The sequence below is a fragment of the Pseudomonas sp. SCT genome (assembly GCF_003864275.1).
Lineage (GTDB): Bacteria > Pseudomonadota > Gammaproteobacteria > Pseudomonadales > Pseudomonadaceae > Stutzerimonas > Stutzerimonas stutzeri_AE.
Genome location: NZ_BDJA01000001.1, coordinates 853,009 through 908,588, shown reverse-complemented (window position 1 = coordinate 908,588; position 55,580 = coordinate 853,009). Strand labels below are relative to the sequence as shown.

The window sequence follows — 55,580 nt, the reverse complement described above, 5'->3', positions numbered from 1 at the left end:
ACCTGGCCGGGATTGCTCAGGTTGGAATTGAGCGCGACCACCAGGGTCTGCTGGGTGCCGCTGACGGTGGCAACCAGACCGCTGTAGCCGCTGTGGAAGCTGATCGCCGAATCGGCACGCACACCGGCGGCGCGACGCACCTGGATCAGCTGGCGGATGAAGTCGCCGTAGCCCCAGTCGTACATGTGCGACCAGTACACCACCGGCGTGCCGGGGCTGGTGAGGATGTAGGCGTAGGCCTGGCGGATCAGCCCGTCCTGCAGCGCCCAGTGGTGCTGACCGCCGTTCTGCCCTGGCGAGTAGCCGGTGTCGTGGTTGTCGACAAAGGTCACCGCCACCTCGCGCCAGCGCGGATCAGGGTTGCCGTTCAGGCCGTTCTTCCAGTCGGCGATCGAGCCATTCTGCATGCGCTCCTTGAGCGCGAAGTCGAACACCGGGCACTTGGCCCGGTCGGACCAGTCCTTGATGATCTGCTGCCAGCTGGCGGTATTGCGCCAATCCCAGCTCGGGTATTCAGAGGGGCCTTTCCACAGCTCGCCGACGCAGAAGCTGTTGTCAGCGCTGTCGGTCATCCAGCTGTTGACCCGCTCCGGCGCGAAGCCGCGGACGAAATCGAAGCGAAAGCCGCCGGCGCCGTACCCGCTGCGCAGGTTGGCGAACTCGTCGCGGAACATGCCGTAGACCTGCGGATGGCTGGTGTTCAGGTCCGCATCGCCGCCGACGAAGCGATCGCCATCATCGCAGTCGTTGGGGTAGTTGCCCGGGTCGGCGCAGTCATTGCGCCAGAAACCCTGACCGGCCGGCAGGTTGATTTCCTTGTTCGGGTAGCCGCGGTTCATGTGGTTGGGCACCACGTCATAGAGCACCTTCACCCCGGCACCGCCGAGCGCGCCGGCGGCCTGGCGCAGCTGGGTATCGCTGCCGTAGCGGCCGTTCTTGTTGAAGTCGTGCCAGAAGTAACCTTCGCCGCCGCCGGACTTGCCGCCTTCGCTCCAGCTGGAAAAGTCACGCCAGGGCACCGGCATCCAGATCGCCGAGAAGCCATCGGCAGCGATGGTCGAGGCCTGTTGACGAAGGATGTCGTACCAGTTGTTGGGCGCCTCGCGGACGATGTTCCAGTGGAAGCCCTGGAGGATGATTTCGTCGCCGCCGTGGTAGCGCACGGCGTTGGGGCTCTTGCCGGCCTGATCGGCAAGCGCTGGCAGCGGCAGCAGGATTGCCGCCAATACGGCGGCACGCAGGATGTGGCTCATCGCAATACTCCGGTTCTAGTGCTTGTTCGGGTATCCGACGGCGGGGCCGCCAGACGAGGATGAACGCCGGCCGGGTCTTCGACCGGCACCCGCAGGCTGCCCCTGCAGCCCCCCGTCACCAACCTCCCCCGCCTATCTGCAGGCGGCGTAGTGGCCAGGCCGAAGGCCCCTGGCAATCATCTGCGCCCCTCTCGCCTCATCCCCGCCCCAGGGATTACGCCGTACTCATCCCCCTTACGCCCTCGCCCTGCGCCAACGAAATCAGCTGCTGGGAGGATGCCACCCCCGGCCCTTTCCCCGAGGCTTCTGCCACCGAGCTGCGCCCTTTACGACACGCAGCGAAGGCGTGATCGATTCGGCATTAACAAGAAAAACAAGGACCTCGTCATGAAGCACACCGCGCACCCAAGCTTTGCCCGCAAACCCGCCTGTCTGCTCGCCGCCCTGCTGGTCAGCGGCCCTGCCCTGGCGGTCGATTTCCACGGCTACCTGCGTTCGGGCGTCGGCGCCACCGCCGGTGGCGGCGACCAGGCCTGCTTCCAGGCCGCCGGTGCACCAGCGAAATATCGCCTGGGCAACGAATGCGAAACCTACGCCGAGATCGGCCTTGGCCAGGAGGTGTGGAGCGAAGGCAACCGCAGCTTCTACGTCGACAGCATGATCGCCTACCGCTCCGACCAGGGTAACGACTGGGAAGCCGGTGGCACCGACACCAATGGCGGTGAGAACAACCCCTTCGACGAGGCCGGCACCACCTCCATCCGCCAGTTCAACGTTGTCGGCAAAAACCTGATCCCGAGCCTGCCGGGCGCGGCGATTTGGGCCGGCAAGCGCTACTACAAGCGCCACGATGTACACATCAACGATTACTACTACTGGGACGTTTCCGGCCCCGGCGCCGGCATTGAGGACATCGACCTGGGCTTTGCCAAGGCAAGCGTGGCGTGGATCCGCAACACCGACGGCGATTGGGTCTACCAGGGCTCGGGCACCGGCACCAACCTGGCCAACGACACCCTGGACTTCCGCCTCGCCGAGATCGACGTCAACCCGGGCGGCAAGCTGGAGATCGGCTACGACTACGGCAAGGCCAACCTCACCGACGAGCAGGAACGCGACCCTGGCTACCAGGACCAGAAGGGCCACCTGGTCACCCTCGAGCACACTCAGAGCGACTGGTTCGGCGGCTACAACAAGCTCGCCCTGCAGTACGGCACTGACGGCATCATCGGCAGCAGCGGGCGCAACAACACCGGCAACAGCGACGGCAAGATGTTCCGCCTGGTCAACCAGGGCGTGGTCGGCCTGACCGACAACATCGAGATGATGTACGTGCAGATCTACGAGGACCGCGACTTCGACAACGACTCCGGGCAGACCTGGGCCAGCTTCGGCGTGCGTCCGGTGTACAAGTGGAGCGACGTGATGAGCACCGCGCTGGAGTTCGGCTACGACCGCGTCGATCCGCAGGCCGACGGTGAACGCAGCCGCGACCTGAAGAAGCTCACCCTCGCCCAGCAATGGTCGGCCGGCAACAGCTTCTGGGCGCGCCCGCAGATCCGCGTGTTCGCCACCTATGCCAAGTGGGACGGCGGCCGTTACCAGGCCGCCAGCGAATCCATCGATGCCGGCGATGACGACGGCATCACCTTCGGCGTGCAGGCCGAGGCCTGGTGGTAAGCCGCAACGCTTAAGTGCCGTCGCGGACCAACCGCGACAGCGCCCTTTCCGCTCCCACCGTCCAGACGGTGCCTTTGCCCCGACGCTGGCAGGTCGGGGCATTTTTTGTTCGGAGAACCATCATGCATCGGATGTTCTTTCTTGCCGCCGGGCTAGCCGCCCTGACGGTTGCCGGCTGCAGCAGCGAGCCGTTGCGCCGCGTTGACGCCCTCACTGCCACCCCGGCGCCGCTGCAACGTTCGGTCGAGCAGGCGCGTGATGCGCTGGCCGGCGCCCCGACCTGCTGCAGCGGTATCGACCAGCTGCCCTTCCAGCCACTCGAAGCCGGTTTCGCCGGTGACGTGCTGATCGACACCCAGGCGCCGGCTTACAGCTTCGAGACCGGCAAGAGTTTCTTCCGCGCCTTCACGCTGCCAGCTGGCGGCCCGTCATTCGAGATCCGGCTCTACAGCCAGGCCGGCAGCAACGTACTGGCGCCCAATGCCATGCTGCTCGACAGCCGCATGCGTCCGACCCGACTGCTCGACGCCGATGACTTCAGCTATGTGCCGCCGACCGGGCTCAAGGGCGACAGCCTCGATGCGCGCATTCGCATCGACCGCTCCCAGCCCGAGCACCCGGGCAACGAGCGCTACCTGATCCTCTACACCAGCGACGCGCAGATGGCCGGCCAGACCGTGCTGCAACACCCGGCCAAGGCCTATGCCAAGGCGGCAGGCAACGAGCCGCCGAGCATTCCCGACCCGGTGGCGAAGCACTCGCCAGTAGGCGTGATCCGGCTGGTGATGATCCCCGACAGTGCCGCCGGCTCGACCGCCAAAGGCTACGTACCGGGTTACAGCATCGGCCAGGATATGGGTAACGAGCTGCCCAGCACGCCGGCGCCGGCCGTGCTGCCAGAAACCGCGGCCTACTACCGCCAGGCAATCGATGCGGCACTGGTGCAGAAGGACCTCGAGCGCGCCCTGCGCCTGGCCGACGAAGCGGCACGAGTGGGTGACACCCAGGCGAAGCAGCACCTGCTGCAACGAATCGAGATTCGCTGAAAAACCGGCAAGCACCGTAGCAGCGGTGGATGGATAAAGCGCCATCCACCCTACGGAGCTCTTGGCGGCACCGTAGGGTGGAAAACTGCGAAGCAGTTTCCGCGGACGCCGGCACGAACGAGGCGCCTTATACCTTGGGAAATCGCAGCGGTGGATGGGTACAGCGTCATCCACCCTACGGGCTCGATTGTTCCGACGCTGCTGAGAGCTACGGTGCCGCCACTGCCCGCAGACACCGGTAGCGGCGCGGTCAGGCCGTCAGCTTCAACCCCACCAGCCCTGCCAGCAGCAGCACGACACTCACCAGCCGAGCGGGCGAGGCGCTTTCGCCGAAAATGATGATGCCCAGGGCTACAGTACCCAGCGCACCGATGCCGACCCAGATGGCATAGGCGGTACCCACCGGCAGGACCTGCATGGCACGAGCAAGAAGAAAGAAGCTCCCCGCCATGGCCACAACGGTGAGCGCACTGGGCAGCGGGCGAGTGAAGCCTTCGGAAGCCTTGAGGCCAATGGCCCAACCCACTTCCAGGAGGCCGGCAATGGTCAACATGATCCAGGCCGAATGCATGACGATGACTCCATCAACAGCAGGGCCGTCCCCGCACGATTCGACATGCCAGCGGGTCGTCCCGCGGCGGACGCGACCCTAGCACAGGGGCGCACCGTTTTGGACCACTCATAGTGCGCCTTGATCGCTGGCCTGCAGCCCGACACGAGAACGGTGGCGCGATCACGCGTCGGGCGGTGGTGTGCCGAACCGGAAGTGCCGGCTTCCATCGAGAATGCCGGACGGTGGATGGATGAAGCGTCATCCACCCTACGAGCCACCCCGTAGGGTGGAAAACTGCGAAGCATTTTCCACCTCGGATGCGGACAGATCTCCCCTGCCTCAGGCCACCTCATGCCCGCGGGCCGCTTCGCTGAGGTAGAACCAGGCGGGACGATCCAGTTCCAGCTCGGCGCCCTGCAGTGCCTCCTCAATGCGCTCCCAGCGCAGGCTGCCGAGGATCGGCAGCGGACGGCCGGGCAGCTGCCGCAGCCAGGCCAGCGCTACCTGATTGGCAGTCGCGCCCCGATCCGCGGCGACTTCATCGAGCGCGCTGCGTAACCGCTCGCCGAAGCGCCCACCCGCCATGGGCGACCAGGCCAGCACTTGCAGGCCCGCGGCCTGCAAGGCATGCAAACCGCCGTCCCATACCCCTTGCTGGGCTTGCAGCGAGAGTTCGATCTGGTTGCAGCGCAGTGGCACGCGCTGCGCCAGCGCCTGGCAGTGCAACACCTCTGCGTTGGACAGCCCGACCCAGCCCACCTTGCCGCTGGCGATCAGCTCGCTCAGCGTGTCGGCCACCTCGTCGACCTGCAGCAGCGGGTCCGGGCGATGCAGCAGAAAGCCGTCGAGCCGATCGACACCCAGCCGCGCCAAGCTGCCATCGACCGCTCTGCGCAAATGCCGGGCACTGGAGTCGTAGTGCTTGACCCGCCAGCGCGAGCAGTCCTGCCCGGCCGGCACGATATCGGCCTTGCCGATGATCTGCAGTCGCTGGCGCAGCCCCGGTGCCAGGCGCAGGGCCGCACCGAAGTGCGCCTCGCATTGCCCGCCGGCATAGATGTCGGCATGGTCGAAACCGTTCAGCCCACGCTCGACGCAGCGCTCGATGAAGCCCAGCAATGCCTGGGGCTCACCCAGCTCGGGGTATTCCAGCAGGCGCATCATGCCCAGCAACAGCGGTTGGTCGAGCACGGGCGAGGCCATGAAAAAGCTCCGTCAGAAGATGTAATCGGTGGTCAGGAAGCTCGACTGGCGGTCACGAATGATTCGGTCGACCAGCTGCTTGTTGGCCTCGTTGAAGCGGGTCGCCACCAGAGTGCGGATGGAGAACACGCGCAGCGCGTCATGTACCGACAGCGTGCCCTCGGCGGAATTCTTGCGACCGTTGAACGGGTAGCTGTCCGGCCCGCGCTGGCACTGGGCGTTGATGTTGATGCGGCCTACCTGGTTGACGAAGGCATCGACCAGCTCGCCGACCTGCGCCGGATCGTTGCCGAAGATCGACAACTGCTGACCGTAGTCGGAGGCGGTGACGTAGTCGATCACCTCCTGCAGCTCGCGATACGGCACCACCGGCACCAGCGGACCGAACTGCTCTTCGTGGTAGACGCGCATGGACGAATCCACCGGGCTCAGCACTGCCGGCTGGAAGAAGGTCTGGTGCGACTCGCCACCGCCGGCGTTGATCACCCGCGCGCCCTTGGCCACGGCGTCTTCCAGCACCGCATGCAGGTAATCGGCCTTGCCCGGCTCCGGCAACGGCGTCAGCGCCACGCCCGGCTCCCAGGGCATGCCCGGCTTGAGCGCGTTGACCCGCGCAGCAAGGCGTTCGAGGAAGCCATCGAGCACCGCCTCATGCACGAAGAGAATCTTCAGCGCCGTGCAGCGCTGACCATTGAACGACAGCGAACCGGTCACCGCCTCTTCCACGGCATTGTCGAGATCGACCTGCGGCAGAACGATGCCCGGGTTCTTCGCGTCCAGCCCCAGCGCAGCACGCAGGCGGTGCGGACGCGGGTGCAGTTTCTTCAGGTCAGCGGCGCCCTTGTGCGTGCCGATAAAGGCGAACACGTCGATCTTGCCGCTGGCCATCAGTGCGCTGACCGTCTCGCGACCGCGACCGTAGATGACGTTGATGACGCCAGCCGGGAAGCTGTCGCGAAAGGCTTCGAGCAGCGGACGGATCAGCAGCACGCCGAACTTGGCCGGTTTGAACACCACCGTGTTGCCCATGATCAGCGCCGGGATCAGCGTGGTGAAGGTTTCGTTGAGCGGGTAGTTGTACGGCCCCATGCACAGCGCCACGCCCATCGGCACGCGGCGGATCTGGCCGAGGGTGCCCTGCTCCAGCTCGAAGCGGCTGGAGCTGCGGTCCAGCTCCTTCAGCGCATGAATGGTGTCGACGATGTAGTCGCAGGTGCGATCGAACTCCTTTTCCGAATCCTTGAGGTTCTTGCCGATCTCCCACATCAGCAGCTTGACCACCGCCTCGCGCTGTTCGCGCATGCGCGCCAGAAAGTTTTCGACATGGGCGATGCGCTCGGCCACGCGCATGGTCGGCCAGGCACCGCGGCCATAGTCATAGGCGGCAACGGCGGCGTCCAGCGCACGCAGCGCGGCGTCGGCATCCAGCAGTGGCGTGCTGCCGAGGACCACCTGACGCTCACTGCCATCGGCCTCGCGCAGGAACACCGGGCTGCGAACTTCGGCCAGCGGGCCGTCCCAGTGCATCAACTCGCCATCGACCAGATAGTCGCGCTGCGTCACCGGTGCGTCCGGCCGATAGGCTTCGGGAATCTCATCCAGACGGGGGAAAAGCTCGGAAAGCGGGCGCGCGTTGCTCATGCAACCTCCAGGTAGCGAGAAGATGGTGAAAGAGGCGGCGGACCTTCGCCCGCCGCAGGGGATGGGACTGTTACAGCTCGCGCTGTTCGGCACGCTCGGCGCGCAGGTCGAAGTCGCGCGGCAGTTCGGCTGCCGGTGCACTGTCCAGCGCTTGCAGAGCCTGGCGCGTGGCACTTTCGATGGCGGCCCAGTCGCCGGCACGCACGGCCTTGGCATCGACCATCCAGGTGCCGCCGACACACATCACATTGGTCAGGGCCAGGTAGTCCCGCGCGTTGCGCGCATTGACGCCTCCAGTCGGGCAGAAGCGGATGTCACCGAACGGCCCGCCCAGCGCCTTGAGCGCTGCCACGCCGCCACAGATCTCGGCGGGGAACAGCTTGAAGCGGCGATAGCCCATGGCGTAGCCGAGCATGATTTCCGAAGCGCTGGCGACGCCTGGCAGCAGCGGCAGCGGGCCCTGCAAGGCGGCTTCGAGCAGCGCCGGGGTGCTGCCGGGCGAGACGATGAACTGTGCGCCGGCCGCCTCCGCCTGCTCGAGCATGTTGGCGTCGAGTACGGTGCCGGCGCCGACGATCAGCTCCGGGCGCTGCTCGCGCAGCAGGCGGATGGCGCCCAGGCCCAGCGCCGAGCGCAGGGTGATCTCGAGCACGCGCAGGCCGCCGGCGGCCAGAGCATCGGCCAGCGGCAGGATGTCCGCCTCACGCTCGATGGTGATCACCGGCAGGATGCGCGCAGCGCTGCACCACTGGTCGATCAGGGCGATCTTGTCGATCATGGCGTCGGCGCTGGTTTGGATAGATGTCATGGAAAATTCCTTGCGGCCTCAAGGGCACCAGTAGATTTCGAGGGGGCGAGCGAGGAAGGCGCGAATCGGCATCGCTTCGTAGGGCTCGCCAGCCAGGGCCTGATTGAGCGTGGCCAGCTTGCCGCGACCGTGCAGGGCGAGCAGCGTCAGGCGGGCGCTGGCCAGCAAAGAAAGGCTCATGCTCAGGCGCTGGCGCGGCACAGTTGGTGCCTGCATCGGCAGGCAACGCCGCGTACCCCGCGGGTCGAGCGCCTGCTGCAGATTCGGGCTATCGGGGAACAGCGAGGCGGTGTGGCCGTCCTCGCCCATGCCCAGCACCAATACGTCGATCGGCGGCAGCTCGGCCAATACGGCATCGGCGCGTTCGGCAGCCTGTTCGAGGCTTGCCGCGCTCTGGTACAGGCCAACCAGACGCGCCGCAGCGGCCGGGCCCTGCAACAGATGTCGACGCAGCAGGCCTTCATTGCTGTCGGGATGGCTGACCGGCACCCAGCGCTCGTCGGCGAGGCTGACGGTGACCTTGGCCCAGTCCAGCTCCTGCTGCGCCAGGCGCTCGAAGAAGGCGATCGGGCTGCGGCCGCCGGACACCACCAGGGTCGCTGCACCACGCTCGGTGATCGCACCGCGCAGAGCGTTGCTCACGGTCAGCGCCAGTTCTCCGGCCAGCTGCTCGGCGTCACCAAGGCTGAAACCCAGGGTCTGCACCGGCAGATCGAGATTAGAGATCGTCATACCAACTCCTGCCATCACGGCTGATCAGGGCAATCGAAGCAGCCGGTCCCCAGCTGCCTGCTGCGTAAGGTTTGGGTGGGGCGCCGACGCGCTGCCAGCCGTCGATCAGCTGGTCGCACCACTTCCAGGCGTATTCGATTTCGTCCTTGCGCACGAAGAGGTTCTGGTTGCCCTTCATCACTTCCAGCAACAGCCGCTCGTAGGCGTCGGGGATGCGCGGGCTCTTGTAGGTTTCCGAGAAATTCAGCTGCAGCGGGCCGCTGCGCAGCTGCATGCCCTTGTCCAGGCCCTGGTCCTTGGTCATCACCAAGAGCGAGATGCCCTCCTGCGGTTGCAGGCGGATGATCAGCTTGTTGCCGATCAGCTGGCGCTGCTCCGGGGCAAAGATGTAGTGCGGCGGCGCCTTGAAGTGAATGACGATCTGCGACAGCTTCTGCGGCATGCGCTTGCCGGTACGCAGGTAGAACGGCACGCCGGCCCAGCGCCAGTTGCAGATTTCCGCCCGCAGCGCGACGAAGGTTTCGGTGTCGCTCTGGGTGTTGGAGTTTTCTTCCTCCAGATAGCCCGGTACGTGGCGGCCAAGGATGCTCCCGGCGACGTACTGGCCGCGCACCAGTTGCTGACCAAGATGCTCCGGCGCAATCGGCGCCAGCGCCTTGAGCACCTTGACCTTCTCGTCGCGGATGCTGTCGGCCGAGAGGTCGCTGGGCGGGTCCATGGCGATCAGGCAGAGCAGCTGCAGCAGGTGATTCTGGATCATGTCGCGCAGCTGGCCGGCCTGGTCGAAGTAGCCCCAGCGACCTTCGATGCCAACGGTTTCGGCAACAGTGATCTCCACGTGGGAGATGTGATTCTGGTTCCACTGGGTTTCGAACAGACTGTTGGCGAAACGCAGGGCGATCAGGTTCTGCACCGTGTCCTTGCCCAGGTAGTGATCGATGCGGTAGGTGCGGTCTTCCGGGAAGAAGCGCGCCACCGCGTCGTTCACTTCGCGGGACGACTCCAGGTCGTGGCCGATGGGCTTTTCCAGCACCACGCGGGTGCGCTCGGCCAACCCCGCCTCGGCCAGCCCGGCGCAGATCGCCCCGTAGACAGATGCAGGCGTGGCAAAGAAAGCGACGATGCTTTCGACCTGACCGGCCTTGTCCGCCAACGCGGCGAAGTCCTCGGCGCGGCGGAAATCCATGCTCAGATAGTCCAGGCGCGCCATGAAACGCTGCAGCACGGCGTCATCGAGGTCGCGTTCGCCGACGTGGCGGCGCAGATGCTCTTCGATCATCGCCAGATGGCTTGCCGGCTCGCCGCTCTCACGCGCCAGCGCGAGCAGGCGCGTTTCGGTTGGCAGCAGACCGGCGCGATCGAGCTGATAGAGCGCGGGGAACAGCTTGCGCAGGGCCAGATCACCGAGGGCGCCGAACAGCGCCAGGGTGCAGGGTTCGACAGATAGTGGCGTCATGATGTTTGTTCTTCTACTAAAACTGCACTATGAATACACGGCGAAGCCCTGTTATTCAAGCTCAATGTAGTAATAAAAACAACATTTAGCGCAAATTTATATACCTGTGGCCGCTCCGCACCGCCCTCAGTAGGATAGGCCACCCCATTGGCAAGCCGCATCAGGACCGACATGGACCGCGTACACAACCTGCTCGAGCAGATCCAGCGCCGCATCGAAGACCTCAACAAGGCCGAGCGCAAGGTCGCCGAGGTGATCCTGCGCAATCCGCAGCAGGCGACCCGTTTCAGCATCGCCACCCTGGCGCAGACCGCGCAGGTCAGCGAGCCGACAGTGAATCGCTTTTGCCGCTCGTTCGGCGTCAGCGGTTATCCGGAACTGAAGATGCAGCTGGCGCAAAGCCTGGCCAGCGGCGCCGCCTACGTCAGCCAGGCGGTTGAGCCCGACGACGGCCCGGCGGAATACACGCGCAAGATTTTCGGCTCCGCCATCGCCTCGCTGGACAGCGCCTGCCAGAGCCTCGATCCGCAATTGGTCAGCCGCGCGGTTGATCTGATGATCCAGGCCCGACAGATCCACTTCTTCGGCCTCGGCGCCTCGGCCTCGGTGGCACTGGATGCGCAGCACAAATTCTTCCGTTTCAACCTGGCAGTGACCGCCCATTCAGACGTACTGATGCAGCGCATGCTGGCCTCGGTGGCGCATACCGGCGAGCTGTTCGTGATCATTTCCTACACCGGGCGTACCCGCGAACTGGTGGAAGTGGCGCGCATCGCCCGACAGAACGGCGCCTCGGTACTCGGCCTGACCGCCGCCGGCTCACCGCTGGCACAGGCCAGCACGCTGAGCCTGAACATCCCGCTGCCCGAGGACACCGACATCTACATGCCGATGACCTCGCGCATCATCCAGCTCACCGTACTCGACGTGCTCGCCACCGGCATGACCCTGCGCCGCGGCGTGGATTTCCAGCCGCACCTGCGCAAGGTAAAGGAAAGCCTCAATGCCAGCCGTTATCCGGCGGACGAAGAGCCGAGCTGAGGCTATCGCGCCGGCATGAGAAGGGGATGTTGCTATAACAACATCCCACCTTTCACACCCGAAAGCGCCAGATCAGCGCGCCAGCGCCTGCTCCAGCGCCACACCGGCGCCCTCAAGCCCTGGAAACTCAGCAGTTACCAGCCACACCGGCACATCGCCGAGATAGCGACTCATGCAGCCCTTGCTGGCGAAGCCTCGGGCGAAACCACTGGCCGCGAAGAAATCGGCGAAACGCGGCACCACACCACCGACGATATACACCCCACCGCGCGCGCCGAGCGTGAGCACGTTGTTGCCGGCGACCCGGCCGAGCCACACGCAGAACTGCTCCAGGGTCGCGACCGCGACATGATCGCCAGCCAGCGCAGCCGCCGTGACTTCAGCCGGCGACGCCAGTCGCGGCGCCAAACCGGCCACGGTGCAGACCGCGCGATAGAGCAGCAACAGGCCACCGCCACTGAGCACGTCCTCGGCGCGCACATGGCCAAGCTGGGCGAACAGCATCTGCCACAGCGCCGCCTCGTGCGCATCCGCCACGGGCAGATCGACATGCCCACCCTCCCCCGGCAATGCACGCCAGCTGCCACCACCCAAGGGTAGCAACCCGGCAACGCCAAGCCCGGTGCCCGGCCCGATAACCAGTGCCGGCGCATCGGGCTCGGCCTCGCCAGCACAGATCATGCGGCGCCCCGCTTCGCCTACCCGCGTCATACCCAGCGCCATCGCGGCGAAGTCATTGATCAGCAGCAGCTCGTCCATCTGCAGGGCACCGCAGAAGTCGCTTCGCGTCAGCCGCCAGTGATTGTTGGTGAAAGTGAACTGCTCGCCTTTGACCGGCCCGGCACAGGCCAGACAGGCTGCCTCGACGCTGCCCGGCGCCAGGCCGAGGGATGCCAGGTAATACTCAACCGCCATTTCGAGCGTGGCGAAATCCGCCGCCGCCAGCACCCGTACCGACTCCAGCCGCGAGTCGCGCCACAGCGCGAAGCGCGCATTGGTGCCGCCGATATCGCCGACCAGCGCCAGACTCATCGCAGCGCCTCCAGCCCGGCAGTGAACACACTGGCGCCCTGCTCGGCGGAGCTGAACACCGAGCGCATAAAGCCAAACAGCTCGCGCCCGCAACCCTGCACCTGCACCGCAGGGGCAGCCGCTGGGGAACGATCAACCAGCTCGGCGGCATCCACCAGCACCTCGAGCACGCCGGTCTGCCCATCGACGCGCAGCAGATCGCCGTCACGCACACGCGCCAGCAGGCCGCCATCGATCGCCTCGGGACATACATGGATCGCCGCCGGCACCTTGCCCGACGCACCGGACATGCGCCCGTCGGTGACCAGCGCGACCTTGAAACCGCGGTCCTGCAACAGACCAAGATAAGGCGTCAGCTTGTGCAACTCGGGCATGCCGTTGGCGCGCGGCCCCTGGAAGCGCACCACCGCAACGACATCGCGCTCCAGCTCGCCCGCCTTGAACGCCTCGACCAACTCCAGCTGATCGGCGAAGACCCGCGCCGGCGCCTCCACGACGCGGTGTTCGGGCGCCACGGCAGACACCTTCATCACGCCGCGCCCGAGATTGCCGCTCATCACCCGCAGACCGCCCTCGGCAGAGAACGGCCGCGCAACCGGCCGCAGGAGGCTTTCGTCCAGGCTCGCCGCAGCGCCTTCACGCCAGGTCAATCGACCGCCTTCGAGGAAGGGCTCCTGGGTATAGCGACTGAGGCCACGCCCCATCACGGTATGCACATCTTCATGCAGCAGGCCGGCCGCGAGCAGCTCGCGCACCAGCACCGCCACACCACCTGCCGCGTGGAAATGATTGATGTCGGCCGAGCCGTTGGGATAGACCCGCGCCAGCGTCGGCACCACGGCGGAGAGGTCGGCCATATCCTGCCAGGTCAGCTGGATGCCCGCCGCCTGGGCGATTGCCGGCATGTGCAGGGTGTGGTTGGTCGAGCCGCCGGTGGCATGCAGCGCGACGATGGCGTTGACCAGCACGCGCTCGTCGACCAGCTCACCCAGCGGCGTGAAGCTGCCGCCCTGGGGCGTCAGTCGAGTGACCTGGCGCGCGGCCTCGGCAGTCAGCGCATCGCGCAGTGGCGTGCCCGGGTTGACGAAGGACGAGCCCGGCAGATGCAGGCCCATCACTTCCATCAGCATCTGATTGGTGTTGGCGGTGCCGTAGAACGTACAGGTGCCAGGGCTGTGATAAGCCTGCATCTCCGCTGCCAGCAGCTCATCGCGACTGGCCTTGCCTTCGGCATAGCGCTGGCGCACCGCGGCCTTGTCCTTGTTGGCCAGACCGGACGGCATCGGCCCGGCCGGCACGAACACGGCGGGCAGATGACCGAAGCGCAGCGCGCCGATCAGCAACCCGGGAACGATCTTGTCGCAGATGCCGAGCAGCAGCGCCGCATCGAACAGGTTGTGCGACAGCGCCACCGCGGTGCTCATGGCGATCACCTCGCGACTGGCAATGGCCAGCTCCATGCCCGGCTCGCCCTGGGTGACACCGTCACACATCGCCGGCACGCCGCCCGCCACCTGCCCCACCGAGCCGATCTCGCGCAGCGCCTGGCGCAGGCGCTCAGGGTAGTCCTCGTAGGGCTGGTGCGCCGAGAGCATGTCGTTGTAGGCGGTGACGATGGCGACATTGGCCGCGTCCGGCAGGCGCAGACGCTGCTTGTCCTGCGCGCCGCAGCCGGCGACGCCATGGGCAAAGTTTGCGCACTGCGCCCCGTTGCGCGCCGGGCCAGCACTGGCAGCGCCGCGAATCATGGCGAGATAGGCCTCGCGCGTCGGGCGGCTACGCTCGATCAGACGCTGGGTGACTTCGACGACTACGGGATGCATGAAACCTCCTATTTGTAGTTTTTATAAAAAATAGGTCGGAATCATAACGGCGAATCAGGTGTATTCGAAGAAATATGTTTGTTTAAACAACAAACAATCAGCCGCGCAACAATTCCAGCTGACGGTGTAGCTGGGCGACATGGGCTTTTTCCGCCCGCAGCCCCGACGTCAGTTCAGCCTTGTCCTCCTCCAGGCGCACGATCACCTGGCCGAGGTCATCCAGCAGCTCGCGCAGTACCGCCAGCTCACGGCACTGGCTCTGCCGTCCCATCCATAGCAGCCAGAGCACTACCAGTAGCACCATCACGCTGCACAGCGAGGTGCCGATCAATAGCCAGGCTAGGCTCATTGCACTCATCGTTTCGCTCCTTTGATAACGGCGCAGTGCCGCTTCAGAGCCTTTACGATATGTAGCTTATGACGACAGGTCGATAATGTTTACTTGAACAGGTAAACAATTGCAGCGGGTCTTTGCGCTGAGCCGATGGCCATGACCGCCACATCCCGCTGAGCTCGTTGGGCGCTGCGCCAGCCTGACGCAGCGCTCAAGCAACCACGTGTCGTGAAACATTACAGATAGGCGTCGGCGCTATTCGCCGACATCCACCGGGCGCCGCGGATCGTCAGCCTTTGCGGGATCGCGATGTTCCAGCTGCAGAAACAACGCGGCAGCGAGCATTGCCATGCCGCCGACGCAGAGAAAGGTCAGCTGGAAAGCATGCAGCACCTCGCTGCCCTGGGCGTCGTCCACCGTGAAGCCACCGAGCAGCGCACCGGCAGTGGCGACACCTAGGCTCATCGACAACTGCACCACCACCGACAACAGGCTGTTGCCGCTGCTGGCATCGGCGTGGCTGAGGCCGATCAGGGTGACGGTGTTCATTGCGGTGAACTGCATGGAGTTGACCATGCCGATCAGCCCGAGATGCACCAGCAGCAGCCAGGTCGGCGTTTGCGTATCGATCGTCGCCAGGCTGGCGATAAGGCCGCCAAGCAACAGGGTGTTGCCGATCAGCAGGCGGCGATAACCGAGACGGTCGATGATCGGCTTGGCCATCGATTTCACTGCCATCGCACCCAAGGCCAGCGGAATCATGCTCATCCCCGCCTGCGCCGGCGAATAACCCAGCGCCACCTGCAGCAGCAGCGGCAGCAGGAACGGCAGCGCACCGCCACCCAGGCGGGCGAACAGATTGCCGAAGATGCCCACGGCAAAGCTGCGCGTTCGGAACAGTTTGGGGCTGAACAGCGGCGCGTCGATGCGCCCTGCGCGCAGCCAGTACGCCGTCATGCAGGCCGCGCCGACAACCAGCAGCAGCATTACGCGGGCATGCGACATATGCATATGGCCGAGCCCTTCCAGGGCAATGGTGACCAGCACCATCGCCGCGCCGAACAGCACGAAGCCCAGCGTATCGAAGCGCACCCGCTCCGGCCCCTTGAGGTCCGGCATGAAGCGCAGCGCAGCGATGCAGCCGATTACCCCCACCGGCAGGTTGATCAGGAAGATCCAGTGCCAGGAGGCGTACTCCACCAGCCAGCCGCCCAGGGTCGGACCGAGCAGCGGACCGACCAGTCCCGGCAACGCGATAAAGGCCATGATCCGCACGAACTCGCTGCGCGGAAACGCCCGCAGCACCACCAGACGCCCCACCGGCAACATCAATGCACCGCCCAGCCCCTGCAGCACACGGGACGCCACCAACTGGTTGAAGCTGGTGGACAGCGCACAGAACAGCGAGCCCACGGAAAACAGCACGATGGCGGTGACGAAGATACGTCGGCTACCGAAACGATCGGCGATCCAGCCGGACGCCGGAATCAGCAGCGCCACGGTGAGCATGTAGGCGATCACCACGCCCTGCATGCGCAATGGATTCTCTGCCAGATCACGCGCCATGGCCGGCAGCGCGGTATTGAGAATGGTGCCGTCCAGCGTCTGCATGAAGAAGGCGATCGCCACCAGCCACGGCAGAACCCGTGCAGTGCGAGCATCAAGGGATACGGGCGATTGCATGAAAGCCCCGGAGTCGAAAAGTGCACCATCTTAGAGGATTCCCTCCTCAGGGTTCGCACCGAAGCGCTCGCTAGCCCGCAGCCAGCCGCACTGTGACGACCGGTCGCAGCTCCGCTACAGCCCCTGCGAGCAGCGGCGCGTAGCGACATACGGATTTGCACACAGCCACCGGTAACAAAATATTTCTTGGGAAATTGACGCGAATCATTATCATTCGGAGGCGCAAGTGCGATCTTCTCTCCGCCCTTTTCTGCTTTTCCGGAGGCTTCAATGCGCATCCCCGCCACCCTGGCCATCATCACCCTGCTGCTCACTCCGCTCGCCCAGGCGAAGGAATACCCCATCGGCGAACCGCAACAGTGCGGCGGCATGGAGGTCGGCGCGGTGTATCTGCAGCCGGTCGAAATGGACCCGCCGGGCATGATGCGCGCCGCCGCCGAGTCCGACGTGCACCTGGAAGCCGATATCAGCGCCACCGAAGACAACCGCAACGGCTGGCAGGAAGGCAGCTTCGTGCCCTACCTGAGCATTCACTACACCCTGCGCAAGAAGGGCTCCGACGAGGTGATCGAAGGCGATTTCCATCCGATGGTGGCCAACGATGGGCCGCACTACGGCGACAACGTCAAGCTGCTCGGCCCGGGCAAATACCAGCTGACCTACAAGATCCTGCCGCCGGGCTCGGGCCACAACATGTTCGGTCGCCACACCGACAAGGAAACCGGCGTCGCCCCCTGGTTCGAAGGCTGCGAGCTGAACTACGAGTTCACCTACGCCGGCATCGGCAAGAAAGGGGGCTACTGATGCGTCGCGCCGGGCAAGCGCTGCTCGGCGTGCTGCCGCTGCTGTTCGGGCTCGCAGGCCCGGCTCAGGCAGCGCTGCCGACGTACGAGCTGACCATCCGTGACGGCCACTTCGAGCCAGCAACCATTGAAGTCCCGGCCCGCCAGCGCTTCAAGATCATCGTGCACAACGCCGGCAGCGGACCGACCGAATTCGAGAGCACGCCGTTGCGCGTCGAGAAGGTGCTGTCACCCGGCGTGACCTCCTTCGTCGTGATCCACCCGCTCAAGCCGGGCCGCTATCCGTTCTTCGACGAATTCCATATGGATCTTCCCGAAGGCGAGATCATCGCCAAGTAGTAAAAGGAGCATATCCATGGGCCAATCCATGTTCATCGTCTGGCGCGAAAGCGTCGAGGCCCTGCTGGTCATCGGCATCCTGCACGCCTGGCTGCGCCAGCAACCGGGGGCGGGCAATGCGTTGCGCATGCTCTGGGCCGGTGTCGCTGCCGGCCTCGGCTTGGCTGCTGCGCTGGGCTGGGGCGTATTGCAGGCCGGCGACTGGCTGGCTGGCAGCGGTGGCGAATGGTTCCAATGCGCGATGCTGCTGGTAGCCAGCATGCTGATCCTGCACATGGTCGGCTGGATGCACCAGCATGGCCGCACGCTGAAGACCAGCCTGCAGAACAGCGCCGCGGAAAAGCTCAGCCAGGGCAGCGGCTTCGGCCTGTTGCTGCTGGCCATGCTCGCCGTCGGTCGTGAAGGCAGCGAGACGGTGGTGTTCCTCTATGGCATCGGTAACCAGCAGCAAGGGCTGGACCTCACCCGTTTCGTCATCGGCGGTGTGCTGGGCTTCGCTCTCGCTCTGCTCAGCTATGCCGCGTTGCAGGCCGGCAGTCGCTACGTCAGCTGGCGGCGCTTCTTCCAGATCAGCGAGGTGATGTTGCTGCTGCTCGGCGGCGCGTTGCTGATGGCTGCGCTGGATCGTTTCAGCGGCCAGCTGATGGGCATGGATGTACCGGAAGTGCTTTACACCGTGTTCGGCGATCCGCTCTGGGATACCTCAACCCTGCTGGATGACGGCGGCGCGTTGGGCGGCACCATCGCCGGTCTCACCGGCTATCGGTCGATGCCTTCGCTGGCAGCCGCAGTGGTTCTGGGCCTGTACTGGCTCGCCGCATGGGCCTGGCTCAAACCCCGGGCACAGGTGCAGCTCGCTGCGAGGCCGGCATGATCGCCCAGGCGCCGTGGCTGGCGCGACTCGGTGATCTGCTGCGCCAACATGCAAAGGCCATTCGCCTGCTGCAATGGCTGGTGGTTGGCTTCTATCTGACGCTGCTGGTGATTCCCGCCTTTCTCGATCTACCGCCGGCCCAGGCCGGCATGCTCGACAACCTGACGGTACTGGCGCAGTTCATCTTCTGGGGCCTGTGGTGGCCCTTCGTGCTGCTGTCGATGATCTTCTTCGGCCGTCTGTGGTGCGGCGTGCTCTGCCCCGAAGGCTCGCTCAGCGAATGGATCAGCTGGCGCGGGCTGAACAAACGTACGCCGCGCTGGGTACGCTGGAGTGGCTGGCCGACGATCGCTTTCATCCTGACCACGGTGTATGGCCAGCTGATCAGCGTCTATGACTACGCCCAGGCTGCGTTGCTGATCCTCGGTGGCTCCACCGTCGCGGCGATGCTGGTGGGTTTTCTTTACGGCCGCGGCAAGCGCGTCTGGTGTCGCCATCTCTGTCCGGTCAGCGGCGTGTTTGCCCTGCTCGCCCGGCTGGCGCCATTGCATTACAAGGTCGACGAACAGCGCTGGCTGGAAAATCGTGAACCTCACCTGCCGACGCCCAACTGCGCCCCGCTTATCGATATCCGCCGCATGCAGGGCAATTCCGATTGCCACGCCTGCGGCCGCTGCAGCAGCCAGCGCGGCGCAGTGCAACTAAGCGCCCGCTCGCCCAACTCGGAAATCCTTATCGTCGGCGGTCAGCAGCAAAGCGATCACTGGGACAGCACGCTGCTGCTGTTCGGCATGATCGGCCTGGCCATGGGCGCCTTCCAGTGGACGGTCAGCCCCTGGTTCATCACCCTCAAGCAAGCCGCGGCGGAATGGCTGGTAGATCGCGACATCTTCTGGCCGCTGGAAGCCAACGCGCCCTGGTGGCTGCTGACCCACTATCCGCAGGCCAACGATGCCTTCACCTGGCTCGATGGTGCGGCGATCCTCACCTATATCTTCGGCGCCTCGTTGCTCGTCGGTGGCGCGCTGTGGCTGCTGCTGCGTGCCGCCGTGCGGGTGATGCGCCGTGGCGACAACGTATTCCAGCACCTGGCACTGGCACTGGTGCCGCTGGGCGGCGCCGGGCTGTTCCTCGGCCTTTCCGCCACTACGGTGAAGCTGCTGCGCTACGAGGGCTTCCTGCTGGCCTGGGCACAGCCGGCTCGCGCTGCACTGCTGATCGGTGCGGTGCTCTGGAGCCTGTACCTGGCCTGGAACGTGATCAGCCGTCACGGCGGCAACGGCCTGCGCCGACTGCTGGCGTTTGCCTGCGTCAACGCCGGCTGCGCGCTGGTGGGCTACGGCTGGTGGTTGCAGTTCTGGGGTTGGAGCTGAGGTCGATCAGGTCTTGAATGGGGTGCCCGTTACAGCACCCCGCACGGCTTTATCCACGCAGCACAAAGGATGGGAACAGTCGATCCAGGCGCTCCCACAGGCGCTGCTGGTCGTAGGGTGCGCGGCTTTCGGCGAGGTTGTCGTCGAGCATGCGCGCGGTGCGCACGCACTGCACGGCGAAGCGTTCGACACCCAGTCGGCGCAGGCGCTGCGCCATGTCCCACAGCGTATCGGCGTCGAACAGCTGCCAGTGCACGGTGGTCCGGCACTCGTGCTCGACGCCACTTTCCAGCAGATGCTCGAGGCTCTTCCAGTTGGCCTTGCCGCTGCCATCCACACCGGTGATCGCCGTGCTGTGCTCGGGTAGCGCCTTGATATCGAAACCGACCCAATCCACCAGCGGCAGGATGCTGGCGAACAGCTTCGGCTTGATGCCGGCACTGTGCAGGCCAACCTTGTAGCCCAGCGCCCGCACCTGGGCGATCGCCTCGGGTAACGCGGTCTGCAGGGTCGGCTCGCCACCACTGAACACCACCGCCTCAAGCAGGCCGACGCGTTGTTCGAGGAAGGCGAGGATCTCCGACCAGGGCTTCTCCTCGTTGCCACAGGCCGGGATCAGCTGCGGGTTGTGGCAGTAGCGGCAGCGCCAGCCGCAACCCTGGCAGAACAACACACAGGCCAGATGGTCGGGGAAATCCAGCGTGGTCAGGGGGACCAGCCCCCCGACGCGAAGTGCTGCGGTCACCGCGCCGCTGCTTCAGTGAAATGCAGGCGCTCGCGATGCTCGGACTGCTTGCCCGGATTGAACGCGGTAACCGGGCGGTGATAGCCCATTACACGAGTCCAGACTTCGCAACGCTGGCGCTGGTCCTGGGGCAGTTGGCTGGCTGGGTTCATGGTGACGCTCCTTTTGCTGAGGGTTAAGTATGCGGCGCCGCTCCTCTTGGGGCGGCGTGACATGGGATCGCAGATCAGACGGCCAGGGCCGCTTCGGCCTGTTGTTTATGCAGCAGCGCCTCATCGCATTTCGGGCAGAACTCGTGTTCGCCGGCGAGATAGCCGTGCACCGGGCAGATCGAGAAGGTCGGCGTGACTGTCAGGTACGGCAGACGGAAGCGCGACAGCGCATTGCGCACCAGCTTCTTGCAGGCCTCGGCCGAGGAAATCTGCTCGGCCATATAGAGGTGCAGCACGGTGCCGCCGGTGTACTTGCACTGCAGCTCGTCCTGCAGCTCCAGGGCCTCGAAGGGGTCGTCGGTGAAACCGACGGGTAGCTGCGAGGAGTTGGTGTAGTACGGCGCCTCGGCCGAACCCGCCTGGAGGATGTCGGGGAAGCGCTTGCGATCTTCCTTGGCGAAGCGATAGGTGGTGCCTTCGGCCGGCGTCGCCTCGAGGTTGTAGAGGTGCCCGGTGTCTTCCTGGAACTGCACCAGCCGTGCGCGCACATGGTCGAGCACCTCGATCGCCAGCGCCCGGCCGGCAGCGGTCTGCAGCCCTTCGGCGTCGTCGGTGAAGTTGCGCACCATCTCGTGCAGGCCGTTCACGCCAATGGTGGAGAAGTGATTGCGCAGCGTGCCGAGGTAACGCTTGGTGTACGGGTAGAGACCGGCGTCCATGTGATGCTGGATGACCTTGCGCTTGACCTCCAGACTCTGCCGCGCCATGTCGAGCAGCACATCCAGCTGCTCGAGCAACGCCGCCTTGTCGCCACGATAGAGATAGCCCAGCCGCGCGCAGTTCACCGTTACCACACCGAGCGAACCGGTCTGCTCGGCCGAACCGAACAGCCCGCCGCCACGCTTGAGCAGCTCGCGCACATCCAGCTGCAGGCGGCAGCACATCGAGCGCACCTGATTCGGCTGCATGTCCGAATTGAGGAAGCTCTGGAAGTACGGCAGCCCGTAGCGCGCGGTCATCTCGAACAGGCGCTCGGCGTTCTCGCTGTCCCAGGGGAAGTCGTGGGTGATGTTGTAGGTCGGGATCGGGAAGGTGAACACCCGACCGAGGCCGTCACCGGCCTGCATCACTTCTATATAGGCGCGGTTGATCAGCTCCATCTCGGCCTGCAGCTCGCCGTAAGCGAAGGGCATTTCCTCGCCACCGATATAGGGAATCTGCTCGCGCAGATCTTCCGGGCAAACCCAGTCGAAGGTCAGGTTGGTGAACGGCGTCTGCGTACCCCAGCGCGACGGCACGTTGAGGTTGTAGATGAACTCCTGGATCGCCTGGCGCACCTCGTCAAAACCCAGCCGGTCCTTGCGCACGAACGGCGCGAGATAGGTATCGAAGCTGCTGAATGCCTGCGCGCCGGCCCACTCGTTCTGCAGCGTGCCAAGGAAGTTGACCATCTGCCCCAGCGCGCTGGACAGGTGCTTCGGCGGGCCGGCCTCGACTCGCCCGGGAATGCCGTTGAAGCCTTCATTGAGCAGCGTGCGCAGCGACCAGCCCGCGCAGTAGCCGGCGAGCATGTCCAGATCATGGATATGCAGATCGCCTTCGCGATGCGCGGTGCCGATTGCGGGGCTGTAGACCTCGTCCAGCCAGTAGTTGGCAGTAACCTTGCCCGACACGTTGAGGATCAGCCCGCCGAGCGAATAGCCCTGGTTAGCGTTGGCGCGTACTCGCCAGTCTTCGCGGGAGAGGTACTCGTTCATCGAGGTCGCCACGTCAACCACCGCCTTGCGATCGCGGCGCAGCCGCGCATGGCGTTCGCGGTAAACGATGTAGGCACGCGCGGTATCGAAGTAGCCGGCGGCCATCAGCGCGCGCTCGACACCATCCTGCACCTGCTCGACTTCGACCGCCGTGCGATGCGCCAGTGGCAGGCGGACGGCCTCGGCCAGCGCTTGCGCTACTGCGGCCTCGAACTCGCCGGTCGCCGCGCCAGCGGCGGCGATCGCACGGGCGATCTTGTCCACTTCGAATGCTGCCAACCGTCCGTCACGCTTGCGCAGCGAAACCGGTTTTGCCACTTCTGCCTGCCTGGGCATCAACGCCTCCATAACCATATGTAGTGTATTTTTTCAGAACAAACACAATATGGTGTGACTTTAGAGGCGTAACCCAGTTACCGAATTGACCAACGTCAAGCCTGCCCAAGCGACTGCCAAACGGCCCTCACCTGCCATGACAGGCAGACTTGTCCCTGATCAAGGAAGCGCCGGATGCCTGCCTCCTAGGATGCAGGCTGATAAAACCCGGTTCAGTCCGGGGGAGGACACATGCTCACCGAAAAAACCCTGGTGGCCGAGCTGCGCCGCCACCATCTGTTCAGCCGACTGCCCGAGGCTGCGCTACAGGAGGTGTGTACCTCTGCCAACCTGAAGCGCCTGCCGGCCGGGGCGTCGCTGTTTCATCAGGGCGACAAGGCCGACCGCTTCTATTTCCTGTTCAGCGGACAGATCAAGCTGCACCGCGTTGTTTGCGACGGCCAGGAAAAGCTGGTCGAGGTGATGCGTGCCGGAGAATCCTTTGCCGAAGCCCTGCTGTTCAAGGGCACACCCAGTTACCCGGTCAGCGCGACAGCACTCAAGGCCAGCCTGGTGGCGAGCCTGAACGGCCCGCATTACCGGCGCATTCTCGAACAGCACCCGGACATCTGCCTGGACATTCTCGCCACCCTGAGCATCCGCCTGCACCAGCGTATGACCGAGATCGACACGCTGACCCTGGCCAATGCCAGCCATCGCGTGGTGCGCTTTCTCGCGCAATCGCAGCAGGACGACAGTGGCGTGGTGATGCTCGACGTGCCCAAACGGCTGATCGCATCGAAGCTCGGCATCCAGCCGGAAACCTTCTCGCGCATCCTGCATCGACTGATCGATGCCGGAACCATTTCCGTGCAGCGCCGGCGCATCGAGATTCTCGACAACCGCAAGCTCGCCGCCTATGACGAGTGAGCTGCGGCACAGCTGTTCGTCATTCTTGATGGCTGTCGAAGTCGGCTACCCGCGCGCCCTCAACAGCCCGCGTCACACCACTGCCAGGAGAACGCGATGATCCCCACCACGCCCCTGCCCTTGGTCTATTCCTGCTCCGGTTGTTCGAATGTCGCTCAACTGGCCAACACCCTGGCGGTGCGCCTCGACCGTGCCGGACTGGCGGAAATGTCGTGCATCGCCGGGGTAGGCGGTCGCGTCGCTGCACTGGTGAAGAAGGCCAATTCCGGCCGGCCGATCCTGGCTATCGACGGCTGCCCGATGCACTGCGCTCGCGCCTGCCTGGCACAGCATGGCGTCATTCCGGACGTGCACATCACTCTCAGCAGCTACGGGCTGCGCAAACGCTATCGGGAAGACTGCAGCGAGGAAGAGATCACCGCGCTGTTCGAGGACATGAAGGACATCATTGCTAGCGACCGCATGCAGATGCACGTCGGTTGACATAGCTGGAACCAACGGCAGCGCGATGCGCTTAGCCCAACGTGACGAGATGCAGCGCTCGCCACTGACCTGAACGCATCCATATGGAATCCAACCCCAGCGCCCCGCCCTGAGGCGCAGCGCGTGGTTCGACCAAAAAAGAAAGCAGCCGCTTTAATCGGTGCAAGCAACCGCTGTGTCAGGCGCCTGCTGCTTGCGCCCGACCGGCCGCAGCGACTTCCTCACCGGCCCCCTGCAACAGCTTCCACAGCCAGCTCGGCAAGGTATCGGGGTCCAGGCTGTCGATCAGGTTCTTGATCGCCAGACCCAGCTCGGTGTCGCCCTCGATGACCAGCCGGCGGCGGAAGAACAGCGTGTCCGGGTCCTCCTGACGGCTGGCCAGCAGGAGGAACTCCCGCCAGTTGCCGCGGATGGTCACCTCCACCGGCGCCTGCGCGGCGATGCGCAGCTGCTCGCGCTCACAGGTCAGGCACCAGGCGAGACCGAGGTCGGCAACCTCGAGCCTCATCCAGTGGCCATCGAGTACATCGAACGCACCGTCGCTCAGCGCTTCGGCGAAAACCTGATTCAGGCTGCGCTCCAGCGCCAGGCGCTGCAACAGGAACGGGGTCTTGGCCGCCAGCGGCAATAACCGCCCGCCAAGATTCACCAGATGAGCTCGTGGGTTCAGCATAATCCGGCCTCCTCGGCACGCAGCATGCCCGGCTGGCCATGCCAATAACCATTGCAGCCATCCACCGCCAGCGGCGGCAGTGCGCCTTTGCGCACCGCATCGAAGGCAGCGATTACATCTTCCATGCCGGCGGCACGCGGACTCAGACGCAGCAGGTCGGCACCACTGTCGACCAGCCCCGCATAGTCGGCCAGCAGGTTGCTGACCGCCGCGGACATGGTCTGGATACCGTTGATGGTGAACAGCGCCTCGCCCTCCTGGCTCAGCAGCGGAATGCCCTCGGGGTAGTTCTGGCAGCAGAACTGGCAATCATCCTTGGGCCGATTCTCGGCACGGGCGGTGAAGCAGCGCGCCGAATAGGCCAGCGGCAGATGGCCGTAGGCGAAGATTTCGATCTCCGGCAATGGAACGTCGAGCTCCTGCAGCTGCGCCCGGGCACTCTTGATCAGCCTGCCGGAGGCTTCCACCGGCGGCACCCAGCGGCTCATGCCACTGGCCACCAGTTCGGCCAGGGCATGGCCGTTGTAGAGGTTGAGCGCCGGGCCACCGACGAAGGGCAGCTTGCGCTCGGACATCAGCTGCACCGCGCCCATGTCGTTGGCTTCCACCAGCAGTTCGCCGTTGTCGCACAGACGGCGCAGGCTGGACAGCTCGGAAGCCGCCTCGACCAGCGTCAGGCCGGACAGCACCAGTTGTGCCGACGAGGCTTCCGCCAGATCACGGGCCAGGCCCAGCCAGTCGTCGAGCATCAGCGCGCGGCGCTTGGAGCACACCGTTTCACCGAGGTAGATGACGTCCAGCGGCTGCTCCGCCATGTTCGCGTAGAAATCCAGCGTCTGCTGGCGATCCCAGTAGAACAGCACCGGGCCGAGAGAGAGTTTCATGCGTGGCTCCTCATTCATTGCCAGGCCCGGTGGTAGGCACCCAGAGTGGTTTGCGAGCCTTCGGAAAGGCCATCCAGCACCTGCCGCCAACCGGGTTCGACCGCATAGCGCTGCGGTGCCTTGAGGTAGCTGTCCAGCGCGGCGCGCCAGACGCGGGTGACCTGCTCGACATAGGCGGGGCTGCGCTGGCGGCCCTCGATCTTCATCGCGGTGACGCCGATGGCGGAAAGCTCCGGAATCAGATCCAGAGTGTTCAGGCTGGTCGGCTCCTCCAGCGCATGGAAACGCTGGCCATTGACCATGAAGCGACCTTTGCACAGTGTCGGATAACCGGCCGACTCGCCTTCGGCGTAGCGGTCGATCAGTACGTTGTTCAGGCGTGAAGTGAGTCCTTCCGGCTCCTCGCTCCAGCGCACCGCCTTGGCCGGCGAACAGACGCCGCAGAGGTTGGGTGATTCGCCGGTGAGATAGGAAGACAGGTGGCAACGACCTTCGGCCATGATGCACAGGCTGCCAAAGGCAAACACTTCGATCGGCACCGGGCTGCTTGCCGCGACCTGCTTGACCTGCTTGAGCGAGAGCACCCGCGGCAGCACCGCGCGGCTGATGCCGTAACGCTCCTGATAGAAACCCAGCGCGGCGGCATTGGTTGCCGAGCCTTGTACCGACAGATGCAGATTGAGTTTGGGGTGGCGCTTGCTGGCATAGCCGAGCACGCCGGGGTCGGCCGCGATCAGCGCATCGACGCCCATGTCGGCGGCCTGATCGACGGCACGCTGCCAGCGGTTCCAGCCCTCCGGCTGGGCGTAAGTATTGACGGCGATATACAGCTGTCGGCCCTTCTCGCGAATCAGCTGCAGCCCCTTGTCGAGCTGCTTTTCATCTAGGTTTAGACCGGCGAAATGGCGGGCATTGGTGTCGTCGCGAAATCCGACATAGATGGCATCGGCGCCCTGCTGGACGGCGGCCTTGAGCGCGGGCAGGCTTCCTGCCGGGCAGACCAGGTGCATGACAACTCCTAGACATTCGGGTACATGCGCGCCACGCACCGATGGCGTGGCGGTCGTTCGGCTGAACGGAAAACAGCCGGCAGTCTAGGCAGCTGACCAGTGGCCAGCATTGATAGGGGTCAAGATTGGTCGGACGTCGCGACTGCGACGAAACGCAGCAGCGGGACATGCGCCGGCAGCGCCGTTGCTGGCTCAGATGCCTTCGTCGCCCTCGAACTCCTCGGTGGCGCGAGCAACCATCTGCCGCCACGCACCAGACTCCTCGCCCAGCAAGCGAATGGCCTTGAGGCTCGCGGCGAAGGCGTCACGGTAGTGCAGCGGATTGTTTTCGCTGACAGCGCGCTCGGCAAAGGTCTGCGCCTCGCTGAGCAGCGCTTCGAATTGGTTCTGGTCCAGGGCCATTAGGCTCTCCTCACGTGGTGATGTGAGGTTAGACCATGGTGCGGCCTTCGCGACTCTCGCGGGCCGACGGGCGCTACTTGAGCTTCAGTCGTCGTGCCAGTTTGTGCAGGTTGCTAGGGTCGACATCCAGCAGACGTGCAGCCTGCGCCCAGTTCTCGCCGCTGGCCTCCAGCGCACGGACGATGGCCTGACGCTGGGCGGCATCCACAGTGTGGCGCAGCGGCAGCACCTCGTCGGCAATCACTGGTTCCTCGACCACCTGTGAAGCCGTCACGCCGACGGCATGACTGTCCAGGTCCAGCAGGTCAGGCTCCAGCGTGAGGATTTCACTGCGCGACGCGCCGCGACTGAGCAGGCGCAACGCCGCGCGACTGACCACGTGCTCCAGTTCACGCACGTTGCCTGGCCAGGAATAACCGAGCAACGCACGCTCGGCGGCCGGCGACAGACGCATGCTGCGCAGGCCCAGACGCGCGCGGTTGAGCTCGAGGAAGTGCCCGGCGAGGATCAGCACATCGTTGCCTCGCTCACGCAAGGGTGGAATCGGTGCCGGATAAACCGACAGCCGATGATAGAGATCGGCCCGGAAATGGCCGTCGCGCACGCTCTCGCGCAGGTTGCGGTTGGTCGCGGCAATGATGCGGACATCGACTTGACGCGGCTTGTCCGCGCCAAGGCGCTGGATTTCACCGTTCTGCAGCGTACGCAGCAGCTTGGCCTGCACCGTCAACGGCAGCTCGCCGACCTCATCGAGCAGCAGCGTGCCGCCATTGGCGGCATCGAAACGACCGGGACGATCGGTGGTAGCACCAGAGAACGCACCTTTGACGTGGCCGAACAGTTCGCTTTCGGCCAGGGACTCCGGCAGTGCCGCGCAGTTGACGTGCACCAGCGGCTTGTTGCGCCGCCGCGAATGCCGATGCAGCCAGCGTGCGAAAAGCTCCTTGCCGACGCCGGTCTCGCCGAGCAGCAACACCGGCAGCTCGGAGTCGGCCACCACCTGCAATTCACGCAGCAGCTCGCGGATGACATCGCTCTGGCCGAGGATTTCGCCATCACCGTGATCAAGCGTGGTTTCCATCACATCGCTGCGCGCCAGGCGCAAGCCGCGGTTCTCGTGCTCCAGACGGGTCACGCGAACGGCGGCCTCGATCACCAGGGTGTAACGCTGCAGGTCGCGTCGGGCATCGTCATCGAAGGTGCCGGCGTGCAGCGCATCCAGGGTCAGCGCGCCCCACAGCTTGCCCTCGACGTAGAGGCTGACACCCATGCAATCGTGCACCGGCAGCGGTTCGCCGATATGCGCATCGAGCAGGCCGTCGTAAGGGTCCGGCAGGCGGCTGTCCGGCTCGAACCAGGTCGGCTCGCGCTGCGAGAGAATCGCCGCCAGCCGCGGGTGCTGGGCAATGACGAAACGCCGGCCGAGCGCTTCTTGCGCCAGCCCCACCGCCGCCAACGGCCGCAGGCTGTCCTCGTCGAGCCGCAGCAGCACCACCGCACCGCAGCGGAAGCGTTGTTGCAGGGTGTGCACCAGCCGCTGCAGACGCACGGCGTTGGGCAGTTCGGTGGTCAGGTCGGCAAGCAGTGCGTCAGCCAGCATCATGGTTCGAGTTACCCTCCGGGTTTTCCTCACCATAACCGCTTCGGGTTTTTTTCACCACCAACCTGCCGAAGTCGGCAGTTTGCGCCGCTCCCCGCTTGGCACGTCTGTTGCGATGGTCCCGATACATTCACCAGGACTGTTGCGCATGACTACCGCACTTATCGACCAGACTCTCGGCAACCTCGCATGCTCCGTGGCGGGTGCAACACGGGTATTTCGTCAATATCGCCTGGACTTCTGCTGCGGCGGAGACCTACCGCTGCGCGAAGCCGCACAGCGGATCGGCGTCGATCCGGAAACCATCGCCGCTGCGCTGCTTGCGCTCGAGCCGAACGCCGACGAACAGGACTGGCGTACCGCGCCGGCCGGCCAGCTGATCGAGTACATCCTGGCGCGTTTTCACGAGCGCCATCGCGACCAGTTCCCCGAGCTGATTCGCCTGGCCAGTCGGGTCGAGCAGGTGCATGGCAGCCGCCCGGAGTGCCCCAACGGCCTGGCCGAGCACCTGTGGAACATGCAGCAGGAGCTGGAGAGTCACATGCTCAAGGAGGAGCAGATCCTCTTCCCGATGCTGCAGCGCGGCATGGGCTTCCCGCAGGCGCAGGGGCCGATATCGGTCATGCGCTATGAGCATCAGGAGCATGGCAACGCGCTGGAGCGGCTGGCGGCGCTGACCAATGACATTACCCCGCCGGCCAATGCCTGCAATACCTGGCGCGCCCTGTATCGCGGGCTGGAGGAAATGCGCAGCGACCTGATGCAACACATCCATCTGGAGAACAACGTGCTGTTCCGCAATGCCGAGGCGCCTGCGCGAATACCCACCGCGCAGGCCACCGAAAGCGCCGAGGAGGTCCGTCCATGAAGCAGTATCTGCAACCGATCGCCTGGGGTGTGGCAATGGCCTCCGTCGTTGCCCTGGCCAGTAATTTCGCACTGAGCATGGTTGTCAGCACGGCCCACGCGGCGACTGGCCACGACCACAGCCACCATGCCCCGGCCGCTGCGAATCAATCCACGCCGGCCGAGCGCTGGGCCACCGACGAAGCCCTGCGCGAAGGTATGACGCGGGTTCACGAGGCCGTGCAACGCGGCACGCCGAGCGATCCACGGCAGCCACTCAGCGACGAGGCAGCCGCGGCGTTGCAGCGCGATATCGAGGCGGCCACCAGCTACCTGATCGCCAACTGCCAGTTGCCGGAAGCGGCTGACGCGGCATTGCACGGCCTGCTGATCGACCTGCTCAAGGGCGCCGAAGCCCTGTCGGAAACCGAGCAGCGCGAGCAAGGCCTGCAACGGATCTTCGACGCACTCGAACGCTATCCACGGATCTTCGCCGAGCCGGTATGGCGTGCGGGCTTCGTCGCCCATTTGCATTGATCTTGTGAACAGCTACCACCCCTTATCGGTCCGACCTTGACGATCATCAAGGTCTGGCCTGCGCCATCCTCACCACATGCGCTAGGCTGAAGGCCGACGTTTGTTGTCATTGTTCAATTGAAACAGGACGCCTTGCATGGTGCTTCACCGCGTACACCACCAGATCCTCCGCAGTCACCACCTGTTCGAACCGCTGAACGAAGAGCAGATGGAAGAGCTGCTCAATGCCAGCCAGCTGCTCAATCTCGACAAGGGCGACAACCTGTTCCATCAGGGCGAGCCGGCGCACCACTTCTACTTCGTCATCTCCGGCGCGGTGAAGGTCTACCGCCTGACACCGGACGGTCAGGAGAAGGTCTTCGAGGTCATCGGCAACCGCCAGACCTTCGCCGAAGCCATGATGTTGATGGATACCCCCAACTACGTGGCCTCGGCCCAGGCGGTTTGCCCGTCCCAGGTCTATCGCTTCTCCAACGCGGCCTACATGCGTCTGCTGGAAGCCAACCAGCGCCTGACCTTCGCCCTGCTCGGCAAGCTCTGCGTGCGTTTGCACCAGCGCATCAACGAGATCGAGACGCTGTCGCTGAAAAACGCCACGCACCGCGTGGTGCGCTATCTACTGACGCAACTGGCGCGCGCGAAAGATGAAGGCAACAGCTTCGAACTGCCGATGGCCAAGCAGCTGGTCGCCGGGCACCTGTCGATCCAGCCGGAAACTTTTTCACGGATCATCCGCCGGCTGATCGACGAGGGCATCATTACCCAGGAAGGTCGGCAGATCGCCATCCTCGATCGCCAGCGGCTCGAGCAGTTCGAGTGAGTTGATTGTCGTCAAAGCCCGCGGTTTTCCCCCCGTGTCAGGCTCTACCGACCAAGAGGAAACCGCCATGCCCAGATGCCTGTACTGCCAACAGGACAACCCGCCGAACGAAGCCGAATGCAGCAACTGCGGCATGCCGCTGCCGGAACACGCCGACAGTGCACCGGAGCGCCGGCAACGGCGCTTCCTGTGGTTCTGCATCGGCCTGAGCATCTTCTGCGCGGTGATGATCGTCTGGTTGCCGCGCTATCTGTTCTGACGGCCTTCCCGACAATGCATAGCCCGTAGGGTGGATCACGTTTCACCGATCCACCGAACCACCGAACCATCGAGCGATATGCACGGTGGACGTGAAAAGCGACATCCACCCTACACGCCACCCACCCACCTCCCCGACGAACCCTCGTCGGTCGTAGGGTGGATCGCGGCTCACCGATCCACCGATCCACTGACCCACCGAACGGTGTGCACGGTGTATGTGAAAAGCGACACCCACCCTACATGCCACCCCCCCGCCTACTCACCGAATTCCGTCGGTCGTAGGGTGGATCGCGTCTCACCGATCCACGGGGTGGCCACCCACCGCGCGGTATGCACGGCGGATGCTGAAAGCAACATCCACCCTGCGATACCGTCGCGTGCCCGTCACCTTGCGCTTTACGACTGGGTCAGCTGCTTGTACAGCTGCGGCAGGCGGAACGGCAGTTGTTGCGGTTCCTTGATCAGCGTGTAGCCATTGGCGCCGAACATGTACGGCAGGTAGTCGCCAGCCTCACGGTCGATGGTGATGCAGAATGGCAGCAGACCCTGCTTGCGCGCTTCCATGACGGCCTGGCGGGTATCTTCGACGCCGTAACGGCCTTCATAGAGGTCCAGATCGTTCGGCTTGCCGTCAGTCACCAGCAGCAACAGCTTGCGCCGCTGTTTGCAGTTGCCCAGCAGCTCGGTGGCCTGGCGGATCGCGGCGCCCATGCGGGTGTAATAGCCAGGCTTGAGTGCCTGGATACGACCGCGGGTTTCGTCACCGTAGGGCTGACGGAAGCTCTTCAGCTCCTGCATGCGCACCTGCTGGCGACGTAGCGAAGAGAATCCGTATAGCGCGAACGGGTCGCCGACCGCCGACAGCGCTTCACCGAACAGGAGCAGGCTGTCGATAACCACATCGATCACCCGGTGCTCGTTGTCCAGGTGCGCGTCGGTGGACATCGACAGGTCGGCCAGCAGCAGGCAGGCCAGGTCGCGGCGATTCTGCCGCTGCTCCATGAACAGGCCGCGCTCGGCGCACTGACCGTTCTGCCGCTCGACGTGAAAATCGAGCCAGGCCTGCATGTCCAGCTCAGAGCCCTGGGGTTGCTGGCGCAGCCACTGGCGGTCGTTGCGCAGGTGCTCGAACTGCCGACGCAGACGTCGCGCCAGCGGCGACAGGTGCAACGGCAACGGCTTGGCCTCGGCGCCGCGGGGCAGCATCAGCTGCAGGTTGACGAAATCCTTCTGCAGGCACTGCTTGCGATAGTCCCACTCGGGCAGCTTGATGCCTTCGCCCAGCGGCACATCGTCGAAATCCGCGGCCGGCAGGTCCAGATCGAGCTTGAAGCCGCCGCCCTGGCGCATGCGCTGACGGGACAGCGCCAGCTCGTCGAGATCCTCGGCGACGCGGGCCGCGTCGAGGTCTTCGGTGTCATCGCCGCAGCGGTCCAGTTCGATGTGTTCGGACCAGCTGAACAGGTTCTCCAGACGGAACAGCAGCAGACCGCCCTTGCTGGAGCTCTCGTCCACCCGCCGGGCGCGCTTGCGCTGGCGCGATTCGCCGCCGGGCGGGGTTTCCAGATTGCCCTCGCCTTCCTCGGCGCGCTGGGCGGCCTGGGGTTCACCAAGATTGTCGGCCGGATACAGCCACAGCGGCAGCGGCCAGGGCGCGCGCTCGCTGCGTGGAAACTGGCTGACACTGCCCGGCTCGCGCAGGGCCTGGCACAGCGCCGCTTCCAGCGCGGCCTCGGCCTTGGGCAGCTGGCTCGGGTCCGGGCGCAGCTGCAGATGGGCTTCGACCAGGCGCTGATAGCGCGGGCGCATGGCCGGAAACTGTTCAAGGATTGCCTGGGTCCAGCGCTGGTTGTCACGCGCCCAGTGGCGCATCGGCCCGGCCTGCGCCGCGAGCAGCGCCAGCCAGCGGTAGAGATCCTGGTTCAACGAGACTTCCGGATAGACCGCCAGGCTCTGCGGCAGCCGCAGGTTGCTGGCGTCGCACCAGGCCACCGGCAATTGCTTGCAGGTCCCGGCGACCTGTTGCAGCAGGTTGCGCCTGAGCAGCAGATCGCGCGCGCTGGCGGCTTCGACGCCGACCCCGCTGGCGCCGCCCATGGCGCGGAACAGCAGCGACAGCGGCCGCTGCATGCTCTCGAGATCGACCCGTGCTTCCGGAAAATCCGGGTTGGCGCGACGGGTGATGAAGCGGTGCCAGACACTACCGACCCACTCTTCCACTTCGATGGTAAAGGCCATGGCGGTTACTCCGTGCAGGCACTGAAAAAGCAAAACGGCCCGCTGTTACCAGCCGGGCCGTCGATCCTCATTGCGACTCGTCTCAGGCCGCGGCGGCGGCTGCTGCGGCAACCGGTACCCGACCGCGCTGGCGGAAGCTGTACAGGTAGCAGACCAGGCCGATCAGGAAGAACACCCCGGCGATCAGGCGCAGCCAGAAGAAGATGGCCAGCTGGTCAGCGGTATTCATGAACGACATGGCAGCGCCATCGGCAGGGATCCGCTGCAGCCACACCTGCACCACGCCGGCTGCGGTGAGGAACAGGGTGATCGCGACCATCGAGATGGTCATCAGCCAGAAGCCCCAGACTTCGATGCGCTGAGCGCGTGCATCCGGTGCTTCGCCCAGACCACGCAGACGCGGCATGGCGTAGCTGATCATGGTCATCACGATCATCGCGTAGGCACCGTAGAAGGCCAGGTGGCCGTGTGCGGCAGTCAGCTGCGAACCGTGGGTGTAGTAGTTCACCGGAGCCAGGGTGTGCAGGAAGCCCCACACGCCGGCACCGAGGAAGGCAGTCACGGTGGTGCCGATGGCCCACAGCGAAGCGGCCTTGTTCGGGTGCTCGCGGCGACGACGGTTAACCATGTTCAGCGAGAACAGCACCATGGCGAAGAACGGCAGCGGTTCGAGGGCGGAGAAGATCGAGCCCAGCCATAGCCACACGGTCGGTGCGCCGATCCAGAAGAAGTGGTGACCCGTACCGATGATGCCGGTGATCAGAGCCATGGCGATGATCACGTACAGCCACTTCTCGACCACTTCGCGGTCCACGCCGGTGATCTTGATCAGGACGAAGGCCAGCATCGAACCCATGATCAGTTCCCACACGCCTTCCACCCACAGGTGCACGACGAACCACCAGTAGTACTTGTCGCGCGCCAGGTTCTCGGGGTTGTAGAAGGAGAACAGGAAGAACACCGCGAGGCCGATCAGACCGGTCATCATCACCGTGCTGACCACGGTCTTGCGACCCTTGAGCATGGTCATGCCGACGTTGTAGAGGAAGCCCAGGGCCACCACCACGATGCCGATCTTGGTGATCGTCGGCTGCTCGAGGAACTCGCGCCCCATGGTCGGCAGCAGTTCGTTCTTGGTCATTTCCGCCAGCCCTGCATAGGGCACGAAGAGGTAACCGAGAATGGTCAGCACGCCGGCCGCGGCGAACACCCAGAACAGGATGATGGCCAGTTTTGGACTGTGCAGTTCGCGGTCCGCTTCCTCGGGAATGAGGTAGTAGGCCGCACCCATGAAGCCGAACAGCAACCAGACGATCAGCAGGTTGGTGTGAACCATCCGTGCCACGTTGAAGGGCAGCAGCGGGAACAGGAAGTCACCGATGACGTACTGCAGCCCCATGATCAGACCGAAGAGGATCTGACCGACGAACAGGATCAGTGCAAACACGAAGTAGGGTTTGGCAACGGCCTGCGATTGGAATTTGAGATGCGGATTGATGATGCTCATCTCGTGGCCCCTCCAGTGAAATCGGAAACAAAGACGTCCATCAATCAACCCTCCCTGTTTGGCGGCCAGTTGTTGGTATCGATCTTCGAAGTCCACTTGAGGAACTCCGCCATATCGTCAACTTGCTGTTCGGTCAGATTGAACTGGGGCATCGCACGACGACCGGGGGCGCCGAGTGGCTGGGCCTTCATCCAGGCGTGCAGGAAGGGCTTGAAGGCCTCTTCACCACCACGACGGACGAACACGTTGCCCAACTCCGGCGCGAAGTAGGCGCCTTCACCGAGCAGGCTGTGGCAGCCGATGCAGTTGTTGTTTTCCCAGACTGCCTTGCCGCGTACTACCGCTTCGGTCATTTCCGATTCGTTCGTGCGTTCGGGGAAAGTCTGCTCTGTGTGGTAAGTAAGACCGAGGAATACCAGGAAGAAGAAGACGCTTCCTCCGAAGTAGATATTCCTGGCCATCCCTTTGGTGAAGGTCTCGGACATGGTCGCCTCCTCATGGCTTGGCGTGGCCAGTTTAAGAAGGCGCCTATCGAAACCTGCTTGATGGCAATCAAGAAAAACCCGAACGTGGCAGTAGGGCTTTATGAGGAGATGGGAGGGAGGACGCAAAGCCTTGCGGGGCAAGGCCTGCAGCGTTTCGGGCGGTTTGGACGCGCCAGTATTCGCTGCTGCAATCGGCTCTATAGGTCACGCCACGGTGCGCAACTGCACCTCGGCGTGGGCGCTGACGACAGATCAGGCGCGGCGCTGACCCGCCAGGCGCAGGCCGGTCTTTTTCAGGATGCGGCTGGACACCAGCATCTCGTTCGCCCGGCAGGCACCGCCGAGCAGCGCGCGGATCTGGTTGCGATAGGCCTCGATATCACTGGCGTCACGCCCGTGCACCATGGCGAACAGGTTGTACGGCCAGCCTTCCTGGCGCGGCCGGCGATAGCAATGGCTGACGAAGGGCTGCGCGCCGATCAGCGCCCCCAGGCGCGCGATTTCGCCATCATCGACGTCCCACACGGTCATGCCGTTGTGCCGATAGCCGAGGCGGTAGTGGTTGGGTATCGCCGCAATCCGCCGGATCGCGCCATCGGCCTGCAGCCGCTGCAGCAGCGCCAGCGTCGCATCGACGTCGATCCCCAGCTCATCGGCAAGCCAGGCCCAGGGATCGGCCACCAGCGGCAATCCGGCCTCGGTCAGCTCGATCAGGCGGCGGGTCAGGCCTTCATCAGACGGGGAAGTGCAAACCGACATGGAAGGTTTCCTCTTTCGGCAGATTCAGCACCGCCAGGCCGGTTTCGGCCTCGATGCGCGCAATGCTCTCGGCAATGCCCTGCGGGGTTTCGCAGCCGAGCACGAACCACATGTTCCAGCGGTGCTCACGGCGATAGTTGTGCGCAACCTCTGGCATCGCCGTGAGGTGCGCGGCGACCTCGTCGAAGCGCTCCTCGGGTACGGATAACGCAGCCAGGGTAAAGGCACCGCCGAGGCGGTCGATATCGAACATCGGCCCGAAGCGGGTCAACGTGCCATCCTCGAGCAAGGCCTGTACCCGCTCGCGCAGGGCCTCGGATGTGCTGCCAAGCTCCTCGGCGAGCGCTTCCCAGGGGTGACGAACCAGCGGCAGGCCATGTTGCAGGCGATTGATCAACTGGCGATCGAACTCATCCATTGGCGTTCTCCACCAACGGTGGCGCAAAGCGGCCGCCGCACTGCTTGAACGCCCGCGTGCTGAACAGCAGCTGGTGCGGCACATCGCTCAGGCCGTTGTCGGCCAGCAGGCGCTCGATCAGCTGGCAGACCTGCTCGCGCTCGCGCCCATGGACCATGCAGAACAGGTTGTAGGGCCACTGCGGCAAACGTCGCGGGCGCTGATAACAGAGATTGACCCCCGCCGCCTGGCCGAGCCGCCGGCCTATTTCGTCGACCTGCGCATCGGGGATATCCATCACCAGCATGGCGTTGGCGCGAAAACCCAGCGCGCGATGCTTGAGCACCAGGCCAACACGACGGAACAGCCCTTCTTCCTGCCAGCGCTGAATCTGCTCCAGCACGCGCTCCTCGACGCTGCCGATCTGCTCGGCGAGTCGCTGATACGGGCGTGCAGCCAGCGGCAGGCCGCCCTCGAGCAGGCGACGCAACTGCATCGCCTGCAGCTCGTTGAGGCAACCGGTCATGACGGGTCTCCCAGCGGAAAGCCAAGGTCGATACGAAAGGCGTGCAGCATCGGCAGGTCGAGCGGGGTGAGCCCGGTGTCGGCTTCGATCTCGGCCAGCAGCCTGTCGATATGCGGGCGATCCGGCCCGGTCAGCACGAACCAGAGGTTGTAGCGATGCTCGCGCAGGTAGTTGTGATTGACCTCGGGAAAGGCATTGATGCGTGCGGCCACCTGCTCCAGGCGTGCTTCGGGCACGGCCAGTGCGACCAGGGTGCTGGCGCCGGCACGGCTGTGTTCGAACACCGGGCCGATGCGCGACAGGCCACCGCCCTCCTGCAGCTGTTCCAGACAGACGAGCACCTCGTCCTCGCTGCAGCCAAGCTCCTCGGCCATGGCGCGGTAGGGTTCGGCACACAGTGGCATGCCGTGCTGGTAGCGATCGATCAGGCGGCGGCTGAGGCTGTCGATGTGCATGTCACAACCCCGTCTCATGGGCGCGACTGCTGAAGAAGATGCCGCTCGGACTGTGCGCCGGCAGTCGCTTGAGCAGCTTCAGGGTATAGGGATCCCAGACCTGGATTTCCTCGCCATCGCGCACCGACAGCCAGAGCTGGTCGCCGCGGGCGGTGAACTCCATGTGCAGCACGGCCGGGCCCGGTTCCAGATCGGCGATGATCTCGTGGGTCTCGCTATCGATGACCTGTACCTTGCCGTTGTCGGGGTGGGCGAAGTTGACCCAGATCTGCCGCGCGTCCGGTCGTGCCATGACGAAGATCGGCTGACCGGCGACATCGATGGCGTCGGTCTGTTGCCACTTCTCGGAATCCATCACCAGCACCCGGTGCTGGCCGACCGCGGGCACGAAGGTCTGGTTGCCGGCCACGGTCCAGCCTTCCAGGTGAGGCATCTTGTACACCGGCAGTTTCTGCTGGCCGCGACCGTAGCCATCGAGAATGCGCTCGACGCCCCGCTCAGGGTGCCAGAGGTCGATCTTGGCCATGCCATCCTCGCCGAACAGGCCGGCGATGTAGTAGCGGCCCTCCGGCGTCAGCAGGGCATCGTAGGGCTGGCGGCCGATACCCTCGAAACGGGTGATCTGCGGCTCGTTGCCCTGGCTGAAATCCAGCAGCCAGGTTTCGTCGGTATCGAACAGGCTGTAGATGAAGCGCCGACCGGGTACGTCGATCACGCCGACGACGCGGGCATTGCGGCTGCCATCGGCCAGCGGCGTGGCGGGAATGTCGGCCACCAGCTCTAGGGTATTGGCGTCGAAGACCTTGACCCCGCCCGGCTCGTAGTTGCCGACCGCGATCAGCGTGCCGTCCTGACTGATCGCGCCGCCGATGCTGTTGCCACCCTGGATCACCCGGCGATCGATGCGCTGGCGCAGCAGGTCGACCTTGGTCAGCCCGCCATCGCGACCGAACACGTAGGCGTAACGCTGATCACGGGAGAACACCACCGAGGCGTGGGACAGATCGCCCAGCCCCTCGACACGGGCAAGCTGGCTCTGGTTGGTGCTCTCGATGATCTGCAGACTGCCGGTGGCGCGCTCCACCACCACGCCCAGGTCACCGGTACCGCGCAGCGGTTGCTGCGCGCAGGCCGCAAGCAGGCCGGCCGCAGCCAGCAGCAGAAAAGGACGAATCATGGCTTGGGATATCCTTCCAGAAGGCGGTCGACCAGCCAGGCGATGTCCTGCTCGTCGAGCAGCGCATTCCAGCCGGGCATGGCGGTGCCGGGGCGGCCGTGGGTAACGGTAGCAATGAGACTGTCGCGGGGTTTGCCAGCAAGCGCCTCGCGGGTCAGCGCGGGGCCGAGGCCGCCGGTCATGCGCAGGCCATGGCAGGAGCCACAGTCCTGAAGTAAGAGATGGTCAAGTTTCGCCTGACGCTCGGCAGCGGGCGCTGCGGCCAGGGATAGGGGAATCAGGAGAAAGGACGCCAGGGCCAGCCCCAGACGTGAAACGGCGTGTCGGGCAACTGTCATGGCGTCCTCCGGGGCGACTTACTTGAGGCTAAGAACCCACTCGGCGAGGGTCTTGGCTTCCTCTTCGGTGACTGGGTTTGGCGGCATCGGGATCGGACCCCAAACGCCTTGGCTGCCATTCTTGATGTGGCCGGCCAGCAGATCGGCAGCGCCGTCCTGCCCTGCGTACTTGGCGGCGACTTCCTTGAACGCCGGTCCTACCAGCTTGGCATCAACGCTGTGGCAGGCCGCGCAGGGCTTGCTCTTGAACAGCGCTTCACCGTCCTGAGCCAGAGCCGGCTGCAGGGTCAGCGCGCCACCAAGGGCGAGCATCGGGATAAGGATTTTCTTCATTAGAACTATTCCTCAAGGCTAAAGGGGTGAACGTTACCGCTCACCCAAAGGGTGCTCAGCAAAACGCACTGAGCAAGTGCACGGTAAATTTACCGCTTGTGCTAGGCAACCTTTTGTCCTTGGTCATTGTTTGTGGGTTCCGGACGTCAAACGGCTGCGTCGCAACCGGTGCGGGCAAGCTCAGGATGAATGAGCCGCTGTAGCGCTTCCTTGATTGCAATCAAATCGTTCCGCTGACGTCCCGCCGTTGCCAGCCGCTGGTCGGCTACCGGAAAGCACAGGGCCGGCATCATGCCGGCCCGTTGCCTCTCGCCTGGTTACTGCTTGGCGGCAGTGATATCACCCTGAGCGTCGATACCCAGCGTGTAGCCGAGCGACACGTGGTGGTAGCGACCGGTGGCATTGTCATCGTGGATGGCGAAGCCGAAGTTGTAGAGATTGCCCGGAGCCAGCGTCACATCGCCTTCGCCACCGGCGAACTTGCGGGTGAACACCACGGACCAGGTATCCCCGTCGAGCTGTCCCTGGGCATCGACCAGCGCCTGACCACCTTCCATCACCCGCTCGGTGGCGACGTAGCCGTCGAAGGCCTTGTTCTCGCCACTGCGCCACTGGTTCAGGTCGTAGTACACGCCGTTGGCCAGCGAACCGTCCTTGACGTACTTGGTCTTGGTATCGGCGGCGCCGGGCATGGTGCGCGCGTCGCCATGGCAGCTACCCCAACAACCACCTGCCTCGGCCAGCTGGACTTTGGAACCACCTTCGAGCATGTAGGCGATCTTCACCGGGTTGGCGGCGTCCATCGGCGCCGCACCGGATGCTGCGGGCTGCTTCCAGGTGAAGCGCAGGTAGAGGTTTTCACCGTCGTTGGCGGCCTGGACCTTGGCATTGATGAACGGCGCCTTGCCGGCGATCGGGCTGGGCTCGAGTTTCTTGCCGCTGGCCATCTTGGCGCCCATGTCACCGGCTTCCTCGGAGTGGCAACCGGCACAGGTTTCGCCCTTCTTCAGCGCGCGTGCGCCGCCGTGCTCGGTGCCCTTGGTGATCCATTCCACCGGCGATACGCCCGGGTAGAACAGGGTGACATCGGTCGCTGCCACCGAATTCCAGTCGGCAGGCGCGGCGGCCATAGCACTCTGTGCACCGAAGGCGATTACTGCCCCCACTGCACTGGCCATCAGAGTCTTTTTCATAATCGGTTCCTCATCATCGATGGTGTGGCTGGCCCGCCTGGACCGTAGGTCAGTCTTCGTCTTCTTCGGTCATACCTTCGGGCAGATGGTGTGCGATGCCCTTGTGGCAAGCGATGCAGGTCAGGTTGTCTTCGCGCGCCATCTCGTGTTGCTTGCGGGCACGCTGCTTTTGCATATCGGAGCTCATGCTTTCCAGGCTGTGGCAGTTACGGCATTCGCGCGAATCGGATGCCCTCATCCGCGACCACTCGCGACGCGCCAGGGTCAGGCGCTTGGCTTCGAATTTCTCGGCCGTGTCGATGGTGCCGACGATCTTGCCCCACAGCTCCTTGGAGGCCTCAACCTTGCGCACCATCTTGTGCGTCCAGTCGCGCGGCACATGGCAGTCCGGGCAGGTGGCGCGCACGCCGGTACGGTTGGCGTAGTGAATGGTTTCCTTGTACTCGGGGTAGACGTTATCGCCCATCTCGTGACAGGAAATGCAGAAGGTTTCGGTGTTGGTGGCTTCCAGCGCGGTGTTGAAGCCGCCCCAGAAGATGATCCCGGCAACAATGCCCACCACCAGAATGCCGCCGAGCGAGTAGCGCGTGCTCGGCCGCCGCAGTAGCGCAAGGATGCCGCCTTTCTTTTGCTTGTTGCCGTCTTGATCTGTCATGGAATCTGTTCCCTTGCCAGACCCACCGCGCCAGGCGCGGTGGGTGTTAACAGGCAATCCTCGGGCGGATTAGTACACGTCGTACATGGTGTTGAAGACGTTGAACTTGCCGGTCGGCGTGACGATTGCCGGGTCGGTGATCACCTTCTTCAGCTTCAGCGTCTTGTCGTCGTAAATCACGATCGCGGACTGGTCGGTCTTGCCACCCCACAGGGAGATCCACACCTCGTTACCCGCCTCGTTGTACTCGGGGTGGGTAGCGCGACGGATCGCCTTGCTTTCCGGCAGGCCGGAGTCCTTGGCGACGTCGAGACGCTTGGGCTCCTTGCTCAGATCGGCCAGGTCGTAGACGTAGACGGATTCGGCGACTTCCCGCTCGGGGTTCATCGGCGCATCGGCCCAGAGGTTCTTCGACTTCGGATGGGTCTTGACGAACAGGTTGCCGGCGCCCGGCATCTTCAGTTCCTGCACCACCTTCCAGTTGTGCTCCTTGTACTTGGCGTACTTCGGATCGTCGGATGCGGTGGAGATCAGCGAGACCACGTCATCACCCAGGTGACCGGTAGTCCAGACCGGACCGAACTGCGGGTGGATGAAGTTGGCGCCGCGACCCGGGTGCGGGATCTTCGCGGTGTCGACCAGCGCAGCCAGCTTGCCGGTCTTGGTGTCGACCGCAGCGACCTTGTTGGAGGCGTTGGCAGCGACCATGAAGTAGCGCTTGGAGTAGTCCCAGCCGCCGTCGTGAAGGAACTTGGCCGACTCGATGGTGGTGGTCTTGAGGTTCTTCAGGTCGGTGTAGTCAACCAGGATGATCTGCCCGGTTTCCTTCACGTTGACCACCCACTCCGGCTTGATGTGCGAAGCGACGATGGACGCCACGCGCGGCTCGGGGTGGTATTCGCCATCGACGGTCTGACCACGGGTGGAAACGACCTTGATCGGCTCCAGGGTCTCGCCATCCATGATCGAGTACTGTGGCGGCCAGTAGGTGCCACCGATCAGGTACTTGTCCTCGTAGCCCTTGAACTTGGAGGTGTCCACGGAACGGGCATCGGAACCCAGACGCACGGTGGCCACGGTGGTCGGCTCTTCGTACCACATGTCGATGATGGTGGTCAGACCGTCGCGGCCAACGGTATAGACGTAGCGGCCGGAAGCCGACAGGCGCGAGATGTGCACCGCGTAACCGGTGTCCAGCACCTTCCAGATGGTATGGGTGTCGCCGTCAACCAGGGCCAGCTTGCCGGCATCGCGCAGGGTGATGGCGAAGACGTTCTTCAGGTTGATCTTGTTCATCTGCTTCTTCGGACGCTGATCAACCGGAACGATGAGTTTCCAGCTGTCCTTCATGTCCTGCAGGGAGAACTCTGGCGGCACATCCGGAGTGTTCTGGATGTAGCGCGCCATCATGTTGATCTCTTCCTTGGTGAGGATGTCGTCATAGTTGACCATCCCGCCCTCGGTGCCATAGGCAATGATGTTCTCCAGGCGCTTGGTGCCCAGATTGAGGGTGCCGCCCTCGGTCTTCTTGCCGTCCGCCTCGGTCTTGCTCCAGTGCGGCTCGAGATTCTTACCCGTGGCTCCTTTACGCAGAACGCCGTGGCAACCGGCACAGCGTTCGAAATAGATCTGCTTGGCCGCTTCTTTCTCTTCGGCGGTCATCTCTGGGGCAGCAGCCTGGGCGACTGCCAGACCAAGCAACGATAGGCCGGCGATCAGGCCAGCCAGGATAGGTTTACCAACATTGCTCATCCTTCTCTCCTATGGGAGCGCTTCTGGCGACTCCTGCTAGTTACGGCGGTGTGGCAGTTCCCGGGGACTTCTTCTTTTTGCGATTTGGATGCTATGAGAGCGGCGATCCGAAAGCGCTTGACGGCAATCAAGAGAGCCCCCAGCACCCCCGTGGCGTGACGCCTTGTCGCGGAGACCCGCGCTCGACGGCGGACGAACGACCCCTTTTCGCCACCGATACGCGCCGTATCTCTTCCAACTCTTGATCACAATCAAGCTTCGCCGGCGGGCGGCTTGAGACGCCCAGGAGGGAGCGGTAGCGTGGCAATCGAAATAACCAACTGTTGCCGTGAGGTACTTGCCTGTGAATGCGTTTGAAATCCCGACTGCTGCCGGCACGCCTGACGCGCCCTTCTATCAACCGCTGGGCAATGAGGAGCAGTTGTTCCAGCAGGCCTGGCAACACGGCATGCCGGTGCTGATCAAGGGCCCGACCGGCTGCGGCAAGACCCGTTTCGTGCAGCACATGGCGCATCGCCTGAACCTGCCGCTGTACACCGTGGCCTGCCACGATGATCTGTCCGCCGCCGACCTGGTTGGCCGCCACCTGATTGGCGCCCAGGGCACCTGGTGGCAGGACGGCCCACTGACCCGCGCGGTGCGCGAAGGCGGCATCTGCTATCTGGACGAAGTGGTGGAGGCGCGGCAGGACACCGCCGTGGTACTGCATCCGCTGGCCGACGATCGCCGCGAACTGTTCATCGAGCGCACCGGCGAGGCGCTCAAGGCGCCGCCGGGCTTCATGCTGGTGGTGTCCTACAACCCGGGCTACCAGAACCTGCTCAAGGGCATGAAGCCGAGCACCCGTCAGCGCTTCGTGGCGATGCGCTTCGACTATCCGCCGGCCACCGAGGAAGAACGCATCGTCGCCAACGAGGCGCAGGTGGATGGCGAACTCGCCGCCCAGGTGGTCAAGCTTGGGCAGGCACTGCGCCGGCTGGAGCAGCACGACCTTGAAGAAGTCGCCTCGACCCGCCTGCTGATCTTCACCGCGCGGATGATCCGCTCCGGCATGACGCCGCGTCAGGCCTGCCTGGCCTGCCTGGCCGAACCGCTGTCGGATGACCCGCAGACTGTCGCCGCGCTGATGGATGTGGTCGATGTCCACTTCGGCTGACACCTTCTCCAGCCCGACCCGGCGCCTGCCGGGCGATCTGGCGATGTGGTTCTTCATCCTCGCCGAGCTGACCGTCTTCGCCATCCTGATCCTGGCGTTCGCAGTCGCGCAGATGGTCTACCCCGAGCAGTTCGATGAAAGCCGCGCGGCGCTGGACAGCTCCATCGGCCTGGCGCTGACCCTGAGTCTGCTGACCTCGGGTCTGTTCGCCGCGCTGGCGGTGGAGCAGGTACGCCAGGCCCGATCCGCACGCGCAACGCTGTTGCTGCTTGCCGCGCTGGGGTCTTCCTGTGTCTACGTGGTGCTCAAGTTCAACGAGTACGGCCATCTCGCCGGGCTCGGCCTGGGCATGGAACACAACACCTTCTTCACCCTGTACTGGATCCTGACCGGCTTTCATTTCCTGCATGTGCTGCTGGGCATGGTGATTCTCGGCTGGCTGGCCATGCGCTGCCGCCGCGGCGCCTACGGCCCCGACAACCACAGCGGGCTGGAATCCGGAGTGCTCTACTGGCACATGGTGGATATGGTCTGGGTGCTGCTGTTCCCGCTGGTTTACGTGTTGAGGTAAGTCATGTCCGCTTCGAAGGTTCTGGTGGCCTGCTGGCTCGGGCTGGCCGTGCTGTCGGTCTCCACCGTCCTGCTCGGCAACGCCGGCGCCACGCTGGCCTTGACCGCTGCTGTCCTGCTCACCGCATTCGGCAAGGCCTGGCTGATCACCGACGGCTTCATGGAGCTGCGTCATGCCCCGCGGGCATGGCGTCTGCTGCTGCTCGCCTGGCCGCTGGTGCTGGTGCTTGGCGTCCTGCTGACGCTGCTCTGACCAACGGTCTTCCTGCGCAAGAAGCTGACAAAGCGGTCAGCCCGCCCCCCGCGTCTTTTATTGTTTACGATCAAGGCCAGCCCTACCCCGCTCGGTGATCCTGCTGCCCAAGGAGCAGGCGGCCACCACGGCGCGCCCTGCGAAACACGCTGCCGAAGCGGAGCCGCCACATGTTGAGAATCAGTCATTACCTGCGCGCCCTGGCCCAACCGGCCACACAGGTGCTGGGAGCCCGCAGCACCAGCGGCAAGCGCCCACCCGTGGTGATCTGGAACCTGCTGCGGCGCTGCAACCTGACCTGCAAGCATTGCTATGCCACTTCCGCCGACAGCGAGTTCCGCGACGAGCTGGATACCGACGAGGCGCTGAAGGTCATCGATGAACTTCATGAAGCCGGCGTGCGGGTGCTGATTCTTTCCGGCGGTGAACCGCTGTTGCGGCCCGACATCTTCCTGCTGGCCGATTACGCCCGCGACAAGGGCTTCTTCGTCGCCCTGTCGACCAATGGCACGCTGATCGACGAGAACAACATCGGTCGTATCGCCGCGGCGCAGTTCGACTACGTCGGCATCAGCATCGACGGCCTGGAAGCGGTGCATGACGAATGGCGTCAGCTCAAAGGCAGCTTCGCCGCCTCCATGCATGCGATCGACCTGTGCCGTCAGCGCGACATCCGTGTCGGCCTGCGCACTACCCTGACCCAGAACAACTACTCGCAACTGCCGGCGCTGCTGGCGCTTATGCGCGAACACGACGTGCAGAAGTTCTACCTCTCGCACCTCAACTACAGCGGCCGCGGCAAGCGCAGCAGCAAGGCCGACGCCCATCACCAGATGACCCGCGACGCCATGCGCCAGCTGTTCGATCAGGCCTGGGACGACGTACAGAACGGCCGCGAGACCGACTTCGTCAGCGGCAACAATGACGCCGACGCGATCCTCCTGCTGCAGTGGGCCGAAGAGCGCCTGCCGGAACATCGTGATCGCCTGGAAGGCATGCTGCGCGCTTGGGGTGGTAATGCTTCGGGCAGCGGTATCGCCAATATCGACAACATCGGCGATGTGCACCCCGACACCTACTGGTGGCAGCACACCGTTGGCAATGTGCGCCGGCAGCGCTTCAGCGACATCTGGCTGAACGACCCCGCCCCACTGCTGCAGGAGCTGCGCCAGCATCCGCGGGCCGTAGGCGGTCGCTGTGCCGACTGCCGCTGGCTGGCGATCTGCAACGGCAACACCCGTACCCGCGCCTGGGCGCAGGGCGATCTCTGGGCCGAAGACCCGGGCTGCTACCTGACCGACGCAGAGATCGGTCGACCAGCCGCCGAGCGCATCCCCAGCATCGCCATCTGATCAATCGAAGCGGCCAGCAAGCGCCGCAGCAAGCACTCCGTAAGTCCGATGAGCATTCAGGAGCACCGCATGGACCAGCCACTCACATTTCCCGCTTCGCTGAGCGCCGCGTTCGCCCCTGGCGAAGTCGCCCTGGTTGGTGCCGGTCCGGGCGACCCGGGCCTGCTTACCCTGCGCGCCTGGAGCCTGCTGCAACAGGCCGATGCGGTGGTCTACGACCGCCTGGTCAGCGAAGGTCTGATGGAGCTGCTGCCGACCAGCTGCAGCCGCCACTACGTCGGCAAGACCAGCGGTTACCACAGCCTGCCGCAACCGGAAATCAATCAGCTGCTGGCCGATCTGGCGCTGCAGAACAAGCGTGTGGTGCGGCTCAAGGGCGGCGATCCGTTCATCTTTGGTCGCGGTGCAGAAGAACTCGAATTCCTGCTGCAGCGCGGCATCGACTGCCAGGTGGTGCCGGGCATCACCGCAGCGGCTGGCTGCAGCGCCTATGCCGGGATTCCGCTGACTCATCGCGACCTGGCGCATTCCTGTCAGTTCATCACCGGCCACCTGCAGACCAATGGCGAACTGCACTTGCCGTGGGACGCCCTGGCCCAGGGCGGACAGACGCTGGTGTTCTACATGGGCCTGGCCAGCCTCGGTGAGATCTCGCGCAATCTGATCTCCGCCGGGCTGCCGGTCGACACGCCCGCCGCACTGATCGGCAACGGCACCCGCGAGAACCAGCAGGTGGTGCGCTGCACGCTACGGCAACTGCCGAGCATGGCCGACGAGCAGCACCTCACGCCGCCGACCCTGACCGTCATCGGCCGCGTGGTCGGCCTGTTCGCAGATCGCCAAGTCCAGCACCCCGCACGCCTGCACGGTGACCCTGCCCCGCAAACGGAGGCCTTATGCAACTGATGCCCGCCCTGCTGCTGGCCGCCGTACTGCCAGCAGCCACCTTCGTCGCCCTCGACATGGCCACTGCCGCCAGCCTGCCGGCCGACAGCCAGGCCCTCTACGAACAGCACTGCCAGAGCTGCCACGGCATCAACCGCCTCGGCGGTGCCGGCCCGGCCCTGTTGCCAGAAAGCCTCAGCCGCATCAAGCCGACCGAAGCCCATGCGGTAATCCGTGACGGCCGTCCGGCGAGCCAGATGGCCGCCTATTCCCACATGCTGAACGAAGCGCAGATCACCGCGCTGGTCGACTATCTGTATCAGCCCTCGGCCGTACCGCCGACCTGGAGCGACGCCGACATCCGCGCCAGCCACCGCATTCTCAAGGATGTCGCCAGCCTGCCAAGCACACCGCAACATGGTGCCGCCCCGCGCAACCTGTTTGTCGTGGTGGAAGCCGGCAATCACCATGTGCGGGTGCTGGACGGCGATCGCTTCGAGGAACTGGCCAACTTCCAGTCGCACTTCGCCCTACACGGCGGGCCGAAGTTCTCGCCGGATGGCCGCTTCGTCTATTTCGCCTCCCGCGACGGCTGGGTCAGCGTCTACGACCTGCACAACCTGACCATGCTCGCCGAGGTGCGCGCGGGGTTGAACACGCGCAACCTGGCGGTGAGCAACGATGGCCGCTGGGTGCTAGTGGGCAACTACCTGCCGGGCAATCTGGTGCTGCTCGATGCCCGCGACCTTTCGCTGATCAAGCACATCCCGGCCGTCGGCCAGGACGGCACGCCGTCACGGGTCAGCGCCGTGTACACCGCGCCGCCACGCGACAGCTTCGTGGTCGCGCTGAAGGACGTGAAAGAGGCCTGGGAGCTCTCCTATGCCGGCGAGCCGACCTTCGAACCACGGCGGATCAAGGCAGCCGACTATCTCGACGACTTCTCCTTCACTCCAGACTACCGCTACCTGCTGGCCACCTCGCGCAAGGCCCACGGTGGCCAGGTGATCGATCTCGACAACGGCCAGGCGGTCACCGACATTCCGCTGCCGGGCATGCCGCACCTGGGATCGGGCATCTACTGGAAGCGCGACGGCAAATGGGTGTTCGCCACCCCCAACGTCAGCAAGGGATTGATCTCGGTGCTGGATCTGGACACCTGGAAGCTGATCAAGGAGATCCCCACCGAAGGCCCGGGCTTCTTCATGCGCAGCCAGGCCAACTCGCCCTATGCCTGGACCGACGTGTTCTTCGGGCCGAACAACGACGCCGTGCACCTGATCGACAAGCAGACCCTGGAAGTTGCCCACACCCTGCGCCCGATGCCAGGCAAGAACGCCGCCCATGTCGAGTTCACCAATGACGGCCGCTACGCGCTGCTCAGCGTCTGGGACACCGACGGCGCACTGATCGTTTACGACGCCAACACGCTGGAAGAGGTCAAACGCATCCCGATGAACAAGCCCTCCGGCAAGTACAACGTCGGCAACAAGATCGAGTTCGCCGAGGGCACTTCGCACTAGAGCAGCAAGTAGATCGCCGGCCGATCACCGGTCGGCGACCCCAACCAGGCAACAACTGCTTACAATCGTCAGCCGAACTGTTTTTCACAACACAAGGCTGACCATGGACATCGATCTCGCCCGCACCTTCCTCGAGATCATCCGCAGCGGCAGCTTCATCGCCACTGCAGAGCGACTGCATATCACCCAGACCGCTGTCACGGCACGCATTCAGAATCTGGAAAGCCAGCTGAGCTGCAAGCTCTTCGTGCGCAACCGTGCCGGTGCTCGGCTGACGGCCGATGGCGAGCGCTTCGCCTCGTATGCGCGGCAGCTGGTGCAGACCTGGGAAGCCGCGCGGCGCGATCTGCCATTGCCACGCGGCTATGGCGAGTTGCTCACGCTGGGCGCCGAGGTGAGCCTGTGCAATCCGCTGATGCTGGCCTGGATGCAGCGCCTGCGACAGGCTCTGCCCAGCCATGCCCTGCGCAGCGAAGTAGCCAGCGATACCGAACTGCAGCACAAGCTGGAGCTCGGCGCACTGGATGCGGCACTGGTGCATCAGCCCGAGTACCGGCCGGGTCTGCAGGTGGAGCAGCTCCTGGAAGAGAAGCTGATCCTGGTAGCGCACAAACGCCTGCCGGCACCCTATCTGTACATCGACTGGGGGCCGGTATTTCGCAAGCAGCACGATCAGGCCCTGCCCGAGCACACCCGTGCCGCGCTTACCTTCAGTCTCGGGCCGCTAGCGCTGCAGTACCTGCTGCAATGCGGCGGGCGCGGCTACTTCCGGACCCGGGTGGTGCAGCGCTATCTCAATGAAGGCCTGCTCGAGCGGGTCGCACACGCGCCGGAGTTCAGCTATCCGGTGTATCTGGTGCACGCGCGTGCCAGCGAATCACCGGCGCTGAGCAAGGCCGTGGAGGCTCTGCGCGATGTGGCCCGTGACGAGTATGACTGGTCGCGCTGGTACTACCCGCACTGAGGCCAACGCCTCAGTCCGGTAGGTGTCGGAGCCAGTTGCGATACAGCGCGGCGATCAGATCGGTCTGGGTGATCATGCCGACCAGGCGCCTTTCGCCATCCACTACCGGCAGGCAGTGCAGGCCTCGATCGGACAGCAGATAGACCAGCTCCACCATGTGCGTATCGGGCGTGACCGAAACCACCGGCGAGCTCATGATGGCGCGCAGCTTGGTGCCGCGCAGAAACTTCAGTTGACCGAAGTTGAGCCGGCCCGGGCGCGGATGAAAATGCTTGAGCAGATCGACCAGCGTGACGATGCCGACCAGCTCGCGGGTATCGCTCACCACCGGCAACGAGCGCAGGCGATTGCGCTGCAGCGTGCTCCAGGCCTGCTCGATAAAGGTATCCGGAGTGTGCGAGTAGACATCGCGGGACATGATGTCCGCGGCGGTGACTTCGCCCATGCTGCGACGCAACGCATGCTTCTCGGTCTGTTTGATCAGCCGCTCGAGGTCGTCACGGGTGACGTCGACATATTCGCCGAACTCGCGCAACGCTCGATCGACGTCGTCATGACTGAAGCTCATGCGCTCGCTCGGCTGCGGATCTCGGGTGCGATGAACGTTCTCCCGCGGCAACCGCGGTTTCGGGTACGGGTGCCGGGTGAGGTTGTTGTAGAGCAGCGCCACGGCCAGCAGCAGCAGCGAATTGAACGCCACCGGATAGAGCAGTCCATAGCCCAAATGATGGATCTCGGGGCTGCCGACCACCGCAACCAGGGCCAACGCCGCACCCGGCGGGTGCAGGCAGCGCAGGCTGAACAGCCCGACCAGCACCAGGCACACGCACAGCGCGGCAGCAGCCATCGACGGCAGGCTGGTCAGGCCGAGGCTGACCCCGATCACCGTAGCCAGCAGATTGCCGCCGAGCACCGACCAGGGCTGGGCGAACGGGCTGGATGAAGCGGCGAAAAGCAGGACCGCCGAGGCTCCAGCCGGGGCGATCAGCTGCAGCGTCAAGGGCACGCCGAACAGCAGGAAGCCGCTGAACACGCTGAGCAGCATGACAATGGCGATACCGCCGGCAGCACGCAGCCATTCTTTCGGCGCGGCATTGAACGGGGCGGGAACGAAGGAGCGAAACCAGTCGATGAGGTTGTCGTGCATGTGTCCTGCTTGGATCGATACGGCGAAAGGCACGCATCAACACGCTGCAACTGATCGCCCCGGCAGCAGGCTACTGCCGCCGTGCGGAACGGCGGCAAACGGCCGCAGCCACTGCGACGCAATGCCACAGCGCGTGAATGCGGCCGGCATTGTCGACGGGGTATCGACCAATCTCTAACGAATACTTTTGAGGGGATAGTGCAATATAAATGCACTAAAACTGTGCGCGCGCTTCTTTTACAGAAGCTGCCGATTGAAGAGCAGTCAGGCCATGGGTGTCCTGACTGCCTGGAGATGCCGGTGTCACTGGAGGACGCCGTGGGAAGCCAACTGGATCAGCTGATGGTATAGCCGTTGTCCACCACCCAATCCTGGCCAAACACGCCGCGCGCACCCTGCGAAAGCTGGAACAGGATGACGTTGGCCACGGCCGCGGACTCGAGAAAGTGTCCAGGCAACAGTCGTTTTGTCACGCCTTCGGCAACGCTCTCGAGCTGGTCATCGCTCAGCCCCAACGAACCCCAGATGGCCGTGGCGGTAGGACCCGGCGAGACCATGTTGATACGCACGTCCAGCGGCGCGAACTCCACCGCCAACGTGCGCGCCTGCGCCGCCAGTGCGGCCTTGCTCGCGATATAGGCAGCCAGGCCGGGGAAGGTCGAGCGGATCAGGAAGGTCCCAACGAATACCACCGAGGCCGGCTTGGCCAGCTCGTTGCGCAGCGCGGCGAAAGTATTCAGCGCGCCGGCGCCATTGACCGCCCACTGCCGATCGAATGCCGCCATATCCAGCCCGTCGGCCAGTTCGGCGATACCGGCATTGGGCACCAGGTAGTGCACCGGCCCCAGCTGTGCGGCGCGCCGAGCCAGCTGGGCCAGGTCTTCAGCCGAAGTGACGTCGCCACGCAGCCACTGCAGCTGCTCGGCATGGGTTTCCAGCAGCGGCTCGAGCCCGCCGATGCTGCGCGACATTGCCAGCACCCGCGCGCCACGCTGCAGCAGCGCCGAACACAATGCCAGACCGATCCCGGAGCTGGCTCCGGTGACAACAGCCAGACGATCCTGAAACTCGCTTTTCATCATCATCTCCGAGCTCGACGCATGCCGAGTCACAGGCCACCCCGCAAGGCAGCGTTTTTTGGGCTAGGTAATTTGGCGGACAGGTGCAGACGCGCACCCGCCCGATTCACGCTCCGGGTTCAGCCCGGATGACCGTCTACACGTGCGGCGACCAGCATCGGCGCATAGCGCCAGACATAGAGTGCAAAGGCCAGGCCCCAGCAGGTTGCTGCAAGCCACAGGCCGCCAACCGGCCAGACGACGGAGAGAAAAACCCGCGCCGCCGTACCGAGATTGAACAGCACGAACGCCCCGACGATTCCCGCGGGCAGTTGCAGTGGCCGACCGGTATGGCCGAGGGTGACCCGGGCAATCATCGCCAGGATCAGCCCACTCATGGAGCCCACGCTCAGCGCATGCAGTGATGGGCTGGACTGCGCCAGCAGACCGAAATGCCAGAGCGCCAGGCCGAACGCAGCGACCACCAGCCAGAGCATCGCCATATGCAGCGACCAGAGCAGGCCGACCTTCCAGATGCCCTTGTCGTACCAGCGCGCCAGGCGCAGCAGGTGGCCGACGCCGATAGTAACGAACAGCAGACCCAGCAGCGGCTGTGGACGCATGGCGACACCGAAGGCATGCAACAAGGCGATCACCCCAGTGCCCACCAACAAGGCGATATCCAGCCAGACCCAAGGCTTGACCGCCTCGACCTTGCCCAGCCCGCGCTGCGTGAAGAATGGAATCACCCGGCCGCCGATCAGGGCCATCAGCGCCGCGACCAGCCACAAGCCGGCCAGTACGCCCTGGCGCTGCAGCGCATCGTTACCTTGCAGCAAACCGCTCAGCGTCAGCACATCGGCACCGAACATCAGCGACAGCACCACCACGATCGGGTAGTTACGCTTCTGCCGCACCGCCCAGAGCATCCGCGCCATCATCCACGCCAGCGCCAGCAGGAACAGCAGGTCCAATGGCGCCAGCAACTCGGCGGGCAGGCCGAACAGCCAGCCCAGGCGGGCCGCCAGCCATACCAGCGCCAAGCCCATCAGTCGTTTCCCGGAGGGCGCCGTCTGGCCGGTCCAGGTCTGTACCGCGGTGAGCAGAAAGCCGGCGACGATGGCCATGGCGAAACCGAACAGCATCTCGTGACGATGCCAGGCCAACCAGCCACCTGTGGGCTGAAAGCCCGGCCAGTGACCGGTCCAGGTCGCTACCCAGAGCGGGATCGCCAACAGCGCGTAAACCGCGCCGGCGAGAAAGAACGGGCGAAATGCGAGTCGCCAGATGGGCGGAATACTCAGGGCTTTTCGCCGATCGATTACTTGCACGGAAGGACCTCCAGACTTGCCTTATCCGGCGGCCATACAAGGCCTGCACGCCGGATCGATGAGCGCTCCCAATATCTGGGAGCCAGGACTACTTTCTACAGGGTAGGAGGCTTCGACAGACTTGATTGCGATCAGATTTTCTTCGAGGCGGAATACAAGTGACGACCGGAGCAACAAGCCGAACCCCAACGCACCATTGCAGTGCGCCACGACCGGCTTTTCCGCGCGGTTAGAGAGGTCGATCCGTCATCCGGCACGCTGTCCGGCCAGATGCCGACACGCTCAGGCAGGTGCCTGCCCGAGCAGCCTCGGTGGGGCGGGTTTACTTCAATTCCTGCTTGACCGTTTCGGCCTGGGCAGTGGTTTCGCCGTCACTGACCGACTTGCGGAAACCGCTGATCGCGCCGCCCAGGTCGGAACCCAGGCCACGCAGGCGCTTGGTGCCGAACAGCATGACCACGATCAGGAGAATGATCAGAAGTTGCCAGACGCTGATACCCATCATTTGTGCTTACCTCGGATGTGCCGAAAATCGATTGCAGCCCTGAGCTCAGTGACCGCTGTGTGCGTTGTGTGAATCGCTGGGCATGTGCCCGTGCATGCCGCCGTGCTGCATGCTTGCCGCTTCCTGCAGCAGCGCCTGATCGATCTGATCGAAGCGCAATACGCGGCCGCCGTGTTCCTCAGCCAGCCGCAGGGCAGCCTGCTCCTCGGCGAAGGTCGCCAGGGAAGCGCCCATGGCGCCCTTGAGCGAAGTGCCGACCACATAGTAGGCGCTGGTTGCGTCGATCAGATGACCGTCGTCCGGGTGCTCCCAGACGCTGCGCCCCATGTCATGCACGTACAGCTTGGCGTTGAGCAGACGGTTCTCCGGCTGCAGCCACCAGCCGAGCATTTCCGCCGTCGAGCAGAACTTCCTCACCCCGCCCTTCTCCACCGCCTGCCCCTTGGGGCCGGGGAAATCGGTGATGATCATGCCGCAGACGTGGCATTCATCGCTGTCATGGAAGGCCACCGGCTCGAGCGACTGCTGGACCTCCTCCTTTTCCCCACAGCCGGCCAGCGTGAAGGCCAGCGCCAGGGCGAAGAGCGTTCCGGCGCCGATGCGATGCAGTGCGTTCATAATTCGTTTCCTCAGATCTCGATATTCAGGTCAGACGACGGCGGAAGATGCCGTAGGCCAGCAGCAGCGAAGCCCCGATCCAGGCCAGCAGGCATAGCCAGAGCACCGAAGCCGGCACCGGCAGATCGGCACCCAGCGACAGCACACCCATGGCGCTGCCGCTGCCCTCGAAGCCGGACAGGTTGATCAGCCGGTAGATGTCGGTGGGGTTGAGCAACAGCAGCCAGGGCAGCAGTTCCGGGTTGAACTTGCCTTCACTGAGCACCAGCAGTGCCAGCAGCACCAGGTCGAACACCAGCACGAAAAGAAACCACACGCCGAGCGCCAGCCCGGCGGCGCTGGATTTTTCATTGACCTTGCCACTGAGCACGTAGGCGAAGGCGAGGAACACCCAGCCGAGCAGTGTCGAGGAGATCATGAAGCGGCCAAAGGCCCAGAGCAGCAGGCCCAGCTCGACACCATCGACCAGCAGAGCGATGGCCAGCGCCGCACAGCCGAAGCCGATCAGCACCGCCAGGGCAAGAATCAGCCCGTGGCCGACGAACTTGCCGAGCAGGATCTGCCCGCGTCCCAGCGGGTAGGTCAGCAGTAGCATCAATGTGCCGCCCTCATCCTCACCGACGATGGCGTCATAGGCTAGCAGCAGCGCGATCAGCGGCATCAGAAAGGTGGCCAGGCTCGCCAGGCTGGCGATGGTCGCCGGAATCGAGGTGAAGCCGAGCTGGCCGGAGGCCGCGGCGCCGAGCCAGGCGATGCCCACCGCGAGCACGGCGAAGAGCAGGCTGATGGCGAGCAGCCAGCGGTTGCGCAGGCCGTCGCTGAGCTCCTTGCGGGCAATGTTCCAGACCTGATTCATGGGCGACCCTCCTGCGCGCGCACGTCGCCGGCGCGCTCCATGTAATAGCGATAGAGGTCTTCCAGCGATGGCTGGTGGATTTCGATGTCCTCCGGCTCGCTTTCACCGAGCAACTGCCGCAGCAGCACCAGCTTGTGGCCGTTGACTGCCACCACCTCCAGGCTCGACTCGCTGAGACCGCGAGCACTGTGCCCGGCGTCGGTCCAGCGCTGCAGCCAGCTGTCCCGCTCGCTGACGCCACTCGCGCGGATGCGCACCGGCAAACCGGCCTCGGCACGCAGTTGCGACAGACTGCCGACTGCCTGCAGGCGGCCCTTGGCGAGGATCGCCGCGCGGTTGATGTGCGCCTCGACGCCCGGCAGCACGTGAGAGCAGAGAATGATGCTGGTGCCACGCTGACGCAGGCGGTCGATCAGCTGGTAGAGGTCCTGCGTGGCGATCGGGTCAAGGCCAACGGT

At 64.5% G+C, this 55,580-nt stretch carries 59 protein-coding genes (2 of these 59 only partly in view); 20 read left to right on the top strand and 39 right to left on the bottom strand.

Annotation, left to right across the window (positions count from 1 at the left end):
- Positions 1-1,253, bottom strand: partial view of a glucan 1,4-alpha-maltotetraohydrolase gene (gene mta, locus BHD08_RS04190; RefSeq protein ID WP_125020908.1) — the 5' portion only. Its footprint begins 394 nt before the window's first position; only the first 1,253 of its 1,647 coding nucleotides appear in the window; the start codon lies at positions 1,251-1,253; the stop codon falls past the left edge of the window.
- Positions 1,254-1,640: 387 nt separating this feature from the next.
- Here mta and BHD08_RS04180 point away from each other — a divergent pair, with 387 nt between their 5' ends.
- Positions 1,641-2,933, top strand: coding sequence for a maltoporin (locus BHD08_RS04180; RefSeq protein ID WP_015275795.1), 1,293 nt, complete (start codon positions 1,641-1,643; stop codon positions 2,931-2,933).
- Between the two features lie 122 nt (positions 2,934-3,055).
- On the top strand, positions 3,056-3,979 hold the full coding sequence (locus BHD08_RS04175; protein WP_125020907.1) for a MalM family protein: 924 nt from the start codon (positions 3,056-3,058) through the stop codon (positions 3,977-3,979).
- A gap of 250 nt (positions 3,980-4,229) precedes the next feature.
- Here the strand turns inward: BHD08_RS04175 and sugE are convergent, their stop codons facing one another.
- The 6 genes from sugE to zwf form a co-directional block, all read right to left on the bottom strand.
- A complete protein-coding gene (gene sugE, locus BHD08_RS04170) occupies positions 4,230-4,550 on the bottom strand; it encodes a quaternary ammonium compound efflux SMR transporter SugE (RefSeq protein ID WP_125020906.1) in 321 nt (106 codons plus the stop codon).
- A 321-nt stretch (positions 4,551-4,871) separates the two neighbouring features.
- Positions 4,872-5,735 (bottom strand): aldo/keto reductase, encoded by an 864-nt coding sequence (locus BHD08_RS04165; RefSeq protein ID WP_125020905.1) that lies wholly within the window; start codon positions 5,733-5,735, stop codon positions 4,872-4,874.
- Positions 5,736-5,747: 12 nt separating this feature from the next.
- Entirely contained in the window at positions 5,748-7,376 is a 1,629-nt protein-coding gene (locus tag BHD08_RS04160) for an NADP-dependent glyceraldehyde-3-phosphate dehydrogenase (RefSeq protein WP_125020904.1), read from the bottom strand.
- Positions 7,377-7,446: 70 nt separating this feature from the next.
- A complete protein-coding gene (locus tag BHD08_RS04155) occupies positions 7,447-8,184 on the bottom strand; it encodes a bifunctional 4-hydroxy-2-oxoglutarate aldolase/2-dehydro-3-deoxy-phosphogluconate aldolase (RefSeq protein WP_125020903.1) in 738 nt (245 codons plus the stop codon).
- Positions 8,185-8,202: 18 nt separating this feature from the next.
- Positions 8,203-8,916, bottom strand: a complete 714-nt coding sequence (pgl, locus tag BHD08_RS04150; RefSeq protein ID WP_125020902.1) for a 6-phosphogluconolactonase — start codon at positions 8,914-8,916, stop codon at positions 8,203-8,205.
- On the bottom strand, positions 8,903-10,372 hold the full coding sequence (gene zwf / locus BHD08_RS04145; RefSeq protein ID WP_125020901.1) for a glucose-6-phosphate dehydrogenase: 1,470 nt from the start codon (positions 10,370-10,372) through the stop codon (positions 8,903-8,905). Before zwf ends, pgl begins: the two co-directional genes overlap by 14 nt.
- Before the next feature lie 171 nt (positions 10,373-10,543).
- Between zwf and BHD08_RS04140 the strand changes: the two genes are divergently transcribed.
- Positions 10,544-11,413, top strand: coding sequence for a MurR/RpiR family transcriptional regulator (locus BHD08_RS04140; RefSeq protein ID WP_014820929.1), 870 nt, complete (start codon positions 10,544-10,546; stop codon positions 11,411-11,413).
- A 72-nt stretch (positions 11,414-11,485) separates the two neighbouring features.
- Here BHD08_RS04140 and BHD08_RS04135 read toward each other — a convergent pair whose 3' ends face one another.
- From BHD08_RS04135 to mdtD, 4 genes are all read right to left on the bottom strand, one after another.
- Positions 11,486-12,445 (bottom strand): glucokinase, encoded by a 960-nt coding sequence (locus tag BHD08_RS04135; RefSeq protein ID WP_125020900.1) that lies wholly within the window; start codon positions 12,443-12,445, stop codon positions 11,486-11,488.
- Positions 12,442-14,268 carry a phosphogluconate dehydratase gene (gene edd, locus BHD08_RS04130; RefSeq protein WP_125020899.1) on the bottom strand — a complete coding sequence of 609 codons (1,827 nt, stop codon included), beginning with the start codon at positions 14,266-14,268 and terminating at the stop codon, positions 12,442-12,444. Before edd ends, BHD08_RS04135 begins: the two co-directional genes overlap by 4 nt.
- Positions 14,269-14,365: 97 nt before the next feature.
- Entirely contained in the window at positions 14,366-14,626 is a 261-nt protein-coding gene (locus tag BHD08_RS04125) for a hypothetical protein (RefSeq protein ID WP_125020898.1), read from the bottom strand.
- Positions 14,627-14,857: 231 nt separating this feature from the next.
- Positions 14,858-16,285, bottom strand: coding sequence for a multidrug transporter subunit MdtD (mdtD, locus tag BHD08_RS04120; protein WP_125020897.1), 1,428 nt, complete (start codon positions 16,283-16,285; stop codon positions 14,858-14,860).
- Between the two features lie 270 nt (positions 16,286-16,555).
- On the opposite strand from mdtD, the gene BHD08_RS04115 reads away from it, so the two are divergent.
- From BHD08_RS04115 to BHD08_RS04100, 4 genes are read left to right on the top strand one after another with little or no spacing between them, the layout of a single operon-like run.
- Positions 16,556-17,089 (top strand): iron transporter, encoded by a 534-nt coding sequence (locus BHD08_RS04115; protein ID WP_125020896.1) that lies wholly within the window; start codon positions 16,556-16,558, stop codon positions 17,087-17,089.
- Positions 17,089-17,427: a cupredoxin domain-containing protein gene (locus BHD08_RS04110; RefSeq protein ID WP_015275782.1), complete on the top strand. Its 339-nt coding sequence runs from the start codon at positions 17,089-17,091 to the stop codon at positions 17,425-17,427. The genes BHD08_RS04115 and BHD08_RS04110 overlap by 1 nt, the downstream gene beginning before the upstream one ends.
- Before the next feature lie 16 nt (positions 17,428-17,443).
- Entirely contained in the window at positions 17,444-18,301 is an 858-nt protein-coding gene (locus BHD08_RS04105; protein ID WP_125020895.1) for an FTR1 family protein, read from the top strand.
- Entirely contained in the window at positions 18,298-19,674 is a 1,377-nt protein-coding gene (locus tag BHD08_RS04100; protein WP_125020894.1) for a 4Fe-4S binding protein, read from the top strand. The genes BHD08_RS04105 and BHD08_RS04100 overlap by 4 nt, the downstream gene beginning before the upstream one ends.
- Before the next feature lie 49 nt (positions 19,675-19,723).
- Here the strand turns inward: BHD08_RS04100 and BHD08_RS04095 are convergent, their stop codons facing one another.
- The 3 genes from BHD08_RS04095 to BHD08_RS04085 form a co-directional block, all read right to left on the bottom strand.
- Positions 19,724-20,419 (bottom strand): anaerobic ribonucleoside-triphosphate reductase activating protein, encoded by a 696-nt coding sequence (locus BHD08_RS04095; RefSeq protein ID WP_015275779.1) that lies wholly within the window; start codon positions 20,417-20,419, stop codon positions 19,724-19,726.
- The gene (gene nrdD, locus BHD08_RS04090; RefSeq protein WP_003279708.1) at positions 20,416-20,571 is read right to left on the bottom strand and encodes an anaerobic ribonucleoside-triphosphate reductase; all 156 of its coding nucleotides are present in this window, start codon (positions 20,569-20,571) and stop codon (positions 20,416-20,418) included. Before nrdD ends, BHD08_RS04095 begins: the two co-directional genes overlap by 4 nt.
- Before the next feature lie 74 nt (positions 20,572-20,645).
- Positions 20,646-22,664 carry a ribonucleoside triphosphate reductase gene (locus tag BHD08_RS04085; protein WP_125020893.1) on the bottom strand — a complete coding sequence of 673 codons (2,019 nt, stop codon included), beginning with the start codon at positions 22,662-22,664 and terminating at the stop codon, positions 20,646-20,648.
- 231 nt (positions 22,665-22,895) lie between these two features.
- Here BHD08_RS04085 and BHD08_RS04080 point away from each other — a divergent pair, with 231 nt between their 5' ends.
- Complete coding sequence (locus BHD08_RS04080; protein WP_015275777.1) at positions 22,896-23,573, top strand: Crp/Fnr family transcriptional regulator; 678 nt, start codon at positions 22,896-22,898, stop codon at positions 23,571-23,573.
- A gap of 96 nt (positions 23,574-23,669) precedes the next feature.
- Positions 23,670-24,056 (top strand): putative zinc-binding protein, encoded by a 387-nt coding sequence (locus BHD08_RS04075; protein WP_015275776.1) that lies wholly within the window; start codon positions 23,670-23,672, stop codon positions 24,054-24,056.
- 178 nt (positions 24,057-24,234) lie between these two features.
- Here the strand turns inward: BHD08_RS04075 and BHD08_RS04070 are convergent, their stop codons facing one another.
- The 5 genes from BHD08_RS04070 to norR form a co-directional block, all read right to left on the bottom strand.
- Positions 24,235-24,729, bottom strand: coding sequence for an SCP2 domain-containing protein (locus tag BHD08_RS04070; protein WP_038656963.1), 495 nt, complete (start codon positions 24,727-24,729; stop codon positions 24,235-24,237).
- Entirely contained in the window at positions 24,723-25,613 is an 891-nt protein-coding gene (locus BHD08_RS04065; protein WP_125020892.1) for a U32 family peptidase, read from the bottom strand. The genes BHD08_RS04070 and BHD08_RS04065 overlap by 7 nt, the downstream gene beginning before the upstream one ends.
- A gap of 14 nt (positions 25,614-25,627) precedes the next feature.
- Positions 25,628-26,623, bottom strand: a complete 996-nt coding sequence (locus BHD08_RS04060) for a peptidase U32 family protein (protein WP_125020891.1) — start codon at positions 26,621-26,623, stop codon at positions 25,628-25,630.
- Positions 26,624-26,815: 192 nt separating this feature from the next.
- On the bottom strand, positions 26,816-27,025 hold the full coding sequence (locus BHD08_RS04055; RefSeq protein WP_015275772.1) for a hypothetical protein: 210 nt from the start codon (positions 27,023-27,025) through the stop codon (positions 26,816-26,818).
- A 73-nt stretch (positions 27,026-27,098) separates the two neighbouring features.
- Positions 27,099-28,625 carry a nitric oxide reductase transcriptional regulator NorR gene (gene norR, locus BHD08_RS04050; protein WP_125020959.1) on the bottom strand — a complete coding sequence of 509 codons (1,527 nt, stop codon included), beginning with the start codon at positions 28,623-28,625 and terminating at the stop codon, positions 27,099-27,101.
- 148 nt (positions 28,626-28,773) lie between these two features.
- On the opposite strand from norR, the gene ytfE reads away from it, so the two are divergent.
- The 4 genes from ytfE to BHD08_RS04030 all read left to right on the top strand — a co-directional run bounded on the left by ytfE (position 28,774) and on the right by BHD08_RS04030 (position 31,087).
- Positions 28,774-29,493, top strand: coding sequence for an iron-sulfur cluster repair protein YtfE (gene ytfE / locus BHD08_RS04045; RefSeq protein WP_125020890.1), 720 nt, complete (start codon positions 28,774-28,776; stop codon positions 29,491-29,493).
- Entirely contained in the window at positions 29,490-30,008 is a 519-nt protein-coding gene (locus BHD08_RS04040; protein WP_125020889.1) for a DnrO protein, read from the top strand. Before ytfE ends, BHD08_RS04040 begins: the two co-directional genes overlap by 4 nt.
- A gap of 136 nt (positions 30,009-30,144) precedes the next feature.
- Complete coding sequence (locus BHD08_RS04035; protein WP_015275768.1) at positions 30,145-30,828, top strand: Crp/Fnr family transcriptional regulator; 684 nt, start codon at positions 30,145-30,147, stop codon at positions 30,826-30,828.
- 67 nt (positions 30,829-30,895) lie between these two features.
- Positions 30,896-31,087 carry a hypothetical protein gene (locus BHD08_RS04030; protein ID WP_015275767.1) on the top strand — a complete coding sequence of 64 codons (192 nt, stop codon included), beginning with the start codon at positions 30,896-30,898 and terminating at the stop codon, positions 31,085-31,087.
- A 398-nt stretch (positions 31,088-31,485) separates the two neighbouring features.
- Here BHD08_RS04030 and BHD08_RS04025 read toward each other — a convergent pair whose 3' ends face one another.
- From BHD08_RS04025 to BHD08_RS03965, 13 genes are all read right to left on the bottom strand, one after another.
- Positions 31,486-33,327, bottom strand: coding sequence for a nitric oxide reductase activation protein NorD (locus BHD08_RS04025; RefSeq protein ID WP_125020888.1), 1,842 nt, complete (start codon positions 33,325-33,327; stop codon positions 31,486-31,488).
- Between the two features lie 82 nt (positions 33,328-33,409).
- A complete protein-coding gene (locus BHD08_RS04020; RefSeq protein WP_125020887.1) occupies positions 33,410-34,834 on the bottom strand; it encodes a cbb3-type cytochrome c oxidase subunit I in 1,425 nt (474 codons plus the stop codon).
- Positions 34,835-34,878: 44 nt separating this feature from the next.
- Entirely contained in the window at positions 34,879-35,319 is a 441-nt protein-coding gene (locus BHD08_RS04015; protein WP_014819180.1) for a cytochrome c, read from the bottom strand.
- Between the two features lie 252 nt (positions 35,320-35,571).
- The gene (locus BHD08_RS04010; RefSeq protein WP_125020886.1) at positions 35,572-36,078 is read right to left on the bottom strand and encodes an Lrp/AsnC family transcriptional regulator; all 507 of its coding nucleotides are present in this window, start codon (positions 36,076-36,078) and stop codon (positions 35,572-35,574) included.
- A complete protein-coding gene (locus tag BHD08_RS04005; RefSeq protein ID WP_015275763.1) occupies positions 36,053-36,496 on the bottom strand; it encodes an Lrp/AsnC family transcriptional regulator in 444 nt (147 codons plus the stop codon). Before BHD08_RS04005 ends, BHD08_RS04010 begins: the two co-directional genes overlap by 26 nt.
- A complete protein-coding gene (locus BHD08_RS04000) occupies positions 36,489-37,001 on the bottom strand; it encodes an Lrp/AsnC family transcriptional regulator (RefSeq protein ID WP_125020885.1) in 513 nt (170 codons plus the stop codon). Before BHD08_RS04000 ends, BHD08_RS04005 begins: the two co-directional genes overlap by 8 nt.
- Positions 36,998-37,456, bottom strand: a complete 459-nt coding sequence (locus tag BHD08_RS03995; protein WP_125020884.1) for an Lrp/AsnC family transcriptional regulator — start codon at positions 37,454-37,456, stop codon at positions 36,998-37,000. The genes BHD08_RS04000 and BHD08_RS03995 overlap by 4 nt, the downstream gene beginning before the upstream one ends.
- Position 37,457: 1 nt before the next feature.
- Positions 37,458-38,633 carry a cytochrome D1 domain-containing protein gene (locus tag BHD08_RS03990; protein WP_125020883.1) on the bottom strand — a complete coding sequence of 392 codons (1,176 nt, stop codon included), beginning with the start codon at positions 38,631-38,633 and terminating at the stop codon, positions 37,458-37,460.
- Entirely contained in the window at positions 38,630-38,971 is a 342-nt protein-coding gene (locus BHD08_RS03985) for a cytochrome c (protein WP_015275759.1), read from the bottom strand. The genes BHD08_RS03990 and BHD08_RS03985 overlap by 4 nt, the downstream gene beginning before the upstream one ends.
- 18 nt (positions 38,972-38,989) lie before the next feature.
- A complete protein-coding gene (locus BHD08_RS03980) occupies positions 38,990-39,304 on the bottom strand; it encodes a c-type cytochrome (RefSeq protein WP_125020882.1) in 315 nt (104 codons plus the stop codon).
- Positions 39,305-39,621: 317 nt separating this feature from the next.
- The gene (locus BHD08_RS03975; RefSeq protein WP_125020881.1) at positions 39,622-40,497 is read right to left on the bottom strand and encodes an ethylbenzene dehydrogenase-related protein; all 876 of its coding nucleotides are present in this window, start codon (positions 40,495-40,497) and stop codon (positions 39,622-39,624) included.
- Positions 40,498-40,546: 49 nt separating this feature from the next.
- A complete protein-coding gene (locus tag BHD08_RS03970; RefSeq protein WP_015275755.1) occupies positions 40,547-41,152 on the bottom strand; it encodes a cytochrome c3 family protein in 606 nt (201 codons plus the stop codon).
- A 69-nt stretch (positions 41,153-41,221) separates the two neighbouring features.
- Complete coding sequence (locus tag BHD08_RS03965; RefSeq protein ID WP_125020880.1) at positions 41,222-42,904, bottom strand: nitrite reductase; 1,683 nt, start codon at positions 42,902-42,904, stop codon at positions 41,222-41,224.
- A 343-nt stretch (positions 42,905-43,247) separates the two neighbouring features.
- On the opposite strand from BHD08_RS03965, the gene BHD08_RS03960 reads away from it, so the two are divergent.
- The 7 genes from BHD08_RS03960 to BHD08_RS03930 all read left to right on the top strand — a co-directional run bounded on the left by BHD08_RS03960 (position 43,248) and on the right by BHD08_RS03930 (position 49,607).
- The gene (locus BHD08_RS03960) at positions 43,248-44,060 is read left to right on the top strand and encodes a CbbQ/NirQ/NorQ/GpvN family protein (protein WP_015275753.1); all 813 of its coding nucleotides are present in this window, start codon (positions 43,248-43,250) and stop codon (positions 44,058-44,060) included.
- Positions 44,044-44,631 (top strand): cytochrome c oxidase subunit 3, encoded by a 588-nt coding sequence (locus BHD08_RS03955; protein ID WP_125020879.1) that lies wholly within the window; start codon positions 44,044-44,046, stop codon positions 44,629-44,631. The genes BHD08_RS03960 and BHD08_RS03955 overlap by 17 nt, the downstream gene beginning before the upstream one ends.
- 3 nt (positions 44,632-44,634) lie before the next feature.
- The gene (locus BHD08_RS03950; protein WP_015275751.1) at positions 44,635-44,883 is read left to right on the top strand and encodes a cytochrome C oxidase subunit IV family protein; all 249 of its coding nucleotides are present in this window, start codon (positions 44,635-44,637) and stop codon (positions 44,881-44,883) included.
- Positions 44,884-45,053: 170 nt separating this feature from the next.
- Entirely contained in the window at positions 45,054-46,235 is a 1,182-nt protein-coding gene (gene nirJ, locus BHD08_RS03945; RefSeq protein WP_125020878.1) for a heme d1 biosynthesis radical SAM protein NirJ, read from the top strand.
- Between the two features lie 69 nt (positions 46,236-46,304).
- The gene (gene cobA, locus BHD08_RS03940) at positions 46,305-47,141 is read left to right on the top strand and encodes a uroporphyrinogen-III C-methyltransferase (protein WP_015275749.1); all 837 of its coding nucleotides are present in this window, start codon (positions 46,305-46,307) and stop codon (positions 47,139-47,141) included.
- On the top strand, positions 47,132-48,643 hold the full coding sequence (locus BHD08_RS03935) for a nitrite reductase (protein ID WP_125020877.1): 1,512 nt from the start codon (positions 47,132-47,134) through the stop codon (positions 48,641-48,643). Before cobA ends, BHD08_RS03935 begins: the two co-directional genes overlap by 10 nt.
- Before the next feature lie 103 nt (positions 48,644-48,746).
- Positions 48,747-49,607: a LysR family transcriptional regulator gene (locus BHD08_RS03930; protein WP_125020876.1), complete on the top strand. Its 861-nt coding sequence runs from the start codon at positions 48,747-48,749 to the stop codon at positions 49,605-49,607.
- Positions 49,608-49,617: 10 nt separating this feature from the next.
- Here BHD08_RS03930 and BHD08_RS03925 read toward each other — a convergent pair whose 3' ends face one another.
- From BHD08_RS03925 to BHD08_RS03895, 7 genes are all read right to left on the bottom strand, one after another.
- Positions 49,618-50,754, bottom strand: coding sequence for an HPP family protein (locus BHD08_RS03925; RefSeq protein WP_125020875.1), 1,137 nt, complete (start codon positions 50,752-50,754; stop codon positions 49,618-49,620).
- A gap of 335 nt (positions 50,755-51,089) precedes the next feature.
- A complete protein-coding gene (locus BHD08_RS03920; RefSeq protein WP_015275739.1) occupies positions 51,090-51,833 on the bottom strand; it encodes an SDR family NAD(P)-dependent oxidoreductase in 744 nt (247 codons plus the stop codon).
- A gap of 119 nt (positions 51,834-51,952) precedes the next feature.
- Complete coding sequence (locus BHD08_RS03915; protein ID WP_106157651.1) at positions 51,953-53,143, bottom strand: NnrS family protein; 1,191 nt, start codon at positions 53,141-53,143, stop codon at positions 51,953-51,955.
- Between the two features lie 322 nt (positions 53,144-53,465).
- Positions 53,466-53,648: a twin-arginine translocase TatA/TatE family subunit gene (gene tatA / locus BHD08_RS03910; RefSeq protein ID WP_015275737.1), complete on the bottom strand. Its 183-nt coding sequence runs from the start codon at positions 53,646-53,648 to the stop codon at positions 53,466-53,468.
- A gap of 45 nt (positions 53,649-53,693) precedes the next feature.
- Positions 53,694-54,266: a nitrous oxide reductase accessory protein NosL gene (locus tag BHD08_RS03905; protein WP_015275736.1), complete on the bottom strand. Its 573-nt coding sequence runs from the start codon at positions 54,264-54,266 to the stop codon at positions 53,694-53,696.
- A 25-nt stretch (positions 54,267-54,291) separates the two neighbouring features.
- Positions 54,292-55,122 (bottom strand): ABC transporter permease, encoded by an 831-nt coding sequence (locus tag BHD08_RS03900; RefSeq protein WP_015275735.1) that lies wholly within the window; start codon positions 55,120-55,122, stop codon positions 54,292-54,294.
- On the bottom strand, positions 55,119-55,580 hold the end of the coding sequence (locus tag BHD08_RS03895; protein WP_015275734.1) for an ABC transporter ATP-binding protein. Its footprint extends 465 nt past the window's final position; only the last 462 of its 927 coding nucleotides appear in the window; the start codon falls outside the window, past its right edge; its stop codon occupies positions 55,119-55,121. Before BHD08_RS03895 ends, BHD08_RS03900 begins: the two co-directional genes overlap by 4 nt.

Coding starts and splice junctions, on each gene's coding strand:
- BHD08_RS04180 (WP_015275795.1), top strand. CDS start 1,641: ATGAAGCACACCGCGCACCCAAGCTTTGCCCGCAAACCCGCCTGTCTG.
- BHD08_RS04175 (WP_125020907.1), top strand. CDS start 3,056: ATGCATCGGATGTTCTTTCTTGCCGCCGGGCTAGCCGCCCTGACGGTT.
- sugE (WP_125020906.1), bottom strand. CDS start 4,550: ATGCATTCGGCCTGGATCATGTTGACCATTGCCGGCCTCCTGGAAGTG.
- BHD08_RS04165 (WP_125020905.1), bottom strand. CDS start 5,735: ATGGCCTCGCCCGTGCTCGACCAACCGCTGTTGCTGGGCATGATGCGC.
- BHD08_RS04160 (WP_125020904.1), bottom strand. CDS start 7,376: ATGAGCAACGCGCGCCCGCTTTCCGAGCTTTTCCCCCGTCTGGATGAG.
- BHD08_RS04155 (WP_125020903.1), bottom strand. CDS start 8,184: ATGACATCTATCCAAACCAGCGCCGACGCCATGATCGACAAGATCGCC.
- pgl (WP_125020902.1), bottom strand. CDS start 8,916: ATGACGATCTCTAATCTCGATCTGCCGGTGCAGACCCTGGGTTTCAGC.
- zwf (WP_125020901.1), bottom strand. CDS start 10,372: ATGACGCCACTATCTGTCGAACCCTGCACCCTGGCGCTGTTCGGCGCC.
- BHD08_RS04140 (WP_014820929.1), top strand. CDS start 10,544: ATGGACCGCGTACACAACCTGCTCGAGCAGATCCAGCGCCGCATCGAA.
- BHD08_RS04135 (WP_125020900.1), bottom strand. CDS start 12,445: ATGAGTCTGGCGCTGGTCGGCGATATCGGCGGCACCAATGCGCGCTTC.
- edd (WP_125020899.1), bottom strand. CDS start 14,268: ATGCATCCCGTAGTCGTCGAAGTCACCCAGCGTCTGATCGAGCGTAGC.
- BHD08_RS04125 (WP_125020898.1), bottom strand. CDS start 14,626: ATGAGTGCAATGAGCCTAGCCTGGCTATTGATCGGCACCTCGCTGTGC.
- mdtD (WP_125020897.1), bottom strand. CDS start 16,285: ATGCAATCGCCCGTATCCCTTGATGCTCGCACTGCACGGGTTCTGCCG.
- BHD08_RS04115 (WP_125020896.1), top strand. CDS start 16,556: ATGCGCATCCCCGCCACCCTGGCCATCATCACCCTGCTGCTCACTCCG.
- BHD08_RS04110 (WP_015275782.1), top strand. CDS start 17,089: ATGCGTCGCGCCGGGCAAGCGCTGCTCGGCGTGCTGCCGCTGCTGTTC.
- BHD08_RS04105 (WP_125020895.1), top strand. CDS start 17,444: ATGGGCCAATCCATGTTCATCGTCTGGCGCGAAAGCGTCGAGGCCCTG.
- BHD08_RS04100 (WP_125020894.1), top strand. CDS start 18,298: ATGATCGCCCAGGCGCCGTGGCTGGCGCGACTCGGTGATCTGCTGCGC.
- nrdD (WP_003279708.1), bottom strand. CDS start 20,571: ATGAACCCAGCCAGCCAACTGCCCCAGGACCAGCGCCAGCGTTGCGAA.
- BHD08_RS04085 (WP_125020893.1), bottom strand. CDS start 22,664: ATGCCCAGGCAGGCAGAAGTGGCAAAACCGGTTTCGCTGCGCAAGCGT.
- BHD08_RS04080 (WP_015275777.1), top strand. CDS start 22,896: ATGCTCACCGAAAAAACCCTGGTGGCCGAGCTGCGCCGCCACCATCTG.
- BHD08_RS04075 (WP_015275776.1), top strand. CDS start 23,670: ATGATCCCCACCACGCCCCTGCCCTTGGTCTATTCCTGCTCCGGTTGT.
- BHD08_RS04070 (WP_038656963.1), bottom strand. CDS start 24,729: ATGCTGAACCCACGAGCTCATCTGGTGAATCTTGGCGGGCGGTTATTG.
- BHD08_RS04065 (WP_125020892.1), bottom strand. CDS start 25,613: ATGAAACTCTCTCTCGGCCCGGTGCTGTTCTACTGGGATCGCCAGCAG.
- BHD08_RS04060 (WP_125020891.1), bottom strand. CDS start 26,623: ATGCACCTGGTCTGCCCGGCAGGAAGCCTGCCCGCGCTCAAGGCCGCC.
- BHD08_RS04055 (WP_015275772.1), bottom strand. CDS start 27,025: ATGGCCCTGGACCAGAACCAATTCGAAGCGCTGCTCAGCGAGGCGCAG.
- norR (WP_125020959.1), bottom strand. CDS start 28,625: ATGCTGGCTGACGCACTGCTTGCCGACCTGACCACCGAACTGCCCAAC.
- ytfE (WP_125020890.1), top strand. CDS start 28,774: ATGACTACCGCACTTATCGACCAGACTCTCGGCAACCTCGCATGCTCC.
- BHD08_RS04040 (WP_125020889.1), top strand. CDS start 29,490: ATGAAGCAGTATCTGCAACCGATCGCCTGGGGTGTGGCAATGGCCTCC.
- BHD08_RS04035 (WP_015275768.1), top strand. CDS start 30,145: ATGGTGCTTCACCGCGTACACCACCAGATCCTCCGCAGTCACCACCTG.
- BHD08_RS04030 (WP_015275767.1), top strand. CDS start 30,896: ATGCCCAGATGCCTGTACTGCCAACAGGACAACCCGCCGAACGAAGCC.
- BHD08_RS04025 (WP_125020888.1), bottom strand. CDS start 33,327: ATGGCCTTTACCATCGAAGTGGAAGAGTGGGTCGGTAGTGTCTGGCAC.
- BHD08_RS04020 (WP_125020887.1), bottom strand. CDS start 34,834: ATGAGCATCATCAATCCGCATCTCAAATTCCAATCGCAGGCCGTTGCC.
- BHD08_RS04015 (WP_014819180.1), bottom strand. CDS start 35,319: ATGTCCGAGACCTTCACCAAAGGGATGGCCAGGAATATCTACTTCGGA.
- BHD08_RS04010 (WP_125020886.1), bottom strand. CDS start 36,078: ATGTCGGTTTGCACTTCCCCGTCTGATGAAGGCCTGACCCGCCGCCTG.
- BHD08_RS04005 (WP_015275763.1), bottom strand. CDS start 36,496: ATGGATGAGTTCGATCGCCAGTTGATCAATCGCCTGCAACATGGCCTG.
- BHD08_RS04000 (WP_125020885.1), bottom strand. CDS start 37,001: ATGACCGGTTGCCTCAACGAGCTGCAGGCGATGCAGTTGCGTCGCCTG.
- BHD08_RS03995 (WP_125020884.1), bottom strand. CDS start 37,456: ATGCACATCGACAGCCTCAGCCGCCGCCTGATCGATCGCTACCAGCAC.
- BHD08_RS03990 (WP_125020883.1), bottom strand. CDS start 38,633: ATGATTCGTCCTTTTCTGCTGCTGGCTGCGGCCGGCCTGCTTGCGGCC.
- BHD08_RS03985 (WP_015275759.1), bottom strand. CDS start 38,971: ATGACAGTTGCCCGACACGCCGTTTCACGTCTGGGGCTGGCCCTGGCG.
- BHD08_RS03980 (WP_125020882.1), bottom strand. CDS start 39,304: ATGAAGAAAATCCTTATCCCGATGCTCGCCCTTGGTGGCGCGCTGACC.
- BHD08_RS03975 (WP_125020881.1), bottom strand. CDS start 40,497: ATGAAAAAGACTCTGATGGCCAGTGCAGTGGGGGCAGTAATCGCCTTC.
- BHD08_RS03970 (WP_015275755.1), bottom strand. CDS start 41,152: ATGACAGATCAAGACGGCAACAAGCAAAAGAAAGGCGGCATCCTTGCG.
- BHD08_RS03965 (WP_125020880.1), bottom strand. CDS start 42,904: ATGAGCAATGTTGGTAAACCTATCCTGGCTGGCCTGATCGCCGGCCTA.
- BHD08_RS03955 (WP_125020879.1), top strand. CDS start 44,044: ATGTCCACTTCGGCTGACACCTTCTCCAGCCCGACCCGGCGCCTGCCG.
- BHD08_RS03950 (WP_015275751.1), top strand. CDS start 44,635: ATGTCCGCTTCGAAGGTTCTGGTGGCCTGCTGGCTCGGGCTGGCCGTG.
- nirJ (WP_125020878.1), top strand. CDS start 45,054: ATGTTGAGAATCAGTCATTACCTGCGCGCCCTGGCCCAACCGGCCACA.
- cobA (WP_015275749.1), top strand. CDS start 46,305: ATGGACCAGCCACTCACATTTCCCGCTTCGCTGAGCGCCGCGTTCGCC.
- BHD08_RS03935 (WP_125020877.1), top strand. CDS start 47,132: ATGCAACTGATGCCCGCCCTGCTGCTGGCCGCCGTACTGCCAGCAGCC.
- BHD08_RS03930 (WP_125020876.1), top strand. CDS start 48,747: ATGGACATCGATCTCGCCCGCACCTTCCTCGAGATCATCCGCAGCGGC.
- BHD08_RS03925 (WP_125020875.1), bottom strand. CDS start 50,754: ATGCACGACAACCTCATCGACTGGTTTCGCTCCTTCGTTCCCGCCCCG.
- BHD08_RS03920 (WP_015275739.1), bottom strand. CDS start 51,833: ATGAAAAGCGAGTTTCAGGATCGTCTGGCTGTTGTCACCGGAGCCAGC.
- tatA (WP_015275737.1), bottom strand. CDS start 53,648: ATGATGGGTATCAGCGTCTGGCAACTTCTGATCATTCTCCTGATCGTG.
- BHD08_RS03905 (WP_015275736.1), bottom strand. CDS start 54,266: ATGAACGCACTGCATCGCATCGGCGCCGGAACGCTCTTCGCCCTGGCG.
- BHD08_RS03900 (WP_015275735.1), bottom strand. CDS start 55,122: ATGAATCAGGTCTGGAACATTGCCCGCAAGGAGCTCAGCGACGGCCTG.